General features: G+C 73.2%; 50 protein-coding genes and 1 pseudogene (1 of these 51 only partly in view). 31 read left to right on the top strand and 20 right to left on the bottom strand.

Annotated elements, in window-relative coordinates; all coding sequences use genetic code 11:
* Both ABZ370_RS13985 and ABZ370_RS13980 read left to right on the top strand, forming a co-directional pair.
* A protein-coding gene (locus ABZ370_RS13985) for a DUF3516 domain-containing protein (protein ID WP_358619966.1) crosses the window boundary here: on the top strand, nt 1–1482 show its 3' portion. The gene continues 1032 nt to the left of window position 1, outside the view; only the last 1482 of its 2514 coding nucleotides appear in the window; its start codon lies beyond the left edge, outside the window; it ends in the stop codon at nt 1480–1482.
* A gap of 52 nt (nt 1483–1534) precedes the next feature.
* Nucleotides 1535–2425 carry an acyl-CoA thioesterase II gene (locus tag ABZ370_RS13980; RefSeq protein ID WP_358619964.1) on the top strand — a complete coding sequence of 297 codons (891 nt, stop codon included), beginning with the start codon at nt 1535–1537 and terminating at the stop codon, nt 2423–2425.
* Nucleotides 2426–2464: 39 nt separating this feature from the next.
* Here ABZ370_RS13980 and ABZ370_RS13975 read toward each other — a convergent pair whose 3' ends face one another.
* Both ABZ370_RS13975 and ABZ370_RS13970 read right to left on the bottom strand, forming a co-directional pair.
* A complete protein-coding gene (locus tag ABZ370_RS13975) occupies nt 2465–3394 on the bottom strand; it encodes a DUF6397 family protein (RefSeq protein ID WP_358619963.1) in 930 nt (309 codons plus the stop codon).
* A gap of 160 nt (nt 3395–3554) precedes the next feature.
* Nucleotides 3555–3959, bottom strand: a complete 405-nt coding sequence (locus ABZ370_RS13970) for a roadblock/LC7 domain-containing protein (RefSeq protein ID WP_358619961.1) — start codon at nt 3957–3959, stop codon at nt 3555–3557.
* A gap of 119 nt (nt 3960–4078) precedes the next feature.
* On the opposite strand from ABZ370_RS13970, the gene ABZ370_RS13965 reads away from it, so the two are divergent.
* Nucleotides 4079–4507, top strand: a complete 429-nt coding sequence (locus ABZ370_RS13965) for a PPOX class F420-dependent oxidoreductase (RefSeq protein ID WP_358619959.1) — start codon at nt 4079–4081, stop codon at nt 4505–4507.
* A gap of 106 nt (nt 4508–4613) precedes the next feature.
* Here the strand turns inward: ABZ370_RS13965 and ABZ370_RS13960 are convergent, their stop codons facing one another.
* Complete coding sequence (locus tag ABZ370_RS13960; RefSeq protein ID WP_358619958.1) at nt 4614–5060, bottom strand: roadblock/LC7 domain-containing protein; 447 nt, start codon at nt 5058–5060, stop codon at nt 4614–4616.
* Nucleotides 5061–5278: 218 nt separating this feature from the next.
* Between ABZ370_RS13960 and ABZ370_RS13955 the strand changes: the two genes are divergently transcribed.
* Complete coding sequence (locus ABZ370_RS13955) at nt 5279–5896, top strand: class I SAM-dependent methyltransferase (protein ID WP_358619957.1); 618 nt, start codon at nt 5279–5281, stop codon at nt 5894–5896.
* 7 nt (nt 5897–5903) lie between these two features.
* Here the strand turns inward: ABZ370_RS13955 and ABZ370_RS13950 are convergent.
* A pseudogene (locus ABZ370_RS13950) lies at nt 5904–6289 on the bottom strand (alpha/beta hydrolase); the annotation flags it as partial.
* Between the two features lie 81 nt (nt 6290–6370).
* Here ABZ370_RS13950 and ABZ370_RS13945 point away from each other — a divergent pair.
* Together ABZ370_RS13945 and ABZ370_RS13940 are read left to right on the top strand one after the other, a co-directional pair.
* The gene (locus ABZ370_RS13945) at nt 6371–6907 is read left to right on the top strand and encodes a PadR family transcriptional regulator (RefSeq protein ID WP_358619955.1); all 537 of its coding nucleotides are present in this window, start codon (nt 6371–6373) and stop codon (nt 6905–6907) included.
* Between the two features lie 83 nt (nt 6908–6990).
* Nucleotides 6991–7785 carry a hypothetical protein gene (locus ABZ370_RS13940; protein ID WP_358619953.1) on the top strand — a complete coding sequence of 265 codons (795 nt, stop codon included), beginning with the start codon at nt 6991–6993 and terminating at the stop codon, nt 7783–7785.
* 245 nt (nt 7786–8030) lie between these two features.
* Here the strand turns inward: ABZ370_RS13940 and ABZ370_RS13935 are convergent, their stop codons facing one another.
* Complete coding sequence (locus ABZ370_RS13935) at nt 8031–8213, bottom strand: hypothetical protein (protein WP_358619952.1); 183 nt, start codon at nt 8211–8213, stop codon at nt 8031–8033.
* Nucleotides 8214–8356: 143 nt separating this feature from the next.
* On the opposite strand from ABZ370_RS13935, the gene ABZ370_RS13930 reads away from it, so the two are divergent.
* From ABZ370_RS13930 to ABZ370_RS13920, 3 genes are all read left to right on the top strand, one after another.
* Nucleotides 8357–11308, top strand: a complete 2952-nt coding sequence (locus ABZ370_RS13930) for a DEAD/DEAH box helicase (protein ID WP_358619950.1) — start codon at nt 8357–8359, stop codon at nt 11306–11308.
* The gene (locus ABZ370_RS13925) at nt 11305–12639 is read left to right on the top strand and encodes an SWF or SNF family helicase (protein ID WP_358619949.1); all 1335 of its coding nucleotides are present in this window, start codon (nt 11305–11307) and stop codon (nt 12637–12639) included. Before ABZ370_RS13930 ends, ABZ370_RS13925 begins: the two co-directional genes overlap by 4 nt.
* A gap of 177 nt (nt 12640–12816) precedes the next feature.
* Nucleotides 12817–13914 carry a pectinesterase family protein gene (locus tag ABZ370_RS13920; RefSeq protein ID WP_358619947.1) on the top strand — a complete coding sequence of 366 codons (1098 nt, stop codon included), beginning with the start codon at nt 12817–12819 and terminating at the stop codon, nt 13912–13914.
* A gap of 80 nt (nt 13915–13994) precedes the next feature.
* On the opposite strand, the gene xylA is transcribed toward ABZ370_RS13920, so the two are convergent.
* Entirely contained in the window at nt 13995–15167 is a 1173-nt protein-coding gene (xylA, locus tag ABZ370_RS13915; RefSeq protein WP_358619945.1) for a xylose isomerase, read from the bottom strand.
* A gap of 162 nt (nt 15168–15329) precedes the next feature.
* Here xylA and xylB point away from each other — a divergent pair, with 162 nt between their 5' ends.
* Both xylB and ABZ370_RS13905 read left to right on the top strand, forming a co-directional pair.
* The gene (gene xylB, locus ABZ370_RS13910) at nt 15330–16772 is read left to right on the top strand and encodes a xylulokinase (RefSeq protein ID WP_358620387.1); all 1443 of its coding nucleotides are present in this window, start codon (nt 15330–15332) and stop codon (nt 16770–16772) included.
* Between the two features lie 61 nt (nt 16773–16833).
* Complete coding sequence (locus ABZ370_RS13905) at nt 16834–18081, top strand: ROK family transcriptional regulator (protein ID WP_358619943.1); 1248 nt, start codon at nt 16834–16836, stop codon at nt 18079–18081.
* Here ABZ370_RS13905 and ABZ370_RS13900 read toward each other — a convergent pair.
* Both ABZ370_RS13900 and ABZ370_RS13895 read right to left on the bottom strand, forming a co-directional pair.
* Nucleotides 18062–18550, bottom strand: coding sequence for a GNAT family N-acetyltransferase (locus ABZ370_RS13900; RefSeq protein ID WP_358619942.1), 489 nt, complete (start codon nt 18548–18550; stop codon nt 18062–18064). The genes ABZ370_RS13905 and ABZ370_RS13900 overlap by 20 nt on opposite strands.
* A gap of 88 nt (nt 18551–18638) precedes the next feature.
* Complete coding sequence (locus ABZ370_RS13895; protein WP_358619940.1) at nt 18639–19499, bottom strand: phosphatidylinositol-specific phospholipase C/glycerophosphodiester phosphodiesterase family protein; 861 nt, start codon at nt 19497–19499, stop codon at nt 18639–18641.
* Nucleotides 19500–20006: 507 nt separating this feature from the next.
* Here ABZ370_RS13895 and ABZ370_RS13890 point away from each other — a divergent pair.
* Nucleotides 20007–21419 (top strand): family 2B encapsulin nanocompartment shell protein, encoded by a 1413-nt coding sequence (locus ABZ370_RS13890; protein ID WP_358619938.1) that lies wholly within the window; start codon nt 20007–20009, stop codon nt 21417–21419.
* A gap of 79 nt (nt 21420–21498) precedes the next feature.
* Nucleotides 21499–22887, top strand: a complete 1389-nt coding sequence (locus ABZ370_RS13885; RefSeq protein ID WP_358619937.1) for a family 2B encapsulin nanocompartment shell protein — start codon at nt 21499–21501, stop codon at nt 22885–22887.
* A gap of 68 nt (nt 22888–22955) precedes the next feature.
* Here ABZ370_RS13885 and ABZ370_RS13880 read toward each other — a convergent pair whose 3' ends face one another.
* From ABZ370_RS13880 to ABZ370_RS13865, 4 genes are all read right to left on the bottom strand, one after another.
* Entirely contained in the window at nt 22956–23150 is a 195-nt protein-coding gene (locus ABZ370_RS13880) for a hypothetical protein (RefSeq protein WP_009720740.1), read from the bottom strand.
* Nucleotides 23151–23351: 201 nt separating this feature from the next.
* A complete protein-coding gene (locus tag ABZ370_RS13875; protein ID WP_358619936.1) occupies nt 23352–24488 on the bottom strand; it encodes an acyl-CoA dehydrogenase family protein in 1137 nt (378 codons plus the stop codon).
* Complete coding sequence (locus ABZ370_RS13870; RefSeq protein WP_358619935.1) at nt 24485–25699, bottom strand: acyl-CoA dehydrogenase family protein; 1215 nt, start codon at nt 25697–25699, stop codon at nt 24485–24487. Before ABZ370_RS13870 ends, ABZ370_RS13875 begins: the two co-directional genes overlap by 4 nt.
* Nucleotides 25696–26700 carry an NADPH:quinone oxidoreductase family protein gene (locus tag ABZ370_RS13865; RefSeq protein ID WP_358619934.1) on the bottom strand — a complete coding sequence of 335 codons (1005 nt, stop codon included), beginning with the start codon at nt 26698–26700 and terminating at the stop codon, nt 25696–25698. The genes ABZ370_RS13870 and ABZ370_RS13865 overlap by 4 nt, the downstream gene beginning before the upstream one ends.
* 226 nt (nt 26701–26926) lie before the next feature.
* Here ABZ370_RS13865 and egtA point away from each other — a divergent pair, with 226 nt between their 5' ends.
* The 7 genes from egtA to ABZ370_RS13830 all read left to right on the top strand — a co-directional run bounded on the left by egtA (nt 26927) and on the right by ABZ370_RS13830 (nt 33531).
* Nucleotides 26927–28213 (top strand): ergothioneine biosynthesis glutamate--cysteine ligase EgtA, encoded by a 1287-nt coding sequence (gene egtA / locus ABZ370_RS13860; RefSeq protein WP_358619932.1) that lies wholly within the window; start codon nt 26927–26929, stop codon nt 28211–28213.
* Nucleotides 28210–29544, top strand: a complete 1335-nt coding sequence (gene egtB / locus ABZ370_RS13855) for an ergothioneine biosynthesis protein EgtB (RefSeq protein WP_358619931.1) — start codon at nt 28210–28212, stop codon at nt 29542–29544. Before egtA ends, egtB begins: the two co-directional genes overlap by 4 nt.
* A gap of 54 nt (nt 29545–29598) precedes the next feature.
* Nucleotides 29599–30354: an ergothioneine biosynthesis protein EgtC gene (gene egtC, locus ABZ370_RS13850; protein WP_358619929.1), complete on the top strand. Its 756-nt coding sequence runs from the start codon at nt 29599–29601 to the stop codon at nt 30352–30354.
* Nucleotides 30351–31316, top strand: coding sequence for an L-histidine N(alpha)-methyltransferase (gene egtD, locus ABZ370_RS13845; RefSeq protein WP_358619928.1), 966 nt, complete (start codon nt 30351–30353; stop codon nt 31314–31316). The genes egtC and egtD overlap by 4 nt, the downstream gene beginning before the upstream one ends.
* Nucleotides 31317–31558: 242 nt before the next feature.
* Complete coding sequence (locus ABZ370_RS13840) at nt 31559–32815, top strand: transglycosylase family protein (RefSeq protein ID WP_358619927.1); 1257 nt, start codon at nt 31559–31561, stop codon at nt 32813–32815.
* Between the two features lie 111 nt (nt 32816–32926).
* Complete coding sequence (locus tag ABZ370_RS13835) at nt 32927–33214, top strand: hypothetical protein (RefSeq protein ID WP_358619926.1); 288 nt, start codon at nt 32927–32929, stop codon at nt 33212–33214.
* Entirely contained in the window at nt 33157–33531 is a 375-nt protein-coding gene (locus ABZ370_RS13830) for a hypothetical protein (protein WP_358619924.1), read from the top strand. The genes ABZ370_RS13835 and ABZ370_RS13830 overlap by 58 nt, the downstream gene beginning before the upstream one ends.
* Nucleotides 33532–33563: 32 nt before the next feature.
* Here the strand turns inward: ABZ370_RS13830 and ABZ370_RS13825 are convergent, their stop codons facing one another.
* Together ABZ370_RS13825 and ABZ370_RS13820 are read right to left on the bottom strand one after the other, a co-directional pair.
* Nucleotides 33564–34478 carry an SDR family oxidoreductase gene (locus ABZ370_RS13825; RefSeq protein ID WP_358619922.1) on the bottom strand — a complete coding sequence of 305 codons (915 nt, stop codon included), beginning with the start codon at nt 34476–34478 and terminating at the stop codon, nt 33564–33566.
* On the bottom strand, nt 34475–35281 hold the full coding sequence (locus ABZ370_RS13820; protein WP_358619921.1) for an SDR family oxidoreductase: 807 nt from the start codon (nt 35279–35281) through the stop codon (nt 34475–34477). The genes ABZ370_RS13825 and ABZ370_RS13820 overlap by 4 nt, the downstream gene beginning before the upstream one ends.
* Nucleotides 35282–35366: 85 nt before the next feature.
* Here ABZ370_RS13820 and ABZ370_RS13815 point away from each other — a divergent pair, with 85 nt between their 5' ends.
* Genes ABZ370_RS13815 through ABZ370_RS13790 form a run of 6 tightly spaced genes read left to right on the top strand, consistent with a single transcriptional unit; the run spans nt 35367 to nt 41492 of the window.
* Nucleotides 35367–36182, top strand: a complete 816-nt coding sequence (locus tag ABZ370_RS13815; protein ID WP_358619920.1) for an enoyl-CoA hydratase family protein — start codon at nt 35367–35369, stop codon at nt 36180–36182.
* Nucleotides 36179–37048 carry a CoA-transferase gene (locus tag ABZ370_RS13810; protein ID WP_358619918.1) on the top strand — a complete coding sequence of 290 codons (870 nt, stop codon included), beginning with the start codon at nt 36179–36181 and terminating at the stop codon, nt 37046–37048. The genes ABZ370_RS13815 and ABZ370_RS13810 overlap by 4 nt, the downstream gene beginning before the upstream one ends.
* A gap of 16 nt (nt 37049–37064) precedes the next feature.
* A complete protein-coding gene (locus ABZ370_RS13805; RefSeq protein WP_358619916.1) occupies nt 37065–37799 on the top strand; it encodes a CoA-transferase in 735 nt (244 codons plus the stop codon).
* Nucleotides 37800–37828: 29 nt separating this feature from the next.
* Nucleotides 37829–38887, top strand: a complete 1059-nt coding sequence (locus tag ABZ370_RS13800; protein ID WP_358620386.1) for a nitronate monooxygenase — start codon at nt 37829–37831, stop codon at nt 38885–38887.
* 37 nt (nt 38888–38924) lie between these two features.
* Entirely contained in the window at nt 38925–40451 is a 1527-nt protein-coding gene (locus ABZ370_RS13795; protein ID WP_358619915.1) for a glutamate synthase subunit beta, read from the top strand.
* Nucleotides 40452–40511: 60 nt separating this feature from the next.
* Complete coding sequence (locus ABZ370_RS13790) at nt 40512–41492, top strand: MBL fold metallo-hydrolase (RefSeq protein ID WP_358619914.1); 981 nt, start codon at nt 40512–40514, stop codon at nt 41490–41492.
* A 59-nt stretch (nt 41493–41551) separates the two neighbouring features.
* On the opposite strand, the gene ABZ370_RS13785 is transcribed toward ABZ370_RS13790, so the two are convergent.
* The gene (locus ABZ370_RS13785) at nt 41552–44050 is read right to left on the bottom strand and encodes a SpoIIE family protein phosphatase (RefSeq protein ID WP_358619912.1); all 2499 of its coding nucleotides are present in this window, start codon (nt 44048–44050) and stop codon (nt 41552–41554) included.
* A gap of 194 nt (nt 44051–44244) precedes the next feature.
* Between ABZ370_RS13785 and ABZ370_RS13780 the strand changes: the two genes are divergently transcribed.
* Nucleotides 44245–44460, top strand: a complete 216-nt coding sequence (locus tag ABZ370_RS13780; protein WP_358619911.1) for a hypothetical protein — start codon at nt 44245–44247, stop codon at nt 44458–44460.
* A 12-nt stretch (nt 44461–44472) separates the two neighbouring features.
* On the opposite strand, the gene lpdA is transcribed toward ABZ370_RS13780, so the two are convergent.
* A complete protein-coding gene (gene lpdA, locus ABZ370_RS13775; RefSeq protein ID WP_358619909.1) occupies nt 44473–45873 on the bottom strand; it encodes a dihydrolipoyl dehydrogenase in 1401 nt (466 codons plus the stop codon).
* Between the two features lie 30 nt (nt 45874–45903).
* Between lpdA and ABZ370_RS13770 the strand changes: the two genes are divergently transcribed.
* Nucleotides 45904–46278: a S4 domain-containing protein gene (locus ABZ370_RS13770; RefSeq protein ID WP_358619907.1), complete on the top strand. Its 375-nt coding sequence runs from the start codon at nt 45904–45906 to the stop codon at nt 46276–46278.
* Nucleotides 46279–46325: 47 nt separating this feature from the next.
* On the opposite strand, the gene ABZ370_RS13765 is transcribed toward ABZ370_RS13770, so the two are convergent.
* The 3 genes from ABZ370_RS13765 to ABZ370_RS13755 all read right to left on the bottom strand — a co-directional run bounded on the left by ABZ370_RS13765 (nt 46326) and on the right by ABZ370_RS13755 (nt 50612).
* Nucleotides 46326–47606, bottom strand: a complete 1281-nt coding sequence (locus tag ABZ370_RS13765) for an FAD-dependent oxidoreductase (RefSeq protein WP_358619905.1) — start codon at nt 47604–47606, stop codon at nt 46326–46328.
* Nucleotides 47603–49051 (bottom strand): NAD(P)/FAD-dependent oxidoreductase, encoded by a 1449-nt coding sequence (locus ABZ370_RS13760; protein ID WP_358619903.1) that lies wholly within the window; start codon nt 49049–49051, stop codon nt 47603–47605. The genes ABZ370_RS13765 and ABZ370_RS13760 overlap by 4 nt, the downstream gene beginning before the upstream one ends.
* Before the next feature lie 88 nt (nt 49052–49139).
* Nucleotides 49140–50612: an FGGY family carbohydrate kinase gene (locus ABZ370_RS13755; protein ID WP_358619901.1), complete on the bottom strand. Its 1473-nt coding sequence runs from the start codon at nt 50610–50612 to the stop codon at nt 49140–49142.
* A 305-nt stretch (nt 50613–50917) separates the two neighbouring features.
* Here ABZ370_RS13755 and ABZ370_RS13750 point away from each other — a divergent pair, with 305 nt between their 5' ends.
* Nucleotides 50918–51925, top strand: coding sequence for a hypothetical protein (locus ABZ370_RS13750; RefSeq protein ID WP_358619899.1), 1008 nt, complete (start codon nt 50918–50920; stop codon nt 51923–51925).
* Nucleotides 51926–52019: 94 nt separating this feature from the next.
* Nucleotides 52020–53540, top strand: coding sequence for an amino acid permease (locus tag ABZ370_RS13745; RefSeq protein ID WP_358619897.1), 1521 nt, complete (start codon nt 52020–52022; stop codon nt 53538–53540).
* 95 nt (nt 53541–53635) lie between these two features.
* Here the strand turns inward: ABZ370_RS13745 and ABZ370_RS13740 are convergent, their stop codons facing one another.
* Entirely contained in the window at nt 53636–54877 is a 1242-nt protein-coding gene (locus ABZ370_RS13740; RefSeq protein ID WP_358619895.1) for an FAD-dependent oxidoreductase, read from the bottom strand.
* A gap of 184 nt (nt 54878–55061) precedes the next feature.
* Between ABZ370_RS13740 and ABZ370_RS13735 the strand changes: the two genes are divergently transcribed.
* Nucleotides 55062–55832 (top strand): peptidoglycan-binding domain-containing protein, encoded by a 771-nt coding sequence (locus tag ABZ370_RS13735; protein WP_358619893.1) that lies wholly within the window; start codon nt 55062–55064, stop codon nt 55830–55832.
* Nucleotides 55833–55941: the final 109 nt, after the last annotated feature.

Raw genomic sequence — 55941 nt, 5'->3', positions numbered from 1 at the left:
CGGACGCTGCGGGCGCGCGAGTTCCACCAGATCGCGGGCCGGGCCGGGCGGGCCGGGTTCGACACCGCCGGGTTCGTGGTGGCGCAGGCACCCGAGCATGTCGTCGAGAACGAGAAGGCGCTCGCGAAGGCGGGGGACGATCCCAAGAAGCGCCGCAAGGTGGTCCGCAAGAAGGCCCCGGAGGGCTTCGTCAACTGGGGCCAGAACACCTTCGAGAAGCTGATCGCGTCCGACCCCGAGCCGCTGACCTCCCGGTTCCGGGTCACCCACACGATGCTGCTGTCGGTCATCGCGCGGCCCGGCAACGCGTTCCGCGCGATGCGCCTCCTCCTCGAGGACAACCACGAACCGCGCAAGAACCAGCTGCGGCACATCCGCCGGACGATCGCGATCTACCGCTCGCTGCTGGACGGCGGGATCGTCGAGCAGCTGGAGACTCCCGACGCGGAGGGGCGGCACATCCGGCTGACGGTGGACCTGCAGCAGGACTTCGCGCTCAACCAGCCGCTGTCCACGTTCGCGCTCGCCGCGTTCGAACTGCTGGACCCCGAATCCCCCTCCTACGCCCTGGACATGGTCTCGGTGGTGGAATCGACGCTCGACGATCCGCGGCAGATCCTGGCGGCCCAGCAGAACAAGGCGCGGGGCGAGGCGGTCGCCGCGATGAAGGCGGACGGGGTCGAGTACGAGGACCGCATGGAGCGGCTCCAGGACATCACCTACCCCAAGCCGCTGGAAGAGCTGCTCTTCCACGCCTACGGGCTGTACCGCAAGAGCCACCCGTGGGTCGGCGACCACCCGCTGTCGCCCAAGTCGGTGATCCGCGACATGTACGAGCGGGCGATGACCTTCACCGAGTTCACGTCGCTCTACGACCTGGCACGGACCGAGGGCATCGTGCTGCGCTACCTGGCCAGTGCCTACAAGGCGCTGGACCACACCGTGCCGGACGACCTGAAGTCGGACGACTTCGAGGACATCATCGCCTGGCTCGGCGAGATGGTGCGGCAGGTCGACTCCAGCCTCCTGGACGAGTGGGAACAGCTCGCCAATCCGGAGGTGGAGTCCGCGGAGCAGGCGCAGGAGCGTGCCGACCAGGTCCGGCCGGTCACCGCGAACGCCCGCGCCTTCCGCGTGCTGGTGCGCAACGCGATGTTCCGCCGGGTCGAGCTGGCCGCGCTCGACAAGGTGGCGGAGCTGGGCGAGATGGACGCCGAGTCCGGCTGGAACGAGGACGCCTGGGCGGACGCGCTGGACGCGTACTTCGAGGAGTACGACGAGCTGGGCACCGGTCCGCAGGCCCGCGGCCCGAAGCTGCTGCGGATCGAGGAGCAGCCCGAGCACGGGCTGTGGCGGGTGCGGCAGACCTTCGACGATCCGAACGGCGACCACGACTGGGGCATTTCGGCCGAGGTCGACCTGGCCGCCTCCGACGAGGAGGGCCGGGCCGTGGTCCGGGTCACCGACGTGGGCCAGCTGTAGCGTCCAGGCCGCCGTCAGGTTCCCGAACCACCGCAGCGAAGGAGCACCCCCGATGACCAACCCCGCCGAACGCCTGGTCGATCTGCTCGACCTGGAGCGGATCGAGGTGGACATCTTCCGTGGGCTGAGCCCCGACGAATCGCTGCAGAGGGTGTTCGGCGGGCAGGTGGCGGGGCAGGCGCTGGTGGCCGCCGGGCGCACCACCGACGGGGACCGCCCGGTGCACTCGCTGCACGCGTACTTCCTGCGCCCGGGCCGCCCGGGTGTGCCCATCGTGTACCAGGTGGAGCGCATCCGGGACGGACGCTCCTTCACCACCCGCCGGGTCGTCGCCGTCCAGCAGGGTCGGACGATCTTCAATCTGACAGCCTCCTTCCACCGTCCGGAGCCGGGCATCGAACAGCAGCTGCCGATGCCCGAGGTACCTGAGCCGGAGAGCCTGCCGAAGCTCTCCGATGAGATCCGCGAGCACTTGGGGGCCCTGCCCGAGTCGCTCGCGCGGATGGAGCGCCGCCAGCCCTTCGATATCCGGTACGTCGAGCGGCTGCGGTGGACCGATAAGGAACTGAGGGAAGCGGAACCGCGCAGCGCGGTGTGGATGCGCGCGGTCGGACCGCTCGGGGACGACCCGCTCGTGCACACCTGCGCGCTCACCTACGCGAGCGACATGATGCTGCTGGACGCGGTGCGGGTACCCGTCGAACCGCTGTGGGGTCCGCGGGGCTTCGACATGGCCTCGCTGGACCACGCCATGTGGTTCCACCGGCCCTTCCGTACCGATGAGTGGTTCCTCTACGACCAGGAGTCGCCCGTGGCGACCGGCGGCCGCGGCCTGGCACGCGGCCGGATCTACGACCGCGCGGGCCGCCTGCTGGTGTCCGTCGTCCAGGAAGGGCTCTTCCGCCCGCTGACTCCGGCGCCGGAAGCCGCTGAGGGCCACTGACCCACGGCCGAGCCTCCGGGCGGCGCACCAGCCGTGGGGTCAGCGCTTGCCGACCAGCCTGCGCCACAGGCCGCGCGGCCGCCCCGCGGACCGGCCCGGGGGCCGGGTGCGGCAGGCGGGGAGCGGTGCCACCGCGGCGTCCGGCCGCGGTGCGGGGCGGACCCGGCGCGCCGCCCGCACGGCGTCGGCGAGCGCCACGCGATACCGCAGGATCTCCTGGGAACCCCTCGCCGTCTGCACCCTGTCGATCACCTTGCGCGCCGATGCCGCGGCGGGGCGCACCGGGACGAGCGCGGGGCGAAGCTCCCGCACGTGATCCCGGTCGTGCGGATCGCCGACGGCCACCGCCAGTTCGTCGGGGCCCAGCACCGCGGCCAGCACCCCGGCGCGCTTCCAGGGGTCCCGGGTCCGGGAGAGCAGCTGTTCGACCCGCCGGGTCCGCCACCTCTCGGCCCTCGCGTCTTCTCCGGCGGCCAGCGACGCGCTCAGCCCCGGTGGGGTGCGGCCGGTCAGCAGGCCTGGCTCACGGACGGCGAACTCCTCCAGATCGGTGGCCAGATAGAGCCACACCACGAGCCGATACCGGTTGACATAGAACCGGGCCGGGGCGAAGAAGCCACCGCGCGCCAGGCGGGTGAACCGCCCCGGGCTGATGCCCAGCAGCTCGGCCCCCTCCGCCGTGCCGACCACCCGCAGCCGGGCGCGCAGCACCTCCGGGAATCCCTCGGCGCCCGTCAGCCGCGCCAGCTCCTCCCGCGCCACCCGCCGCCCGGTGGGGGTGGCGATGGTATGCACCTCCCCCAGCTGCTCGGCCAGCTCGAACTCGCGCGGCATGAGACCCAGCATCCGGGCCGCGGTGCGGAACGCGACGCCCGTCGGCTGCCCGGGTCCCGCCGGGCCCGACGGCTTCCGGCGCTCCCGCGCGTCCTGCGTCGGCCGCGCCTCCTGCTCCACATGTACCACTGCCATGACGAGTCCTCCCCCGCGATCCATCAATCACTGACAGTGACGACGATAGCGGTGTGGCACGACGCTCCGTCAGGCCTGTGGAAAACCTCCTGTGGATAACTTCTCGGTCCTCCGACACCCGGTCCCCCGTCCCGGTCCCGACGTCCCGGTCTCCCCGCCGTCAGCTCGGGGCGCCGCTCTCCTGCCTGGCCTCGACTCCCAGGTGCTCCCCCACCCGGTTCACCAGCAGCGTCATCTCGTAGGCGACCTGCCCGACATCGGCGTCCGGGCCGCTGAGGACGCAGAGACAGCTGCCGTCACCCGCGGCCGTCACGAAGAGGACCCCCTCCTCGAACTCGACCATGGTCTGCCGCACCCGGCCCGTCCTGAAGTGGTTGCCGGACCCCTTGGCGAGGCTGTGCAGCCCGGAGGCGACCGCCGCCAGGTGCTCGGCGTCCTGACGTTCGAGCGTCGCGCTCGCCCCCGTCACCAGCCCGTCGTTCGACAGCACCAGCACATGTCGCACCTGCGCGATCCGCTGGGTCAGGTCGTCCAGTAACCAGTCGAGCCCCTTGCTGAGTGCCATTGGCGTTCCTCCCCGATTCCCCTTCAGCTGCGTGCCAGCCTTTCTCACTGCCGCCGTCTGGGCAACCCGCCCTACCCGTCTCTCCGGCCGTTCTGCGCTGCTTGACGCAAGATGGGGACATGGCACAGAACATGTCGAGGGATCAGTGGCAGAAGTTCCTCTCCGAGGGCACCCGCACCGGCAAACTGGCGACCGTACGAGCTGATGGAAGCCCGCATCTCGCGCCCATCTGGTTCCTGCTCGACGGGGACGACCTGGTCCTCAACACCGGGCAGGACACGGTCAAGGGACGCAACCTGGCCCGGGACCCCCGGGTCAGCCTCTGCGTGGACGACGACCGGCCCCCGTTCTCCTTCGTCACGGTGCGGGGCCGGGCCGAACTCAGCGATGACCTGGGGGAGGTACGTGAGTGGGCCACCCGGATCGCCGCCCGCTACGTGGGCGATGACCTCGCCGAACAATTCGGGGCACGCAACGGCGTCCCCGGCGAGCTGCTGGTACGGGTCCATATCGAAAAGGTCATCGCCCTGGCCGGTATCGCCGACTAGCCGAAGAGTTACCCGAGTGGACCGCGTGAGCCGATTCGGCCGAAATCGATCGCTCACGGTCGCATCACGGCCTTTACCAAGTCTGCCTCTCCGACGTCCCGCTCGATCACCCGCGTGGTCGGCCGAGGGCGCGCAGATGCTCGCCGACCCGCTCCACGAGCCGGGTCGTCTCGGCGGCGGCCATGGCCGGGTCGGCGCCCACGGCGCTCAGTACGGCCAGGCAGGCACCGGCTCCCGCCGCCGCGACGAAGAGGGTGCCGCTCTCGGTCTCGACCATCGTCCGGCGCACCGGGGCGGGCCGCCCACGGCGCACCGCGCTTCTGGCCAGGCCGTGGAAGCCGGAGGCGACCTCGGCCAGGTGTCTGGCGTCCCGGCGGGAGAGTCCACGGGACGCGCTCAGGGTGGTGCCGTCCTGCGAGAGCAGCACGGCATGGCGGACACCGGCGGCGCGGGCCGGTCCATCGTCCAGCATCCGGTCGAGGAGGCCCGGATCGATCAGACTCCGGTCGAGACCGATCGCAGAGCGGACGGCGGCTGCGCGACGCTTGATCATGACGGTCTCCCTCGGTCGGCACGCGCCGCGAGCGGGCGGCGCGCTCGGGGTCCCTCGTGGGCCAGGGACGCTAGACCGCAAGGGGGCGCATTGGGGGGCGCATTACGAACCTGCTGGAATTTGACAGAGACAGATTCCCGAACGACCGATCGATGCCCGAATCTGTTCTTAAGACTGCGAACTATGTGCTCTTGAGACTGCGAACCGAGGAGCCCGTCATGCGCCATCAGCGCGCCCACGGAGACAGCGCGGCCGACGTGAGGGACTTCTTCACTCCCCGGGCGGCCGACTGGGACAGCCGCTTCCCCGACGACGGCCCGGCCTATGCCGCAGCCGTCGCCGAGCTGGGCCCGCGCACCGGCGACGCGGTGCTCGACGCGGGCTGCGGCACGGGCCGCGCCCTGCCCGCGCTGCGTGCCGCGGTCGGCCCCGGAGGTACCGTCCTGGGCTTCGACCTCACGCCCGCGATGCTGGAGGCGGCCGTACGCGCCGGTCGGGACCGGGACGGGGCACTCGCCCTCGCGGACGTCGCCCGGCTGCCGCTGCGCGACGGCTGTCTCGACGCGGTCTTCGCCGCCGGGCTGATCTCGCACCTCACCGACCCCGCGGACGCCTTGCGCGAGCTGGCCCGGGTGGTGCGCCCCGGCGGGTCGTTCGCGCTGTTCCACCCGGTGGGCCGCGCCGCGCTCGCCGCCCGCCACGGCCGGGAGCTCACCCCCGAGGACCTGCGGGCCGAGCCCAACCTGCGTCCGCTGCTGGCCCGTTGTGGCTGGCGGCTGGACGCGTACACGGACGAGGACACCCGCTTCCTGGCCCTCGCGGTCCGTCGGGACTGAGCGGTCCTCAGGACTGGGCCGCCCGGTCCTGCCCATGGCCCGGAGCCGCTATCGCCGCCGCGAACGCCGACGGATCGTCGAACATCAAGTTGTGCCCCGCGCCGGGAACCGCCGTCACCGCCACTCCGGCGGCCACCAGCTCATCGCGGCCGGTGAGGCCGCGCCCTGCCCGCCGACGAGGTAGGTGCGCGGGATGTCCAGGCCGAGCACCATCCGGCGCATGGTCGGCTCCGTACCGCGCACCAGCCCGCGCACGAACGCGTCCTCCGTGTACGCGCTGATCGCGCTGCTGCCCGCAGTGCACGGCGGCGCCGGATCGAGGTTCGCCTCGGTGAGCACCAGACGGGAGACCAGGTCGGGACGGCGTACCGACAGCACGATGGCGACCGCCCCGGGGGCGCTCTTCGCGCACAATGCATCGCCACCGATGTATTACGTACCCGAGGTACCACGGAGTGCGCCACAATGCGGGGCATGCTCGAACTCGCCATCCTCGGTTTTCTCCATGACGCGCCGCTGCACGGATACGAGCTGCGCAAGCGCATCACCGCGCTGACCGGGCACGTCAAACCGGTGGCCGAGAGCACGCTCTACCCGGCGATCAAGCGCCTGGAGAAGGCGGGGCTGCTGGCCCGCGAGACCCGGCCGGGCGCGGGGGCCGCGCCCCGGCACGTCCTGACCCTGACGGCCGAGGGGCACGCCGAGCTGCGCCGCCGTCTCGCGAATCCGGCCGAGGGCGAGATCACTGACGAGAACCGGTGGTTCACCCTGCTGTCGTTTCTGCGGCATCTGGACGACCCGTCGGGGCAGGCGGCCGTCCTCGAACGCCGCCTGGCCTTTCTGCGCCGCCCCTCCAGCTTCTTCTACGAGGGCGACCGGCCGCTGCGCGCCGAAGAGGTGGAAGACCCGTTCCGGCGGGGCGTCCTCACCATCGCGCGCGCCACCAGTCAGGCCGAACTGTCCTGGCTGCGGCGCACCCTGGACTCGCTGCGAGACGCGGGCGAGGGCTGACGCGCGACCACGGCAGGACTCTCGACGCCATGACCACCGGCTGGTTAGGGTGCGCCGGACGAGAACCGCAAGAGGAGGCTGCCGTGTCCGCCACGGAGGAGTCGGGCGAGGACGCGCTGTATGTGCTGACCGCCGTGCTGTTGACGCCCGCACAGTTCCCGAGCGTGCTCGGCGACGACTACCCCGAGGTGTGCGCCGCGCTCGGGCTGGAGCCGTACGAGCCGGGCTACGGCCTGGTGCTGGGGCAGGACGGCAAGGGCGCCCGCTGGACGGTGGTCACCGACGATGTGTCGCTCGTCGCGATCGCCATCGCGACCTGGGACTGCGGCATGGAGTACGAGCTGTCGCTCGACGACCGGACCGTGCTCGCCTCCCTGCCCGGCTGGCCGCTCGCGGTCGCGGTGGCCGCTCCCGGCGTACCGGCACCACACGACCCCGCGCCCGACGCCCAGCCCGAGGGCACGGCCCGGCCGCCGCTCGCACCCCCGGACTCCGGGCAGTGGGGCCCGCCGCAGCGGCGGCTGGGCGCGGACGAGATCGCGCTGCAGTGGGCGGTCTGGCGCGAACAGGTGGACAGCGACGTGACGTTCGTAGCCGCGGGCGAGAAGCCGCACGGGGGCGTGCGGCGCGTTCTGGAGGAGGCGCGCGGCTACCTGGACACGCCCCCGCCGCTGGGCCGAATCCGCTCCGCGTTCGCCGCGGGTGACGCGCGGACGCTGCGGGCGGACGGACCGGGCTGGAGCATGGTGGCGCGGACCGATGACATCGCGTTCGTGCTACTGGACGACGCACCCGGCGAGGTGCTTCCGGTCGGCCGCGGCCCGGAACTGCCGGGGCTGCTGACGGCGCTGGACGAGCTGGCCGTACGACCGCACTGAGCGCGGGGGCAATCCGTGGGCCGGGCCGTCTGCGGACAGCCTCCCGGGCGACCTGACGGCCCGGAGACCGGCCGGGGTGGGGGTGCCGGGACGATCCGCGATCGGTATCGCGCGGTCACTCCCAGGCGCGTGTCGCCCCCGCTCCCCAACCCGGCCGGAGCCCACTCCCGAACCCGACCCCAGGCGCCAGTCCCGCACCCGGCCCCGGACGCCGGGCCGGACCGCCGGGGCCCGGACCGCCGGGGTCAGCGCCGCAGCTGCTTGCGGGAGGCCCCGCGCAGCCTGCGCCGCTGCGACGGGTCCAGCAGCAGATAGGCGGCGACCGGCACGCCGGCCATCACCAGCAGCGCGGCCCAGAAGGGCAGCAGCCACAGCAGGATCACACCGGCCGCCACCCCTCCGGCGGCGACCTTCGCGCGCGTGGACATCGCACCAGCCTCCTTAACCCGGCCCATAGCCGTATTCACTCCTCACAACGGACACCGGCGGCCGCCGGTTCCACATCCGCCCCGCCGTGTTGTACCCTCGGCCGCCCACTCCGGTAGTCAAATTTGAGGAATGCGTCAGCGCTGTGATCCGACCCTCCGCGACCAGCCCCTCCGAGATCGCCGAACTCTGCCGCTCCACCGCCGTCTTCCTGCCGGGCGACCCCTCGCGCGCCGGGCGCGTCGCCTTCTGGCGGCCGGACGGCCCGCCGCCCGCCGGGCCGTCCGGCTCCACCGAGGAACTGACGGTCGTCGTCCCCGACGGCACCGATGTCCGCACCCGCACCGTACGCGCGCGGGTGCTGCCCCTGTCCGAGGCGCTGCCCGTGCTCACCCGGGCCCGGGCACGGGCCGCCGCACAGCCGGCCGCCGCACACCCGGGCGGAGAGCAACCGGGCGGAGAGCGGCCGAACGGAGAGCGCACCGACCCCGCGACGGCCTTCTGGGGCGCCGCCGCCGTCCTCGCCCTGCAACTCGCCGCCCGCGGCCGACTGCTGCCCGGGCTCACCGCCACCGACCACGACGCCTGGCGGGTCGGCCCGCTCGACGCCGACGACCTGGAGAGGGTGCGTGAGCTGGCCGCCGCCATGCCGCCCGCCGCCCACGCCGTGGCACTGCCCGGCACCGACCCCCTGCTGCTGCCCGACCCCGAGCGGCGGATGCGCGCCTTCCTCGACGCGGTCGCGGACGGGCTGCCGCGCTCGCCCGCCGCGTCCATGGCCGCGGGCGGCCCTGCCTTCGCCGCTGCCGCCCCGCGGCGGCTGCCCGAACAGCGCGCCTGGGCGGCCGACGTCGCCGCCGGGCACGACGCGGGCGTACGGCTGTCGCTCCGTATCGAACTGCTCCACGGCAGCGCCGCAGGTCCCCGCTTCCGGGCCGTCCTCCAACTGCACAGCCTCACCGACCCGTCCCTGGTCGCGGACGCCGCCGAGGTGTGGGCGGGCAGCGCGCCCGCCGGTGCGGCGCTCGGCCCCCGGGCCCGGATGGACGCCCTGCTCACCCTGCGGCGCGCGGCCCGCGCCTGGGCGCCGCTCACCCCGCTGCTGTCCGCCGCCGTGCCCGAGGCCGTCGATCTCGCCGACGAGGAGGTCACCGAGCTGCTGGGCCCGGCGACCGGGGCGCTGGACGCCGCCGGGGTGAAGGTGCACTGGCCCAAGGAGCTGGTGCGCGGGCTCACCGCCCGCGCCGTCGTCGGCCCGGACGACCCGGACGGCCCCGACGCCCATGACGCGGCGGACGGTGCAGAACAGAGCCAGGGGCCCCGGATGCCCTCCTTCCTCTCCGCCGACGCGCTGCTCCGCTTCAGCTGGCGGTTCGCCGTCGGCGACCAGGAGCTGACCCGGGAGGAGCTGGACCGGCTCGCCGAGGCGGGCCGCCCGGTGGTGCGGCTGCGCGACCAGTGGGTGGTCCTGGACCCCGAGTCGGTGCGGCGCGCCCGCGAACGTCAGGACCGTAAGCTCGCCCCCGTCGACGCGCTCAGCGCCGTCCTCACCGGCCGTACGGAGGCCGACGGCACCGATGTCGAGGTGCGGGCCACCGGCTGGCTGGCCGCGCTGCGCGACCGTCTCGCGCGGCCCGGGGAGGACGACGGCGGGCCGCCGGTCGCCCAGCCCCCGGCCCTCGACGCCACCCTGCGCGACTACCAGCTGCGCGGTCTGGACTGGCTGGTCCGGATGACCTCGCTCGGCCTCGGCGGCTGTCTCGCCGACGACATGGGGCTCGGCAAGACCATCACCCTGATCGCGCTGCATCTGCACCGGCAGGACGTCCCCGGGGCCGCCGGGCCGACCCTGGTGGTCTGCCCCACGTCGCTGATGGGCAACTGGCGGCGCGAGATCGAACGGTTCGCGCCGGGCACGCCGGTGCGCCGCTACCACGGCACGTCGCGCAGCCTGGACGGCCTCGCGGACGGGGAGTTCGTCCTGACCACGTACGGCACGATGCGGCTCGACGCGGACCGGCTGGCCGAGGCGGGCTCCTGGGGCATGGTGGTCGCCGACGAGGCGCAGCACGTCAAGAACCCGTTCTCGGCGACCGCCAAGCGCTTGCGCACCATCGGGGGCAAGACCCGCGTCGCACTCTCCGGCACCCCCATCGAGAACAACCTCTCCGAGCTGTGGGCGATCCTTGACTGGACCACGCCCGGTGTGCTGGGCACCCATGACGCGTTCCGCAGGCGCTACGCCCAGGCGGTGGAGAGCGGAAGCGACCCGGACGCCGCGGCGCGGCTGGCGAAGCTGGTCCGCCCCTTCCTGTTGCGGCGCCGCAAGTCCGACCCGGGTATCGCGCCCGAACTTCCCCCCAAGACCGAGACGGACCGGGCCGTCACGCTCACCAAGGAGCAGGCCGGGCTGTACGAGGCGGTGGTGCGGGAGATCCTCGCGGAGATCTCGGTCACCGGCGGGCTCGAACGGCGTGGGCTCATCGTCAAGCTGCTGACCGGGCTGAAGCAGATCTGCAACCATCCGGCGCAGTACCTGAAGGAGGACCGGCCCACCATCGTCGGGCGGTCCGGGAAGCTGGAGCTGCTCGACGAGCTGCTCGACACCATCCTCGCCGAGGACGCGAGCGTCCTCGTCTTCACCCAGTACGTACAGATGGCCCGCATCCTGGAGGGCCACTTGACCGCGCGTGGAGTACCGGTCCAGCTGCTCCACGGCGGTACGCCGGTGGCGCGCCGCGAGGAGATGGTGCGGCGCTTCCAGGACGGCGAGGCGCCGGTGTTCCTGCTGTCGCTGAAGGCGGCGGGCACCGGGCTGAACCTCACCCGGGCCGGTCATGTCGTGCATTACGACCGCTGGTGGAACCCGGCCGTCGAGGCCCAGGCGACCGACCGCGCGTACCGCATCGGCCAGACCCAGCCGGTGCAGGTCCACCGCCTCGTCGCAGAGGGCACCGTGGAGGACCGGATCGCCGCGATGCTGGAACGCAAACGGGAGCTGGCCGACGCGGTGCTGGGCTCCGGCGAGGGCGCGCTGACCGAACTGTCCGACGCCCAGCTCGCGGAGCTGGTGGAGCTGAGGGGGACCGAGCGATGAGCCGTACCGGAAACGCCGAGGAGGCCGGTGAGAGCGGGTACGCCGAGGACGCGCCCTCCGCGCGGCCCGAGCGCACCCTCGCCGCCCTGCCGCCCGCCCAGGGCCGCGGCTTCGCCCGCACCTGGTGGGGCCGGGCCTGGCTGAAGGCGCTGGAGGACACCGCGCTGGACAACGGGCAGCTCAAGCGCGGCCGCAAGCACGCACGCGAGGGCGCGGTCGGCGCGGTGTGCGTACGGCCGGGGCGGATCACCGCGGTGGTACGGGACCAGGACCGCACCCCGTACCGCTCCGACGTGCTGCTGCGGGAGCTGGACGAGGGCGAGTGGGACCGGCTGCTGGGGGTGGTCGCGGAGCGCTCGGGGCATATCGCCGCGCTGCTCGACCGCGACATGCCGCCGCAGCTCGTCGAGGACGCGGCCGCCGTGGGCGTCGATCTGCTGCCGGGGATAGGCGATCTGGAGCCGGAGTGCGCGTGCGAGGCGTGGGACCACTGCCCGCACACCGCCGCGCTCTGCTACCAGGTCGCCCGGCTGCTGGACGAGGACCCGTATCTGCTGCTGCTGATGCGCGGACGCGGGGAGCGGGAGCTGCTGGACGAACTCCAGGTGCGCAGCGTGGCGCACGCCGCCCGGCACGGCACAGCGGTGGGGGAAACGGCCGCGGAGGGCGCACCGGTCGCGGAGGGCGTACCGGCCCGGGCGGTGTTCGCCGCGCCGGGTCCGGCCGCGCTGCCCGCGCCCCCTCCTGCCGTCGCCGCGCCCGGTCGGCCCCCGGCGCTCGCCGGTGGTACGGACCCGGCGCCCGGGCTGGAGGTGGCGGCGCTGGAGTTCCTGGCGGCGGACGCCGCCGTACGCGCCCAGCGGCTGCTGGCCGAGGCGCTGGCTCCGGGCCATGCCGCGTCCCCGGTTCCGGCCGCGCTGACGGAGTGGCAGGACACGGTGCGGCTGACCGCCGCCGGTCCCCCGGCCGGGGTCGCCGCCCGGCTCGCGGCGGGCTGCGGGCACGACCGGGTGGATCTGGCCCGCGCCGTACGGGCCTGGGAGCACGGCGGGGCCGCCGCGCTCGCCGTGCTGGAGGAGGAGTGGACGCCGGACGCCGGGGCCCTGGCGCGCGCCCGCGCCCAGCTCACCGCCGCCTGGGAGGTAGGCGAGCGGGCGCCCCGGCTGCGCGCGACGGGCAACCGCTGGACGGCGGTGGGCGCCGACACCCAGGTGCGCTACGGGCGCGACGGCCGCTGGTGGCCGTACCGCAAGGACCGGGGCCGTTGGTGGCCCGCCGGGCCATCGGCCCAGGACCCGGAGGCCGCCCTGGCGATGCTCGCCGCGGACTGACGCGGCACCAGGCGGACGCGGCACCGGGCGCGGCATGAGGCGTCCGGTACCACGCGCCAGGTGCCGGACGCCCAGTGCCCGGTGGCACCGGCGGCGGGGCGGCAACCTTTCGCGGGGGCGTGGCAACCGTAGGACGTCAGAACACCCCCCACGCCTCCATGAGACGGAGACCTCCCCATGCCCCCAACGCGTCCGCGCTCCCGGCGCCGCCGCACCGGTCCGCTCCTCGGCCCCCTGGCCCTCGCCACCGGCGCCGCGCTGATCGCCGCTCCGGCCACCGGATGGCTCGGCGACAGCGGCCGGGCCCACGCGGCCGGTTCCGCCGCGGCGGCGAACCTCGTCGTCGCCAAGGACGGCAGCGGTCAGTACACGACCGTCCAGGCGGCCGTCAACGCGGTCCCGGCGAACAACGCCTCCGCGGTCACCATCTCCGTCAAGCCCGGTACGTACCGGGAGACCGTGAAGATCCCCTCCAACAAGCCGCACATCCGGCTGGTGGGCAGCACCGGCAACAAGAATGACGTGACCATCGTCTACAACAACGCCTCCGGCACCCCCAAGCCCGGCGGCGGGACCTACGGCACCGGCGGCAGCGCGACCGTCGCCGTCGAGGCGGACGACTTCCAGGCGCGCCACGTGCAGTTCGTGAACGACTTCAACGAGGCGAACACGAGCATCACCGACAAGCAGGCGGTCGCGCTGCGCACCGCGGGTGATCAGATCGTGCTGGACGACATCGGCGCGGTCGGCGACCAGGACACCCTGCTGCTCGACTCCGCGAGCAAGGACAAGACCGGCCGGGTGTACGTCAACAACTCGGTGATCCAGGGCAATGTCGACTTCGTCTTCGGCCGCGCCTCGGCCGTCATCAACAAGTCGACGATAAAGCTCGTCAAGCGCTACGACGGCAGCTCCGCTGGCTATGTCGCGGCGCCCTCGACCGCGGCGGGCAAGAAGGGCTTCCTGTTCATCAACAGCACCGTCAGCGGGGACGTCACCAGCCGGTCCTTCTACCTCGGCCGCCCCTGGCACGCGGGCGGGGACGCGAGCCTCGATCCGCAGACGGTCGTCCGCAACACAAACCTGTCGGTAGCGGTCAAAACTACGCCGTGGACCGACATGAGCGGCTTCTCCTGGAAGGACGACCGCTTCGCGGAGTACAAGAACACGGGCTCCGGTTCGGGGGCGGCGAGCGGCGACCGCCCGCAGCTGACCGACGCGCAGGCCGCCGACTACGAGATCGCGGACTGGCTCGCGGGCTGGCAGCCGTCCTGATCCGGCGGGTCCGGTGAGCGACCGGCCGCCGGTCCCGTCGGGGGGCGGGACCGGCGGCCGGTCGCTGTCGCGGCCAGCGGTCAGCCGCGTGCGGCCAGCAGATGGTCCATGGCGAGCTGGTCCAAGCGCTCGAAGGCCATACCGCGCCCGGCGGCGGCCTCGGCGTCGAACTCCTCGAAGGCGGTGCGGTCGGCGAGCAGCGCGGCCGGGGTCTCGCCCTCGTCCAGAGTGGGCCGGGCCAGCTCGTCCAGGCGCGAGACGCGCAGCGCCTCCTGGACCTCCGGGTCGGCGCGGAAGGCCGCCGCCCGCTCCTTGAGGATGAGGTAGTTGCGCATGCAGCCCGCGGCCGACGCCCAGACGCCCGCCATGTCCTCGGTGCGCGGCGGCTTGAAGTCGAAGTGGCGCGGGCCCTCGTAGCCGCCCGTCTCCAGCAGGTCGACGAGCCAGAACGCGGCCCGCAGATCGCCCGCCCCGAACCGCAGGTCCTGGTCGTACTTGATGCCCGACTGGCCGTTGAGGTCGATGTGGAAGAGCTTGCCCGCCCACAGCGCCTGCGCGATGCCGTGCGGGAAGTTCAGCCCGGCCATCTGCTCGTGGCCGACCTCGGGGTTCACCCCGTACAGCTCCGGCCGCTCCAGCCGCTCGATGAAGGCGAGGGCGTGGCCGACGGTGGGCAGCAGGATGTCGCCGCGCGGCTCGTTGGGCTTGGGCTCGATGGCGAAGCGCAGATCGTAGCCCTGCTCGGTGACGTACACGCCGAGCAGGTCGAACGCCTCCTTCATCCGGTCGAGCGCGGCGCGCACGTCCTTGGCGCCGCCGGACTCGGCGCCCTCGCGGCCGCCCCAGGCCACATAGGTCTTCGCGCCCAGCTCGGCCGCGAGGTCGATGTTGCGCATGGTCTTGCGGAGGGCGTAGCGGCGCACATCCCGGTCGTTGGCGGTAAAGGCGCCGTCCTTGAAGACCGGATGGGTGAAGAGATTGGTGGTGGCCATCGGCACGGTCATGCCGGTGGCGTCCAGGGCCTGCCGGAAGCGCTTGATGTGCGACTCGCGCTCGGTCTCCGACGCGCCGAAGGGGATGAGGTCGTCGTCGTGGAAGGTCACGCCGTACGCGCCGAGTTCGGCGAGCCGGGTGACGGACTCGACGGGGTCGAGCGCCGGGCGGGTGGCGTCCCCGAACGGGTCCCGGCCCTGCCAGCCGACCGTCCACAGGCCGAAGGTGAACCTGTCCTCGGGGGTGGGGTTGTAGCTCATCGCAGCTCCCTCGCCTATTTCGTCAGGGCGCTTTACAAATTAGTATGCGCGAGCATTCCGGGGAAGCCCCGCTCAGGCCGGATAAGACTCGTCGCAGTACACAGGGACGCAGTCGCAAGCACACAGGGACGCAAGGGAGAGCGCGAGATGGCAGCAGCAGCCGTGCCCGTGCCGGAAGGACCGCTGGTCGTGGGCGTGGACAGCTCCACGCAGTCGACCAAGGCACTGGTCGTCGACGCCGCGACCGGCCGGGTCGTCGCACGCGGCCAGGGTCCGCACACCGTCGGCGGCGGCGCCGACGGGGAGGGCAAGGAGAGCGATCCCGAGCAGTGGTGGGAGGCGCTGGCGGAGGCGCTGCACCAGTGCGGCCCGTACGCCCGGCAGGCGGCCGCGGTGTCCATCGGGGGCCAGCAGCACGGGCTGGTGACGCTGGACGCCTCGGGCCGTCCGGTACGCCCCGCGCTGCTGTGGAACGACGTGCGCTCGGCGCCGCAGCGTGACCGGCTGGTCGAGGAACTGGGCGGCCCCAAGGCGTGGGCGGAGCGGATCGGCAGCGTGCCCGCGACGTCGTTCACCGTCACCAAATGGGCCTGGCTCATGGAGAACGAGCCGGAGGCGGCCCGCGCCACCGCGGCCGTCCGGCTCCCCCATGACTACCTCACCGAACGGCTCACCGGATACGGCACCACCGACCGCGGCGACGCGTCGGGCACCGGCTGGTGGGCGTCCGGCACCGAGGCGTACGACGAGGAGATCCTCGGCCGGGTCGGGCTCTCCCCCGCCCTGCTGCCGCGCGTCCTGCGGCACGGCGAGGCGGCCGGGACGGTACGGGACCTGCCGGGGCTGCCGCTGCCCAGCGGCGCCCTGGTCGCCACCGGAACCGGCGACAACATGGCTGCGGCGCTCGGGCTGGGGCTGCGCCCGGGACAGCCGGTGCTCAGCCTCGGCACCTCCGGCACCGTGTACGCCGTCTCGGAACACCGGCCCGCCGACCCGACCGGGACGGTCGCCGGGTTCGCCGACACCCGTGAAGCCTGGCTGCCGCTGGCCTGCACCCTCAACTGCACGCTCGCCGTCGACAAGGTCGCCGCGCTGCTGGGCCGGGACCGGGAGGCGGTGGAGCCGGGCGGCCAGGCCGTACTGCTCCCGTTCCTGGACGGTGAGCGCACCCCGAACCTGCCCCACGCCTCCGGGCTGCTGCACGGGCTGCGCCACGACACGACGCCGGGGCAGCTCCTCCAGGCCGCGTACGACGGCGCCGTCTTCACCCTGCTGACCGCGCTCGACCAGGTGCTGGACGCGGATGCGGCCCCCGACACGCCGCTGCTGCTCATCGGCGGCGGCGCCAAGGGCACGGCCTGGCGCGAGACGGTCCGGCGGCTGAGCGGCCGCCCCGTCCAGGTGCCGCGGGCGCAGGAACTGGTCGCCCTCGGCGCCGCCGCCCAGGCCGCGGGGCTGGCGCTGGGCGAGGACCCGGCGGCGGTGGCGCGCCGCTGGGCGACCGCGGAGGGGCCGTCGTACGAGGCGGTGGAGCGCGACGAGGAGACGCGGGAGCGCATCGCACGGGTGCTGTCCGACGCGGACGGGCTGCTGCGCCGGGCCTGACCCGCCAGAACCGTACGAAACGGACCGCACGAGACGGACCGCACGAAAGGAGACGACGACGGTGGCAGCGCCACTGCCCAATACCCAGCAGGCGATGCGCCGCCGCAATCTCTCCCTCGTACTGCACGCCGTGGCCGCGCACGGACCGCTCTCCCGCGCGTCCGTCGCGACCCGGGTGGGACTGACCCGGGCCGCCGTCTCGACGCTGGTGGACGAGCTGATCCGGGACGGGCTGCTGGTCGAGCTGGGCCCGTCCCGGCCCGGCACGGTCGGCCGCCCCGGCAGCGCGCTGCAGCTCAACGAGCGCGGTCCGGCCGGGATCGGCGCGGAGATCGGCGTGGACCATCTGGCCGTCTGCGCGGTGGACCTGGGCGGCCGGATACGGGCGCGTACGGAGGTGGCGTCGGCGAACCGGGACCGCGCCGTCGGCCCAGCGCTCGCCCGGCTCGCCGAGCTGGTCCGGCAGGTGGCGGCGGAGGCGGTACGCGAGGGGCTGCGGCCCGCCGGGCTCGCGGTGGCGGTGCCGGGCCTGGTGGCGCGCGAGTCGTCGCTGGTGGTGCGCGCCCCCAACCTCGGCTGGGAGGGGGTGGACATCGGCCCCGCGTTGCGCGCCGCGCTGCCCGGGCTGCCGCTGACCGTCGACAACGAGGCCAATCTCGGGGCGCTCGCCGAGCTGTGGCGGGGCGGCCATGACCCGGCGCCGCGCGACTTCGTCCATGTCTCGGTCGAAATCGGCATCGGCGCCGCGGTCGTGCTGGACGGGCGGCTACTGCGCGGCACCCACGGCTTCGCGGGTGAGCTGGGCCATGTGCCGGTGTGGCCCGAGGGGCCCGCGTGCGCATGCGGCGGGCGCGGCTGTCTGGAGCAGTACGCGGGCGAGGAGGCGGTACTGCGGGCGAGCGGTCTGTCCCCCGGACAGGCCGCAGCCCAGCACCCCGGGCCCGGCGGCCGGATCGCGCTGCTGGCCGAGCGGGCGGCGGACGGCGACCGCCGGGTGCGGGGCGCGCTGCGCGGGGCGGGCGCGGCGCTCGGCATCGCGCTGGCCGGTGCCGTGAACCTGCTCGACCCGCGCACGGTGGTGCTCGGGGGCGCGCTCACCTCGCTGGCGCCCTGGCTGCTGCCCGCCCTGGAGCGGGAGTTGGCGCTGCGGGTCGCGGACCCGGCGCGCTCCGGTCAGGGCGTGGTGACGGTCTCGCGGCTGGGCTCCGACGGTCCGCTGCTCGGGGCGGCGCACTCCGTGGTGCAGGCCGTCCTCGACGATCCGGCGGGGATCAGGGAAGCGGCCGCGGTCACAGGAAGCGGTGCATGATGTGCAGCCCGACGTAGCCCTCCACCGGATGGTGGAACGCCTTGGGGACGGTGCCCACCACCTCGAATCCGAGTGAGCGCCACAGCGCGACCGCCCGGGTGTTGGTCTCCACCACGGCGTTGAACTGCATTGCCTGGTAGCCCTCGGCGCGCGCCCACTCCAGGACGTGTTCGCCGAGCGCGCGGCCGACGCCTCGCCCGCCGCTGCCGGGCGCCACCATGAAGCTGGCGCCCGCCACGTGCGCGCCGGGCCCCATCTGGTTGGGGTTCATCTTGGCCGAGCCGAGGACCGTGCCGTCGGCGTCGGTGGCGACGACGGTCCGGCCCGGGGGCTTCAGCATCCAGATGTCGCGGGCGCCTGCTTCGTCCAGGTCGCGCGGATAGGTGTAGGTCTCGCCCGCGGCGACGATGCGGTGCAGGAAGGGCCAGATCGCGGGCCAGTCCTCGGGGGTGGCGGTCCTGATGGGCATGACGGCCAGCATGGCGGAACGGACCGGCCTCCCGCGAATCGATTTCCGCGAGTCCGCCGGGCGGGCCCGGCGGACTCGCCGTGCCGTGTCAGTGGGCGCCGCGCAGGAAGTCCTCCAGGCCCGCCAGGTCGTCGGTGTTGAGGTAGTCGACGTGCGCGGCCAGCAGCTCGCGCCAGATGGCGTCGCGCGCCGGGCCCGCCAGGTCGGGCGTGGCCCAGAAGCGCACCTTCTGCCGGGCGGCACGGGCGGCGACGGTGATCTGGTACAGCTTCTCCCGCTCCTCCGGCGGCATCTCGCCGACGCCCTGCCAGGTGAAGGTCTTCGTCCAGTCGGCGCTGATGAGCGGGATGAAGGAGGCGGGCACGCCGGTGCCCATGTCCTCCAGCCGTCCGTCGTAGAAGGCGTGGCGCACCTTCTCGGCCTCCATGGGGGCGCGTGCTCCGCGGTCGCCCGATATGACGGCGGTCACCGCACCGCGCCGCACCCCGCCGCCGACCCCGCCGTAGGCGGTGCTGAACATCCGGCTGTAGCGGCGCAGCCGCTTGGCGAGTTCGAGGTAGGTGGCCTCGCCGGGGGTCTTGATGTCGATCAGCAGTTGCAGCGACAGGTCGTAGCCGCGGTAGACCCGGCCGCGGTTCGCGGTGACGCGCTGGAACAGCGGGTCGAGGTAGAGGGATTCCAGGGTGCGGGTGGGGTCGAGGTCGGTCGCGTCGTGGGCGATCAGCAACTGGCCGTCGACCAGCCAGATGTCGGCCTCGACGCTGCCGAAGCCGTGGGACAGGGCGTCGGTGAGCGGGTGCGGGTGCTCGTAGTCGTTGTGCGCGTGGGCTCTGGCCAGCGGCGGCTTGGGCCTGGGGCCGGTCGAGTCGGCGAACGCCGGGGCGGCGGTGCCGCCCGCGAGTGCGGCTCCGAGGGTGACGACAAAGGCGCGGCGTGTACGGCGGACCATGGGGGCCTCCCGGCTCTCGTCCCGGCGTGGTGCCGGATGTACGCGTCGGACGCCAGTGAGTATCGGGGGCCGCGGTCGCCATGGGCAGGGGCGTGCGAAGAGTTCCGCGGGTGGTCCCCGGCCATTTCCACGCCGTTCCCGCGGCACCGGCGGCGGGTGGCGAAGTCCGGTGACGACGGGATCGGCTGACGGTGGCCCTGGTGTGAGCCGGGGTGGCCGGCAGGGACGCGGTCGTCCTGGTGGGGCGCGAGGCGGGCGCGCGGGCGCCCCGCGCGCGCTGCGGGTCGGCGACCGGGCGCGCGTCGAGCCGGACACGAACCGTCCCTCGGGCGACGCCGAACGGCCGGTCCCGAATGGGGTCGGAGTATTCACCCGGCACTAATTCCGCAAACCCTTGACGGCACACTCTTTTGAGTGAATGCACTGCCCAAAGTCCGCTGCTAGCTTGGCACTTGCTTCGAGCTGAATATCTCTTCAAGTCCGTACAGGGATGGGTGAGCATTCACGATGACGACGTCCGTTGAATCAGGTTCCGGTATCGGCAATCCGCAGCCGCCCACGAGTCTGGGCACGGAGGCGGCACGGAATCTGGCGACGACGACAAAGTCCGTTCCCCAGATGCAGGGCATCACCTCGCGGTGGCTGCTGCGCATGCTGCCGTGGGTGCAGGTTCCGGGTGGTTCGTACCGGGTGAACCGCCGGGCGTCGCACACGCTAGGCGACGGGCGGGTGGAGTTCACCACCACCGGCTCCTCGGTGCGGGTCATCCCCGTCGAACTGCGCGAGCTGCCGCTGCTGCGCGCCTTCGAGGACCCCGGGGTGCTGGAGGCACTGGCGGACCGCTTCACCCAGCGCGAGTTCGCCCCCGGAGAGCTGCTGGTGGAGGCCGGGCGCCCGGCCGACGAGCTGGTCCTGCTGGCCCACGGGAAGGTCGACAAGCTGGCCGAGGGGGCGTTCGACGAGCCCTCGGTGGTCGGCTCGGCCGCCGGCGGTGACCACTTCGGCGAGCGGGAACTGGCCACCGACGAGCCCGGCACCTGGGGCGTCACGGTCAAGGCGGTCACCTCCTGCACGGTGCTGACCCTGTCCCGGCAGGAGTTCGAGGAGCAGCTCGACCGGTCTCGGGAGCTGCGGGCGCATGTGGAGGCGGTGCGCTCGGCGCCGGTGGCCGCGCAGAACGAGCACGGTGAGGCGTCCATCGAGCTGTCCTCGGGGCACTCGGGGGAGCCGACGCTGGCGGGCACGTTCGCGGAGTACGAGCTCAAGCCCCGTGAGTACGAGCTGAGCGTCGCCCAGACGGTCCTGCGCGTCCACACCCGCGTCGCCGACCTCTACAACGAACCGATGAACCAGGTCGAGCAGCAGCTCCGGCTGACCATCGAGGCACTGCGCGAGCGCCAGGAGCACGAGCTCGTCAACAACCCCGACATCGGCCTGCTGCACAACGCCGACCTCTCGCAGCGCATCCACACCCGCGGCGGTCCGCCCACCCCCGACGACCTCGACGCGCTGCTGGCCACCGTCTGGAAGGACCCGGGGCTGATCCTGGCCCATCCGCGGGCCATCGCGGCCATCGGCCGGGAGCTGAACAGCCGGGGCATCGTGCCGCAGCACGCGGAGGTGAACGGGCACGCGGTACCGGCCTGGCGCGGGGTGCCCATCTTCCCGTGCAACAAGATTCCGGTGAGCCGCAGCGGGGTCAGCTCGATCCTGGCACTGCGCACCGGCGAGGAGAACCAGGGCGTGGTCGGCCTCCACCGGACCGGAATTCCGGACGAATACCAACCGAGCCTTTCCGTCCGCTTCATGGGAATCAACGACCAGGCCATCATCTCGTACCTCGTCAGCGCCTACTATTCCGCGGCCGTCCTCGTCCCGGACGCGCTCGGAATCCTGGAGAACGTGGAAATCGGACTCTGACGGCGCGGCGGCCGCGCCGCCGCCCGCCCGTATCCCTTCCCGTAACGCCCCCCACTACAGAAATGGGTGATGAACACAGATGACCACCTCCGTGGAATCCGGCGAGCAGCCGCTGAGCCTGGGAACGGCCGCCGCCCGGAATCTGGCGACCACGACCAAGTCCGTGCCGCAGATGCAGGCCGTCTCCTCCCGCTGGCTGCTGCGCGTGCTGCCCTGGGTCCAGGTGTCGGCCGGTACGTACCGGGTGAACCGGCGGCTCAGCTACACGGTCGGGGACGGACGGATCGAGTTCATCAGCACCGGCTCCGAGGTGCGGGTGATTCCGCCGGAGCTGGGTGAGCTGCCGACGCTGCGCGGCTTCGGCGACTCCGCGGTGCTGGAGGCGCTGGCGGACGGCTGTGTGCAGCGGGAGTACGCGCCCGGCGATGTGCTGGCCGAGGCGGGGCGCCCGGCCGATCAGGTGTTCCTCATCGCCCACGGCAAGGTCCGGCAGATCGCGCCCGGGGCGTACGACGAGGGCACGGCGCTGGGGCTGCTGGCCGACGGGGAGTTCTTCGGCGACTCGGTGCTGACCGGGCCGGAGGGCACCTGGGAGTTCACCGCGCGGGCCGTCACCCGGACCACGGTGCTCACCCTGCCCCGCCGGGTCTTCCAGGAGACCGCCGACCGGTCCGAGGCGCTGCGCGGCCATCTCCAGGAGGCGTCCGGGCGGACCGCGCCCGCGCAGAACCGGCGGGGTGAGGCCGATATCGCGGTGGCCTCCGGCCATTCGGGGGAGCCGACCCTGGCGGGGACGTTCGCGGAGTACGAGCTGAAGCCGCGTGAGTACGAGCTGAGCGTGGCCCAGACGATCCTGCGCGTCCACACCCGCGTCGCCGACCTCTACAACGAACCGATGAACCAGGTCGAGGAACAGCTCAAGCTGACCATCCAGGCGCTGCGCGAGCGCCAGGAGCACGAACTCGTCAACAACCGGGAGTTCGGTCTGCTGCACAACGCCGCGCTCTCCCAGCGCATCCACACCCGCAGCGGCCCGCCCACCCCGGACGATCTGGACGAGCTGCTGGCCCGGCGCCGCAAGACGCAGTATCTGCTGGCACATCCGCGCACCATCGCCGCCTTCGGCCGTGAGTGCAGCAGCCGGGGGCTGTATCCGCAGGGCGCCGAGGTGGCAGGGGTCGCGGTGCGCGCCTGGCGCGGGGTGCCGCTGCTGCCGTGCAACAAGATCCCGGTGAGTGAGTCCGGCACCAGCTCGATCCTCGCGATGCGCACCGGGGAGGAGAGCCAGGGCGTCATCGGTCTGCACCAGACGGGCATCCCCGACGAGTACGAGCCCAGCCTCAACGTGCGGTTCATGGGCATCAACGAGCAGGCCGTGACGTCGTATCTGGTGAGCGCCTACTACTCGGCGGCGATTCTGGTGCCCGACGCCCTGGGCGTGCTGGAGGACGTCGAGATCGGCCGCTGAGCGGTCGCCGGGACGTAAAAACCCTTAAAGGCGAAAGCTTAAAGACGAACCGCGGCCGCGGGCGCCGGTCAGGGGCGGACGCTGCTGACCACGTCCGCGGTCGCGGACAGGCCCTCGGAGATGGTCGGCGCGATGCTGCTGCTCGCCAGGTAGAAGCCCAGCGTGACGCAGACCAGGGCATGCGAGACGCGCAGCCCGCCGCTGCGCAGGAAGACCACCGCAAGGATCAGCAGGAGCAGGACCACGGAGATCGAAATGGCCATGGGGAGCCTCCTGGGCCGCTTCAGGGGATCGGAATCCGGCCGTCAGTGTGGCCCAGAACCGCCCCGAATCCACGCGAAGCGGGTGCTCCACACGAGTGCCGATCTCCCGTTCGACCTCCGGATGGCCACGGCGCCCGGTGAACACGGCCCGTTGCGGGGCGGATTCACCGGGCGCCGATAGGCCGGGCAAGCGGAATCCGGTCAGCCGGTGGGGGCCGGGAGGTCCACCAGGGCGGCGAGCGCCTCGCGGTGGCGGCCCGGGGTGCCGAGCAGGATCTCGGCGCTCTTGGCCCGCTTGAGGTACAGATGCGCCGGGTGCTCCCAGGTCATGCCGATGCCGCCGTGCAGCTGCACGCACTCCTCGGCCGCGTGCACCGCCACCTGCCCGCAGTACGCCTGCGCCACGGCCACCGCGACCGGGATGTCCGGGCTGTCGGCGGCCAGCGCGTCGGCGGCGTGCCGGGCGGTGGCGCGGGCCGAGACCAGCTCCAGGTACAGCGCCGCCATCCGGTGCTTGAGGGCCTGGAACGACCCGACGGGGCGGCCGAACTGATGGCGCTCCTTGGTGTGGCGGACGGTCTCGGTCAGACACCACTCGGCCACGCCCAGCTGCTCGGAGGCGAGCAGTCCGGCGCCGGTCAGCAGCGCCCGTACGACGGCGGCCGCCGCGCGGTCGGACCCGGCCAGCCGCCGCGCGGGGGCGCCGGTGAGGGTCACCGCGGCGCCGGGCCGGGTGAGGTCGAGCGAGGTCAGGGGCTCCACGGAGACGCTGGCCTCCGTGGTCTCCACGGCGTAAAGGCCGTATCCGTCCGGCCCGTCGGCGGGGACGAGCAGCACATCGGCGCCCGCCGCGCCCGCGACGTGGGTGATCCGGCCGCTGAGCGTGCCGTCGCCGTCCACCCGTACGGTCGCGGCCGGGGCGGCGGCGCCGGCCGTGGTGGCCGCGGGCACCGCCAGCGCGCCGACCGTACGGCCTTCGGCGAGGGCGCCGAGCAGCCGCGCCACGGCGGCCTCGCCGGTGTCGCAGCCCAGCACGGCGCTGACCGCGACGACGGCGCTGGTGAGGTACGGCACGGGCGCGACGGACCGGCCCAGCTCCTCCAGCACGACCGCCGCCTCGCGCGCGGTGGCGCCCTGGCCGCCGAGCTTGTCGGGCACGAGCAGCCCCGCCGTGCCCATCCCGGTGCCCAGCGAGCGCCACAGCCCGGGGTCGTACGCCCGGCCGCTCTCGGCCTCGGAGAGCACGGTGCCGGGCGGGCAGCGGTCGGTGAGCAGCGACCGCACGGCCGCGCGCAGATCGTCCTCGGCCTCGGTGTAGAGCAGGTCCGGGGTGCTCATCGGGGCAGATCCTTCCACGGGACGTCCTTGTCGGTCCGCGGCTCGGGCGGCAGGCCCAGGACGCGTTCGGCGATGATGTTGAGCAGGACCTCGGAGGTGCCGCCCTCGATGGAGTTGCCCTTGGCGCGCAGATAGCGGTAGCCGGCCTCGCGTCCGGTGAAGTCGACGAGTTCGGGTCGGCGCAGCGTCCAGTCGTCGTAGAGCAGGCCCTCCTCCCCCAGTAGTTCGACCTCCAGCGCGCTGATCTCCTGGTTGAGCCGGGCGAAGGCGAGCTTCATGGCCGAGCCCTCGGGGCCGGGCTGGCCGACGGCGAGCTGCTGGCCCAGCCGCTCGCCCGCGAGCCGGGCGGCCTCGGCGTCCACCCACAGCCGCAGCAGCCGCTGGTGCAGATCGTGGGTGCGCAGCTCGGGGCGGTCGCGCCAGGTCCCGGAGACCAGGCCGATCATGCCGCCCTCGCGGGGGACGCGGCCGCCGCCGATCGCGACGCGCTCGTTCATCAGGGTGGTCTGGGCGACCCGCCAGCCCTCGCCGATCTCGCCGAGGCGGCGGCTGTCGGGGATGCGGACGCCGGTCAGGAAGACCTCGTTGAACTCGGCCTCGCCGGTGATCTGGCGCAGTGGCCTGACCTCGACCCCGGGGTCGGTCATGTCGCAGACGAAGTAGCTGATGCCGCGGTGTTTGGGCAGGTCGGGGTCGGTGCGGGCGATGAGGATGGCCCAGCGGGCGAGATGGGCGCTGGACGTCCAGACCTTCTGGCCGTCGACCACCCAGTCGTCGCCGTCGCGCACCGCCCGGGTGGCGAGTGCGGCGAGGTCGGAGCCTGCGCCGGGCTCGCTGAACAGCTGGCACCACACCTCCTCGCCGGTCCACAGCGGGCGCAGCAGCCGCTGCCGCTGCTCGTCGGTGCCGAAGCCCAGGATGGTGGGCGCGGCCATGCCGAGGCCGATGCCGATGCGGCGGGGGTCGTTGTCGGGTGCTCCGGCGGCCCCGAGCTCGGCGTCCACGACGGCCTGGAGCGAACGGGGGGCGTCGAGGCCGCCCAGCCCTACCGGGTAGTGCACCCAGGCGAGCCCGGCGTCGAAGCGGGCGCGCAGGAAGTCCAGGCGGTCGGTGGTGGCCGGTGGGTGGGCGTCGAGGAGCGCGCGGGTGCGGCTGCGCAGTCCGTCGGCGTCCACAGCGGTGGTGTCCTGGGCGTTCTCGGGGGCGCTCATCGGGCGCCTCCCGCGGGCTGCCCGGGGACGACCACGACGCGGCCGGTGGTCACACCGTCGGCGACGCGCTGGACGGCGTCCGCGGCCCCGTCCATCGGCACCCGCTCGCTGACCAGCGGTTTGACGATGCCCTGGGCGGCGAGCTTGGTCAGCTCGTCGTGGCAGGCGCGGATCGCGGCGGGGTCGTAGGTGTTGTAGAGGCCCCAGTGGAGGCCGAGGATGGCGTAGTTCTTGACCAGGGCGTGGTTGAGGGCGGCCTGCGGGACGACGCCGCTGGCGAAGCCGACCACCACGATCCGGCCCTCGAACGCGATGCACTTGACGGACTGGGCGAACGCGTCGCCGCCGACCGGGTCGTAGACGACGTCGGCGCCGCGTCCGCCGGTGGTCTCCTTGACCGCGGCCACGATGTCGTCGGCACGCCGGTCGAGCACCACATCACAGCCCAGTTCGCGGGCGACCCGGACCTTGTCCTCGCCGCCGACGACACCGATCACCCGTGCCCCGGCGGCCTTGCCGAGCTGGACGGCGGCGCTGCCGACGCCGCCCGCGGCAGCGTGCACCAGCAGCGTGTCCCCGGCCCGCAGCCCGGCCCGACGGTGCAGGCCGAACCAGCCCGTCTGGTAGCCGATGTGCAGGGCGGCGGCCTGGGCGTCGTCCAGCGCGTCGGGCGCCGGGAGGACGGTGTCCGCGCCGACGGTCACGTACTCGGCGAAGCCGCCCGCGGGGAGTGTGGGAGTGGCCAGGACGCGCGCGCCGACCTCGCCCTCCGCGCCCTCGCCGACGGCGGCGATCTCGCCGCACAGCTCGACGCCCGGGGTGAACGGCAGCGGTGGCCGCACCTGGTAGTGGCCGCGGCACAGCAGGGCGTCCGGGAAGTTGACGTTGACGGCCCGGACCCGCAGGAGCAGCTCCCCGGGCCCGGCCACCGGATCGGGCACGTCGTCGAGGCGCAGCACCTCACGCGGCTCGCCATTGTCGTGCACTCGCCATGCCTGCATCCGGTGGCCTCCAGAAGCTTTCGGTAGGGGCGCGCTAACGCGTCGGGGCGCACATACTAACCAGTCGGTACGAGTAGGGGAACCGGCCCGCACGGAGGCTTCAGCCATCCTGCCTTCCCGCCCGGCGCGCGGTGAACTCTTATGCAACTCTGGAGGCACCCTTGAGCCCGGGACCTCGACGGACAAGAGTGGGTGCCGACATATCGGTTCGTATCGCAGCGATCCGATGGCCGGAACGGGACGGGAGATGACGGCTGTGCCCGACAGCAACGCGATCGACGAGGCCGAGATGGAGGCCAGACTCCACGGCATCTGTTTCAAGACCGGTCCCCCACGACGCATCGGCGTCGAGCTCGAATGGCTCATGTACGACCCGCACGACCCCGCACGACCGATCGAGGCGACCCGGCTGGAAGCCGCGGTCACCGCCTTGCGCGGACTGCCCCTCGCCTCCGCGCTCACCTTCGAACCCGGCGGCCAGCTGGAGCTCAGCTCCCTCCCGGCCGACTCCCTCACCGCGTGCGTGGAGTCCGCCGCCGCCGATCTGGTCCTCGTCCGCGCGCTCCTCGCCGAGCTGGGCCTCGGCATCGCAGGCCATGGACACGACCCGTGGCGCCCGCCGCGCAGGATTCTCACCACACCCCGCTACGACTCCATGGAGACCTATTTCAACCGCCGGGGACCGGCGGGGCGCTCCATGATGTGCAACACCGCCTCCGTGCAGGTCTGTGTGGACGCCGGGCACGAGGAGCCCGGTCCGCTGGGCCTCGGGCGGCGCTGGCGGCTGGCCCATCTGCTGGGCGCCGTGCTGACCGCCGCGTTCGCCAACTCTCCGCTGCGCGAGGGCCGCCCGACCGGCTTCCGCTCCACCCGGCAGGCGCTGTGGGCGGCGATGGACCCCGGGCGCACGCTGGCCCCGCCCGAGGGCAGGGACCCCCGCTCCGCCTGGACCGGATACGTGCTGGACGCTCCCGTGATGGCCATCCGGGACGACGGCGCGCGCTGGGCGGTGCCGGACGGCCTCACCTTCCGCCAGTGGGCCCGTACCGGTCTGCCACGGCCGCCCGGCCAGGACGATCTCGACTTCCATGTCTCGACCCTCTTTCCGCCCGTCCGCCCGCGCGGCCACCTCGAACTGCGCATGATCGACGCCCAGAGCGGCGACGACGGGTGGATCGTGCCCCTCGCCGTGACCGTGGCGCTCTTCGACGACCCGCAGGCCGCGGAGACCGTGTACCGCGTGGTGAAACCGCTCGCCGAGACGGCCGGCGCCCGGCCCGCGCCCTGCAATCCGCTGTGGATGACGGCGACCCGTGACGCCCTGACCGACCCCGAGCTGCGCGCCGCCGCCGTGGCCTGCTTCGCCACGGCACTGGAGGCGCTGCCCCGGATCGGGGCCTCCCCCGCCGTCGTATCCGCCGTCGCCGGATTCGCCGACCGGTATGTCGCCCGCGGCCGATGTCCGGCCGACGATTTGCTCGCCCCCCTTCCCGGGAAGGAGGAACGGTCATGACCGCTTCCGGCCCCGCACTCGACCCCGAGGCGCTGCGCCAGCGCGCCGAATCGGTTCTGCGCACCGCGCGCGACCGTACCCACACCCTCACCACCTGCGTGGACGAGAACGACCTCACCGCCCAGCACTCCCCCCTGATGTCGCCGCTGGTCTGGGACCTGGCGCATATCGGCAACCAGGAGGAGCAGTGGCTGCTGCGCACCGTCGGCGGACAGGACGCCCTGCGCCCCGAGATCGACTCGGTGTACGACGCGTTCGAGCATCCGCGCGCGAAGCGCCCCACGCTGCCGCTGCTGGCGCCCGCCGAGGCCCGCGGCTACGTCACGGACGTACGTAACCGGGTGCTCGACGTCCTGGAGCGGACCGAACTGCGTGGCGCGCCGCTGGTCGACGCGGCCTTCGCTTTCGGCATGATCGCGCAGCATGAGCAGCAGCACGACGAGACGATGCTCATCACCCATCAGCTGCGCCGCGGTCCGGCCGCCCTCACCGCGCCGCCACCGCCCGACACCTCCGACGCCGCCCTGCCGGACGAGGTGCTGGTCCCTGGCGGCCCGTTCACCATGGGCACCTCGGCGGAGCCCTGGGCGCTGGACAACGAGCGCCCCGCCCACCACCGGCTGGTGCCGCCCTTCTTCATCGACACCGCCCCGGTGACCAACGGCGCGTACGCGCACTTCATCGCCGACGGCGGCTACACCGAGCGGCGCTGGTGGTCCGCCGAGGGCTGGGCCCATATCCAGGAGCACGGCCTGGGCGCGCCGCTGTTCTGGCGGCGCGAGGGCGGTCAGTGGCTGCGCCGGAGCTTCGGGGTGACCGAGCCGGTGCCGCCCAATGAGCCGGTGCTCCATGTGAGCTGGTACGAGGCGGACGCCTACGCCCGCTGGGCCGGGCGACGGCTGCCCACCGAGGAGGAGTGGGAGAAGGCCGCCCGCCACGACCCGGAGAGCGGACGGTCCCGGCGCTACCCGTGGGGCGACGCGGACCCCACCCCCGACCACGCCAACCTCGGCCAGCGCCATCTGCGGCCCGCGCCGGCCGGAAGCTATCCGCGGGGGGCCTCCGCGCTGGGCGTACGGCAGCTGATCGGGGACGTGTGGGAGTGGACGTCGAGCGATTTCCTGCCCTACCCGGGGTTCACCGTCTTCCCGTACCCCGAGTACTCACAGGTCTTCTTCGGGCCCGCGCACAAGGTGCTGCGCGGCGGCTCGTTCGCCGTGGACGCGGTCGCCTGCCGCGGCACGTTCCGCAACTGGGACCTGCCGGTCCGCCGCCAAATCTTCTCGGGCTTCCGCACCGCCCGCGACGCGTCCCCGGCGGAGGCCGCATGAGCGCGCGACGACGCGCCGTGACGGGACGGACGACGGGCTTCTCCGGGGGCGCCGGTGTGTAGGCATCTGGCGTACCTGGGGCCCGAGAGGCCCATCGGCGAGGTCGTCATCGCGCCGGAGCACGGCTTGTTCAAGCAGTCGTGGGCGCCGCGTCGGCAGGCCCACGGCACCGTCAACGCCGACGGGTTCGGCGTCGGCTGGTACGCCCCGGGCGACCCGGTGCCCGCGCGCTACCGGCGCGCCGGGCCCATCTGGGGCGACCTGTCGTTCGCCGATCTCGCCCGGGTGGTACGGGCCGGGGCGCTGATGGGCGCGGTACGGGACGCCACCGAGGCGAGCGCCGACGGCGAGGCGGGCGCCTCGCCCTTCGCCTCCGGCGCCTGGCTGTTCAGCCACAACGGGGCGATCCGGGGCTGGCCGCACACGCTCGCGGGGCTCGCCACGTCCCTGCCGCCCGCCGATCTGCTCGGTCTCGAGGCGCGCTGCGACTCGGCGCTCGTGTGGGCACTCACGCTGCACGCGCTGCGGCTGGGCCACGAGCCGTCCGAGGCGCTGGCCCGGACCACCGAGGCGGTGGCCGCCGCCGCACCCGGTTCGCGGCTCAACCTGCTGCTGATGGACGGGGAGACGATCGCCGCCACCTCCTGGGGCGACACGCTCTGGTACCTGACCGGCCCGGACCGCGATGTCGTGGTCGCCTCCGAGCCGTACGACGACGATCCGCGCTGGACCGAGGTCCCCGACCGCACGCTGCTCACCGCCACCCGCACCGATGTACTTCTCACCGCACTCAAGGAGGGTTCCGCGTGAGCCCCTTCACCGTCACCCGCACCCTGCCCGCCGACGCCACGGCCGCGGCCCTGCGCGCCGATGTCGCCGAGGGGCTGACCCGCACCCCCAAACACCTGCCGCCGAAGTGGTTCTACGACGCCCGCGGCAGCGAACTCTTCGAGGAGATCACCCGGCTGCCCGAGTACTACCCGACGCGCGCGGAGCGGGAGATCCTGATCGCGCGCGCGGCGGAGATCGCGGACGCCACCGGCGCCCGCACCCTGATCGAGCTGGGCTCCGGCTCGTCCGAGAAGACCCGCCATCTGATCGAGGCGTTGCCGGATCTGCACGCCTACGTTCCGGTGGACGTCAGCGAGAGCGCCCTGGAGCTGGCCGGGCACGCCCTGCTCGCCGACCATCCGGAGCTGACGGTGCACGCGCTGGTCGCCGACTTCCTCGGCGGGCTCTCGCTGCCCGACGACGTTCCGGGGCCGCGCCTGGTGGCGTTCCTCGGCGGCACGATCGGCAATCTGCTGCCGCCCGAACGTGCGGAGTTCCTGGCCTCGGTGAGCGCCATGCTGTCGCCGGGTGACGCGCTGCTGCTCGGGACCGACCTGGTCAAGGACGAGGCCACGCTCGTCGCCGCGTACGACGACGCGCAGGGCGTCACCGCGGAGTTCAACAAGAACGTGCTCAGGGTCCTCGACCGCGAACTGGGCGCGGAACTCGACCCCGCGGACTTCGACCATGTGGCGGTGTGGGACGCCGAGCGCGAATGGATCGAGATGCGGCTGCGGGCGCGCAAGGACCTCACCGTGAAGATCCCCGCGCTGGATCTCGCGGTGTCCTTCGCGGCCGGGGAGGAGATCCGTACCGAGGTGTCGGCGAAGTTCCGGGAGGAGAAGGTGCGGACCGAACTGGCCGCCGCGGGGCTGGAGTCGCGGCGCTGGTGGACCGACACCGCGGACCGCTTCGCACTGTCCCTGGCGGTACGGATGTGACGTATGGGGAGGGTGGGACGAGGGAACGGAGGCCGGTCACCCTGCGTCCCGCTTGAACCACCGACCGAATTTATGTGATGCACGTCACATCGCCGGAAGAGGGCCGCAGCACAGCGCGCTGTGGCCCTTTTTCGGTGTGAACTCCCTCTTGTTGTGGCCAAATCGGGCCCCTTATGTTTGGCCCGCTTTGGTAGCCCGCCTCACGGGCAGCACCTCACAGGCAGCAGGAGAAGGAGCCGTCCATGCCCTTACGGGGACGCCACCGCCGTTATAAGCCCAACCGCATCTCCCGTGCCTCGCTGAGCGTCACGGCGGGCGGCGCCGGCATCGCACTCCCCCTGGTCGCCGCCGCGGGCGCGAACGCCGCCTCCAGCGAGACCTGGGACAAGGTCGCCCAGTGCGAGTCGACCAGCAACTGGGACATCAACAGCGGGAACGGCTTCTACGGCGGACTGCAGTTCACCCAGAGCACCTGGGAGGCGTACGGCGGCACCGCCTACGCGGCGCGGGCCGACCTGGCCACCCAGGCCCAGCAGATCGCCGTCGCCGAGAAGGTGCTCGACGGCCAGGGCCCGGGGGCATGGCCGGTGTGCTCGGGGAAGGCCGGTCTGGGGCAGGACACCGCCGCGCCGCAGAGCGCCCCGAAGGTCGTCACGGCGGCGGCCAAGGAGCGCGCGCACACCGCCGAGCAGGTCCGGCAGAGCAAGCCGACGCCCACCAGCCTGCCGGGCAACGCGACCACGAAATCCGGCCCCTATGTGGTCGTGGGCGGCGACACCCTGTCCCGGATCGCCGACTCGCAGGAGGTGCGCGGCGGCTGGCACGCGCTCTACGAGAGCAACCGCGCGACGGTCGGCTCCGACCCCGATCTGATCTACCCCGGCCAGAAGCTCTCCCTGAGCGGGACCAAGGCCGCGGCGGACGCCAAGGCCACGCCCGAGGCGAAGACCAGGACCGAGGCCAGGCCCGAGGCGAAGCCCCAGGCCAAGCACAGAGCCCAGCCCAAGGCGAAGGCCAAGGCGGAGCCGAAGGCCGCACCGCGCCACACCGAGCGGCGCGCGAGCAAGCCCGCCGCGAAGCCCGCGGCCACCACCGGCTTCACCGCTCCGGTGAGCGGCGTCAGCCCGACCACCGAATACCGCGCGTCCGGGTCGAGCTGGTCCAGCGGCCATCACACCGGCGTCGACTTCCCGGTGGGGGTCGGCACGTCGGTGAAGGCCGTCGCCACGGGCCAGGTGGTCTCGGCGGGCTGGGCGGACGCGTACGGCTACGAGGTCGTCATCCGGCACCCGGACGGCAAGTACAGCCAGTACGCGCATCTGTCGCAGCTGTCGGTGCGGGCCGGGCAGGGCGTCAGCGTCGGCCAGCAGATCGGCCGTTCGGGCAACACCGGGAACACCACCGGTCCGCATCTGCACTTCGAGGTGCGCACCGGGCCCGCCTATGGCACGGACATCAACCCGCTGAGCTATCTGCGCGCCCGCGGCATCAGCATCTGAGGCGGCTTTCGAGGCGGCTCGGAAACGCTCGCTGTCGGTGGGGCGTGCCAGACTCCCGGTCCATGGCCCTGTCCCTGCCCGTGCACGATCGGCCCGCCCCGCCCGGCATCGGTGACGACGATCCGCGCCTGCGCTACCGCGGCGCGGTCTCCCTTCAGCGCGGCTCCGGCTGGACCGCGCCCTGGCGGCTGCCGCTACCATGCCGATCCCGCGCCGGAGCTGAACGGCCCCGGGGAGCGGGTCCGGCTCGACGTGGTGTGCGACGGGCGGCGGACGGCCACCGTCGGCCTGGAGACGCACGGCGGGACGCGGAGGTCCGGATCGACGGGCTGCCGGGGCACATGGCGACGGTCGAGCTGTGGCCGCCGTACTACCACCGGTTCCGGCTGCGCGGGCTGACCCTGGACGCGGGCGCCGCCGCCGAGCGCGACAGCGCGGAACAGCGGCCGCGCTGGGTCCACTTCGGCAGCTCCATCTCGCAGGGGGCGCGGGGCCGCGTCGCCGAGCCGGACCTGCGGCGGGCCGTCGCGCTGCTGCACGACCACGGCGATGCGCACCTGACTTACGTCCACGGTCCGGAGGTGTTCGGGCTCCGCTGTACCCGCCTGCTGCTGGAGCCGGAGGGTCTGGACCGGCTGCACCCCTCGGCCGAGGGCCACCCGGTCTTCGCCTCCCGGTTTCTGACGGTGCTGCGGCGCGCCCGATGCGTGCCCTGAGGGGGGCCGTGCCCGGGCGCGCCCCGGGAGCGTCAGGACGCCCCGTACACCGGCCCCGGCGGCTCGGCGTCGGCGAGCAGCTTCGCCGCGGCCTCACCGGCCTCGGCCGGGGTCCAGCGGGCGCCCTTGTCGGCGGTGGGCCCGGGCCGCCAGCCCTCCATGACGGTGATGCGCCCGGCCTCGGCCTCGAAGACCCGTCCGGTGACCCCGGCGCAGGCGGCGGAGCCGAGCCAGACGACGAGCGGCGAGACATTGCCGGGCGCCATCGCGTCGAACGCGCCGGGCTCGTCGGGGGCCGCCATGGTGTCGGCGAACGTCGCTTCCGTCATGCGGGTGCGGGCCGCCGGGGCGACGGCGTTGACCTGGATTCCGTAGCGGCCCATCTCGGCCGCGGCCACGAGGGTGAGGCCGACGATCCCGGCCTTGGCGGCCGCGTAGTTGCCCTGTCCGACGCTGCCGAGCAGTCCGGCCCCGGAGCTGGTGTTGACCACCCGCGCGGTGGGCGTCCGGCCCGCTTTCGCCTCGGCGCGCCAGTGTGCGGCGGCGTACCGGAGGGGCAGGAAATGCCCCTTGAGATGGACGCGGATCACCGCGTCCCAGTCGTCCTCGCCGAGGTTGACGAGCATGCGGTCGCGCAGGAATCCGGCGTTGTTGACGAGGGTGTCGAGCCGGCCGTAGGCGTCGAGGGCGGCGGCGACCAGGGAGGCCGCGCCGTCGGCGGTGGCGATGTCGCCGCCGTGGGCGACGGCCCGGCCGCCACGGGCGCGTATCTCCTCGACCACCTCCTGGGCGGGCCCGGAGGACTCCCCCGCGCCGTCCGGACCCACGCCGAGGTCGTTGACGACGACGCGCGCGCCCTCGGCGGCGAAGGCGAGCGCGTGCGCCCGGCCGAGACCGCGCCCGGCGCCGGTGACGACGGCGACGCGTCCGGTGCAGATGCCTGTCATCCTGCTTCTCCTCCTGAGGGGGGTACGTCCGCCCGCGGCCGCGCCGCCGCCAGGAACGCGGGGCGCTCTCCGCCGCCGTGGACGGCCAGGCTCGCGCCGGTGATGTACGCGGCCAGGCCCGAGGCGAGGAAGACGCACGCGTCGCCCGCCTCCGCCGGGGTGGCGAGGCGGCCCAGCGGCACCGTGCGGGACACGGCGGCCACGCCCGGCGCGTCGCCGTAGTGCAGATGCGCGAGTTCGGTGTGGACCATGCCGAGGACCAGGGTGTTGACCCGGATCGCGGGGGCCCATTCGACGGCGAGGGTGCGGGCGAGGCTGTCCAGGCCCGCCTTGGCGGCTCCGTAGGCGGCCGTACCCGGCGAGGGGCGGGTACCGCTGACGCTGCCGATCATCACCATCGATCCCCCGCCCTCCTGATCGCGCATCACCTCGTAGGCACCGAGGGCGACCGTCATCGGCGCGATCAGGTTCAGTTCGACGACCCGCGCGGCGCGGCGCGGGCCGGACTCGGCGAGCAGCCCGTACGGACTGCCCCCGGCGTTGTTGACCAGGAGGTCCAGGCGGCCGTGGGCGTCGCGCACCCGGGCGAAGAAGTCCGCGACGGCGGCCGCGTCCCGTACGTCCAGCGGCCGGAAGCGGGCCGTGCGCCCGGCGGCCGCGACCGGGTGGTCCGGTGGGCGCCGGGCGCAGACCACGACCTCGGCACCGGCCGCGAGCAGGGCCCGGGCGATGCCCGCGCCGACACCGCGGGTGCCGCCGGTGACGACGGCGACGCGTCCGGACAGGTCGATGGAGACGGCCATTGCCCCTTTCACCCTCCCGCTGTGCGCCGGGCGCTGCTACCTTCACGCCTAACAAACGTTTGGTGGAAAGGTAGCGGATCTGCTCATGGGTGTCTCCACCTCCGCCCCCGAAGCGGGCGTCGCCGTCGTCACCGTGGACTTCCCACCGGTCAACGCCCTTCCCGTGCACGGCTGGTACGAACTGGCCGACGCGCTGCGCACCGCGGGCGCCGACCCTGGGGTGCGCTGTGTGGTCCTGGCCGCCGAGGGCCGGGGGTTCAACGCGGGGGTGGACATCAAGGAGATGCAGCGCGCCGAGGGGCATCAGGCGCTCATCGGCGCCAACCACGGCTGCCACGCGGCGTTCGCGGCCGTCTACGACTGCCCGGTCCCGGTCGTCGCCGCCGTGCACGGCTTCTGCCTGGGCGGCGGGATCGGCCTGGCGGGCAACGCGGACGCGATCGTGGCGGCCGAGGACGCGACGTTCGGACTGCCCGAGCTGGACCGGGGAGCGCTGGGCGCGGCTACCCATCTGGCCCGGCTCGTCCCCCAGCATCTGATGCGCGCGCTGTACTTCACCTCGCGTACCGCGACCGCCGCGGAGCTGCACCGGCACGGCTCGGTGTGGCGGGTGGTGCCGCGCGCCGCGCTGCGGGACGCCGCCCTGGAGCTGGCCCGGGAAATCGCCGCCAAGGACGGTGCGCTGCTGCGCCTCGCCAAGGCGGCCATCAACGGCATCGACCCGGTCGACGTCCACCGCAGCTACCGCTTCGAGCAGGGCTTCACCTTCGAGGCGAATCTCGCGGGGCTCTCCGACAAGCACCGGGACGCGTTCGTCTCGGGCGGGTCCGCGGTCCCGGGCGCGTCCGTGGTCCCGGGCACGTCCGGAGCCGGGGTTCCCGGAGGGGGTGAGCGGCGATGAGCGACAAACGGATGAGCGCGGAGGAGGCCGTCGGCCGGATCGAGAGCGGCATGACAGTCGGCATCGGCGGCTGGGGCTCCCGGCGCAAGCCGATGGCACTGGTGCGCGCGCTGCTGCGTTCGGACGTCCGCGATCTGACCGTGGTCGCGTACGGCGGGCCGGATGTCGGGCTGCTGGCCGCCGCCGGGAAGGTCCGCAAGCTGGTCACGGCCTTCGCCACGCTCGACTCGATCCCGCTGGAGCCGCACTTCCGGGCGGCCCGGGAGCGCGCGGACTTCGAGCTGGTGGAGCTGGACGAGGCGATGTTCCTGTGGGGGCTGACCGCGGCCGTGCACCGGCTTCCCTTCCTGCCGATACGGGCGGGGCTCGGGTCGGACGTGATGACGGTCAATCCGGATCTGCGGACGGTGGTCTCGCCCTACGAGGACGGCGAGGAGCTGGTGGCGGTGCCCGCCCTGCGGCTGGACGTCGCGCTCGTCCACCTCAACCGGGCGGACGCGCAGGGCAACGGCCAGTACCTGGGCCCCGATCCGTACTTCGACGACCTGTTCTGCGAGGCGGCGGAGCAGGCGTATCTCTCCTGCGAACGCGTCGTCGCCGCTCCGGAGTTCCTGGAAGCGGCCGGTCCGCAGTCGCTGCTGGTGGGGCGTCATGCGGTGACCGGCGTGATCGAGACCCCGCACGGCGCGCACTTCACCTCCTGCGCCCCCGACTACGGACGGGACGAGGCGTTCCAGAGGGCGTACGCGCGGGCCGCCGCCGACCCGGCGGACTGGCGGGAGTTCACCCGGCGGTTCCTGGCGGGGGACGAGGACACGTACCAGGCCGCGGTCGCGGCGTACGCGAAGGAGGGCATGGAGCGATGAAGGAGGGCATGGAGCGATGACCGTCACCCGGGCCGAGTACTGCGTGCTGGCCTGTGCCGAGGCCTGGCGGGGCGACGGGGAGGTGCTGGCCGCCCCGATGGGCGTCATACCGCGGATCGGCGCCCGGCTGGCGAGGCTCACCTTCGCGCCCGATCTGCTGCTCACCGACGGCGAGGCGCTGCTCGTCGGCGCCGATGACGAGACCGTGGAGGGCTGGCTGCCGTACCGCCGCCACCTCGGGCTGGTCATGGGCGGCAAACGCCATGTGATGATGGGCGCGAGCCAGCTCGACGCCCACGGCAACCAGAACATCTCCTGCGTAGGCGACTGGAAGCGGCCCCGGCGGCAGCTGCTGGGAGTGCGCGGAGCGCCCGTCAACACCGTCAACAACCCGACGAGTTACTGGGTGCCCCGGCACTCCCCGCGGGTCTTCGTCGAGCGCGTCGACATGGTGTGCGGCGTCGGCTACGACCGGGCCTTAGCCGCCGGTCCCTCCGCGGCCCGCTTCCACCGCATCCCCCGCGTGGTGACCGACCTCGCGGTGCTCGACTTCGAGACGCCCGGCCGCACCATGCGGGTGCGCTCCCTGCACCCGGGCGTGTCCGCCGAGCGGGTCCGGGAGGCGACCGGCTTCCCGCTCGCCGTCCCCGACGGCACTCCCGCCACCCGGGAGCCGACCGCCGAGGAGCTGCGGCTGATCCGGGAGGTCGTCGATCCGGCGGGACTGCGCGAGCGCGAGGTACGGCCCTGATGGCCACAGGGCCGATGGATGACGCGCCGATGGACACCGCGCTGACCCGGCTCGTCGGCGTCCGGCATCCGATCGTCCAGACGGGCATGGGCTGGGTGGCGGGCCCCCGGCTGGTCTCGGCGGCCGCCGACGCCGGGGCGCTGGGCATCCTCGCCTCCGCGACCATGTCCCCGGAGCGGCTGCGGTCGGCGGTGCGGGAGGTCGCGTCCCGTACCGGGGCACCCTTCGGCGTCAATCTGCGGGCCGACGCCGGGGACGCCGGGGAGCGGGTGCGGATCATCATCGAGGAGGGCGTACGGGTGGCGTCCTTCGCGCTGGCGCCGAAGCGTGAGCTGATCTCCCGGCTGAAGGACGCGGGCGTGGTGGTCATCCCGTCCGTGGGCGCCCGGCGGCACGCCGAGAAGGTGGCGGGCTGGGGCGCGGACGCGGTGGTGGTGCAGGGCGGCGAGGGCGGCGGCCACACCGGCGGCGTGGCGACCACCGTGCTGCTTCCCCAGGTCGTGGACGCGGTGGACATCCCGGTGGTGGCCGCGGGCGGCTTCCACGACGGGCGCGGCCTGGTGGCGGCGCTCGCGTACGGGGCGGCCGGGATCGCCATGGGCACCCGCTTCCTGCTGACCTCCGACAGCACCGTCCCGGCCGCGGTGAAGGCCCGCTATCTGGCGGCGGCGGCCCCGGACATCACGGTCACCACCGCGGTGGACGGGCTCCCCCACCGGATGCTCCGCAGCGACCTGGTAGCCGCCCTCGAACGCTCCGGGCGCGCCGCCGCCCTCGTACGCGCCGTGCGCCACGCCGCGGCCTTCCGGCGGCTGTCCGGGCTGAGCTGGGCCCGCATGGTGCGCGACGGCCGGGCGATGCGGCGCGGCACGGGGCTGTCCTGGAGCCAGGTGCTGCTGGCCGCCAACACTCCGATGCTGCTGAAGGCGGCGATGGTGGACGGCCGCACCGACACCGGCGTGATGGCCTCCGGGCAGGTGGCGGGGGTGATCGACGATCTGCCGTCGTGCGCGGAGCTGGTGGAGCGGATCATGACCGAGGCCGCCGCGGCCCTGGACCGGATGCCGGGCGGCCGTACAGTGGGGTGAAAGCGGCCAGACCAGGACATGGGTACTGGAGGAGGTCATGGCCGACCCGAAGGGCTTTCTCACCACACCACGCCGCCTTCCGCCGCGCCGCCCGGTGGACGAGCGGGTGCGCGACTGGGACGAGGTGTACGTTCCCGGCGGACTGCTGCCGATCGTCAGCGCGCAGGCGGACCGCTGCATGGACTGCGGAGTCCCGTTCTGCCATGACGGCTGCCCGCTGGGGAACCTCATCCCGGACTGGAACGATCTGGTCTCCCGGGACGACTGGCGGCGGGCGAGCGAGCGGCTGCACGCGACGAACAACTTTCCGGAGTTCACCGGACGGCTGTGCCCCGCGCCCTGCGAGGCCGCGTGTGTGCTGGCGATCAACCAGCCCGCGGTGACCATCAAGAACGTCGAGGTCGCCATCGCCGACCGGGCGTGGGAGAGCGGCTACGCGGTCCCGAAGCCGCCGGAGCGGCTGTCGGGCCGGACGGTGGCCGTGATCGGCTCGGGCCCCGCCGGGCTGGCCGCCGCCCAGCAGCTCACCCGCGCCGGGCACACGGTGGCGGTGTACGAACGGGACGACCGGGTGGGCGGGCTGCTGCGGTACGGCATCCCCTCGTTCAAGATGGAGAAGCACCATCTGGACCGGCGGCTGCGGCAGATGCGCGCGGAGGGCACCAAGTTCCGTACCGGCGTGGGCGTGGGCACCGATGTGGACGCCGCCGAGCTGAGGGCGCGCTATGACGCGCTGGTGATAGCGGTGGGCGCGCGGGCCTGGCGCGAACTGCCGGTGCCGGGCCGGGAGCTGGCCGGAATCCACCAGGCGATGGAGTACCTGCCGCTGGCCAACCGGGTCCAGGAGGGCGACTACGACCGGCCGCCGATCACCGCCGAGGGCAAGCACGTGGTCATCGTCGGCGGCGGGGACACCGGCGCGGACTGCCTGGGCACGGTGCTGCGGCAGGGCGCCGCCTCCGTGACCCAGCTGGACATCCACCCCCGGCCCGGCGACGAGCGGACGGAGGGCGAGCCCTGGCCCATCTACCCCAAGGTCTACCGGATGTCCGCGGCGCACGAGGAGGCGCGGGAGCTGGCGGCCTCCCCGGAGGCGGACGTGGACGCCCGGGTGTTCTCGGCCACGACCGTCCGCTTCGAGGGCGACACGCCGGGCCCGGGGCGGCCGCAGGGCAGGGTCCGTGCGCTCCACCTCGTCGGCGCCGTTCCGGAAGTGCCGCCGGGACGGGCGGAGGCGCCCGGGGACGAACGGCGCGGCGAGCGGGTGCTGCGGGCCGATCTGGTGCTGCTCGCGCTCGGCTTCAGCGGTCCGGAGCGGGACGGCGGACTCTTCGCACAGCTCGGTCTGGAGCTGGACGCACGCGGCAATCTCGCCCGCGACGCCGGTTTCGGAACCGGCCGGGAGGGGGTCTTCGTGGCGGGTGACGCGGGCCGCGGGCAGTCGCTGATCGTATGGGCGATCGCCGAGGGCCGCTCGGCGGCGGCCGCGGTGGACCGCTATCTGACCGGCGGCACCGCCCTCCCCGACCCGGTCGGACCGGCGGACCGGCCCATGACGGCGTGAGCCCGGGCGCGGGCGGGGGGTTGAGTGATCGTCCGGGCCCCGGTGAGTACTGTGCCGTGCATGAACTCCCCTTCACCGCTCCTCCCCCTCGCCGACGGTGTGCACCTGTGGACCCCCACGCCCAGCGCCGGTTGGGGCCTCGCCAACTGTGGGCTGATCGTGTCCCCCGATGGCGCCGCCGCCTGGATCGACTCCCCCTACGACCGGCACATGGCCCAGGACTTCCTGGACCGCAGCCGGACGCTGCTGCCCGAGGGCGGACGGATCGGGCGAGTGATCGTCACCCATGCGAACGGTGACCATCTGTGGGGCGCGGAGGTCGTGCGCGGCGCCGACATCGTGGCCACCCGTGAGGCGCTCGGCCACATCGAGTACGAACCGGACCCGCAGGAACTGCACGCCATGGTGCGCGGCAGCGACCCGGCGACGCCGCTCGGCTGGTATCTCCAGAGCCACTTCGGACGGTTCGACTGGGACGGCACGGAGGTCGTCGAGCCCACGACGACCTTCACCGGCGAGCTGGACCTGCGGATCGGGCAGGTGCCGGTGCAGCTGACCGCGCTGCCCGCCGCGCACACCACCGGCGACCTCATCGCGTATCTGCCGCGGCAGAAGGTGGCGTTCACCGGCGATGTCATCTTCGCCTCCAGCCCCAAGGACCCCGGCGACCACGCGGTGCACTGGGCGGGCCCGCTGGACAGTGTGATCGCCGCGTGCGAGCGGGTGCTGGACACCGGGGCGCAGACCATCGTCCCCGGCCACGGCCCGGTGCTGGACCGGGACGGCGTCCGCGGCCACATCGGCTATCTGGAGCACATCCGGGACCGGGCACAGCAGTTGCACACGGCCGGGGTCCCCGCCCTGGAGGCGGCCCGCAAGATCATCGCCGAGAACGCCTTCCCGCGGCCGGGGCTGCCCGAGCGCATGGTGATCACGGTGGGCACCGAGTACCGCCACCTGAACGGCGGGGAGGACCGGCCGGAGATCGCCGCCATGATCGCCGATGTCGCCCAGGTGGCCTGGGACCTGCGACAGGGCTGACCGGGCGGGCGGTCACCGCGCCACGCTCCCCGAGCTGCTGACCACGGCGGCCGCCATCGTCAGCTGAGCCCCGGCGGCAGATCCTGCTCCGCCCAGATGATCTTTCCTTCGCTGGTGTAGCGGGTGCCCCAGCGCTGGACCATCTGGGCGACCAGGAACAGGCCCCGGCCGCCCTCGTCGGTGATGGCGGCGCGGCGCAGATGCGGGGAGGTGCTGCTGCCGTCGGCGACCTCGCAGATCAGCGTGCGGTTGCGCAGCAGCCGCAGCCGGATCGGACCGTCGGCGTGCCGGATGGCATTGCCGAGAAGTTCGCTGACGACCAGTTCGGTGGTGAAGACCGCCTCGTCCATGTTCCAGTCGGCCAGTGTGCGGGCGACGGCGGCCCGCATCCCGGCGACCACGGCGGGGTCCGAGGGCAGGTCCCAGGTGGCGACGTGCCGCTCGTCCAGGGCGCTGGTGCGGGCGACGAGCAGGACCACGTCGTCGGTGGGGTGCGGCGGCAGCAGGGCACGCATCACGGCATCGCAGGTGCGCCCCGGGTCGGGGTCGGCGGGGGCGAGGGACTGGCGCAGCAGGTCGAGTCCGGTGTCGATGTCCCGTTCGCGGTCCTGGACGAGTCCGTTGGTGTAGAGGACCAGTCGGCTGCCCGCGGGCAGCGGGATTCCGGACGCCTCGAAGAGCCGTCCGCCGAGGCCCAGCGGCGGCCCGGCGGGCAGGTCCGGGATGGTCACGGCGCCGCCCGGGTCGACGACGGCGGGCGGCGGATGACCGGCCCGCGCCAGGGTGCAGTGCTGTGCGACGGGGTCGTAGACGGCGTACAGACAGCTGGCCCCGACCGCGCCGATGCCGCCGTTCCTGGCGGCCTCCTCCTGGTCGAGCTGGGCCACCACGTCGTCGAGCCGGGCGAGCAGTTCATCGGGCGGCAGGTCGACGACGGAGAAGTTGTGGACCGCGGTGCGCAGGCGTCCCATGGTGGCGGCGGCGTGCAGTCCGTGGCCGACGACGTCGCCGACGACGAGGGCGACCCGGGCGCCGGACAGCGGGATGATGTCGAACCAGTCGCCGCCCACTCCGGCGGTGGCGGGCAGATAGCGGTAGGCGGCTTCGACGGCCTGCTGTTCGGGGCGGCCGCGGGGCAGCAGGCTCTGCTGCAGGGCCAGCGCGGTGGCGTGTTCGCGTGCGTACCGCCGGGCGTTGTCGATGGCGACGGCCGCCTGGCCGACGAGTTCTTCGGCCAGGGACTGGTCCTCGTCCTCGAAGGGGGCGGCGCCCTCCAGGCGCCGGAACTCGACCTGTCCCAGCAGCACCCCGCGGGCGCTGAGCGGGACGGCCAGCAGGGTGTGCCCGGAGGGCGGGCGGGGCCGCTCCTCCCGTACGGCGCTGACCGCGACGCGGCGCATACGGGACCGCGCGTCGACCGGCTCCTCACCGCGCAGCACGGACTCCAGCAGGTCGACGGTGGCGAAGTCGGCGAAGCGCGGGACCGCGGCGTCGGCCAGTTCCTCGGCGGTGCGCGTCATGTCGAGGGTGGTGCCCACGCCGACGCTCGCGTCGTAGAGGAGTTCCAGGCGGGCCCAGGCCGCGTCGGCCTTGTCGGTCAGCGCCTGGAGTTCGGTGGTGTCACGCAGGGTGGCGACGCTGCCCCACAGCTGTCCCCGGCCCGAGGTGGGGCGCTGGTTGACGACCAGCAGCCGGTCCCCGACCTGGATGACCTCGTCGGTGACGGTCCGGCCGGAGGCGAGCAGTCCGGCGGTCTCCGGTGCGAGACCGGCCTCGGTGATCCGCCCGCCGCGCATCTCGGGCTCCAGTCCGAGCAGCCGCCGGGCCTCGTCGTTGGCGAGCACCATCCGGCCCTCGCCGTCGAGCATGAGCACGCCTTCCCGGACGGCGCGCAGCACGGCGTCGTGGTGTTCGTACATTCTGGTGATCTCGGCGGGGTCCAGCCGGTGGGTCTGGCGCCGCAGCCGTCTGCCGACAAGCGCCGCGCCGCCGGCGCCGAGGACGAGGGCGAGCACCGTGGAGCCGAAGAGCACCGGCAGTTGACGGCCTACCGAGGAGGCGACGCTGGGAAGGGTGACGCCGACGTTGACGATGCCGATGATCTTGCCCCCGGCACCGGTGACGGGGACCGCCGCGCGGATCGAGGGGGCGGAGAGCGCGACGGCGGGGGTCGTGTCGGTGAAGGGCCGGCCGGCCGTGGCCGGAGAGAGGGGGATGGCGGCGCGGGTGCCGATGAGCTTCGGGTCGGGGTCGGCGTAGCGGATGCCCCGGGGGCTGGTCACCACGATGTAGGCGACCCCGGAATCGCGCCGGAGTCTCGTCGCGTAGGGCTGGAGGACCGTGGAGGGATCGCGGGACTCCAGCGCCTGCCGGACGCCGGGGGCGGACGCGAAGGTCTGCGCGAGGCTGAGGGCGCGCCCCCGGGCCTGGCTCTCGTGGCCGCTGCGGGCCTGAAGGACCAGGGTGGCTCCTGTGGCGAGCACCAGCAGCGTCACGATCATCAGCATCAGGGCGCACACCTGCCCGGCGACGCTGCGCAAGCCCAGGGCAGAACGCACCTTCACAGGGTTTTTATCTCACATATGGGCATCCGTCACATCTGGTGGTGGCGGCTCGGAGTGACCGGGCGACCTGCGCCGACCGGCCCGCCTTCCGCCATTGGAGGGATGCTGGCCGACGATCCCTCACCAAAGGGGCACTATAGGCCTGAAGCCGGTCATATCCGGCTGTTCACCCTCAGCAAGGAGCCCTCATGCGCATCCGGACGGCCCTGTCCACGCTCGCCCTCACCGCCGCGTCCCTCGCCGTCGGCACCGTCGGCGCCGCCGCGGCCGACGGTCCCGATCTCACCGTCAACAACACCAGCAACATGGCCTTCCCCGGCGTATGCGCGAGCAACCAGTTCTCCTTCGTCACCGTCCCGGTCAATCTCCTGGGAGCGTCGGACTCCAGCTCGTGCCAGACCTGATGACGGCCGCCGCTACAGGTTGACCATGTGTCCCGCGAGGCCGTGCACGGCCTCCTTCACCGCCTCGCCGAGGGTGGGGTGGGCGTGGATGTTGCGGGCCACCTCGTGCACGGTCAGGTCCCACGCTTGCGCGAGGGTGAGTTCCGGCAGCAGTTCGGTGACTTCGGGGCCGATGAGGTGGCCGCCGAGCAGCTCGCCGTGGCGGCCGTCGCTGATGAGCTTCACGAAGCCGCCGGGGTCGCCCAGCCCGTGGGCCTTGCCGTTGGCGGTGAACGGGAAGGTGGCCACCTTGACGTCGAAGCCGCGTTCGCGCGCCTGGGCCTCGGTCCAGCCGAAGCTGGCGATCTGCGGCTGACAGAACGTCGCCCGCGGGATCATCACGTAGTCGAGTTCCATGGTCTCCGCGCCGCCGATGGTCTCCGCAGCGACGATGCCCATCGCCTCGGCGGCGTGGGCGAGCATCAGCTTGGCGGTCACGTCGCCGACCGCGAAGATGTGCGGCACGCTGGTGCGGCACCGGCCGTCGACATCGATGGCGCCCCGGTCGGTCAGCCCGACCCCGGCGCGCTCCAGCCCGTACCCCCGCACCCGCGGCCGGAACCCGGTCGCCTGGAGCACCCGCCCGGCCCGCAGGGTCTGGCGCTGGCCGCCCGTAGTGACCATGACCTTGACGGCGGGGCCCGTGTCGTTGATCGCCTCGACCCGGGTGGAGGTGAGGATGTTGATGCCGAGCTTGCGGTAGCGGCGGGCCAGCTCGGCGGAGACGTCCTCGTCCTCGAGGGGGACGATCCGGTCCAGGAACTCCACGAGCGTCACCTGCACCCCGTAGCTGTGCAGGATGTACGCGAACTCGACGCCGATGGCGCCCGCGCCCGCGATCAGGACGCTGCCCGGCAGGTCCGGCGCGAGGATCTGCTCCTCGTAGGTGCCCACCCGCTCGCTGAGCGAGGTGCCGGGCAGCAGATTGGCGGTGGCCCCGGTCGCGATGACGCAGTGGTCGAACGAGACGGCCTCCACCCGGCCGTCGGTGAGCGCGATCCGCAGCGTGTGGGGGTCGGTGAAGGTGCCCCGGCCGTCGTACTGCGTGATCTTGTTCTTCTTCATCAGGTAGTGGATGCCTTTGACCCGGCCGTCCGCCACCTTCCGGCTGCGTTCGTACGCCACCCGGTAGTCGAGGCTCAGCTCGCCGTTCACCCGGATGCCGAAGGTCTGCGCCTCGTGGGTGAGCAGATGGGCCAGCTCGGCGTTGCGCAGCAGGGCCTTGGACGGGATGCATCCGACGTTCAGGCAGACGCCGCCCCAGAACCGCTCCTCGACGACGGCCGTGCGCAGGCCCAGCTGCGCGGCGCGGATCGCCGCCACATAGCCGCCCGACCCCGCCCCCAGGACCACGACGTCAAAATGTGCGCTCATGCGTCGCACCTTAGACATTAGAGTCGGGGTATGGCTTCAGACGAGGGGTCCGTTCGGGTCGACAGCTGGATCTGGTCCGTGCGGCTGACCAAGACACGTTCGCTCGCCGCCTCGGCCTGCCGGGCCGGGCACGTCCGCGTCAACGGGGACCGGGTCAAGCCCGCCCAGGCGGTGCGGGCGGGTGACGAGGTGCGGCTGCGCCACGCGGGCCGGGACCGGGTCGTGGTGGTGTCGCGGATCGTGCGCAAGCGGGTCGGGGCGGCCGTGGCGGTCGAGTGCTACGTGGACAACAGCCCGCCCCCGCCGACGAAAGAGCAGGCCGTGGCCATCGGGCTGCGCGACCGTGGCACGGGCCGCCCGACCAAGCGCGACCGGCGCGACATGGAGCGGCTGCGCGGGCTGTGACACCGGGGGCGCGGGCCTGGCCCACCCCGGTGTGCCGGTCACGCTGATCACTCGACGCCGATCCGTACCGGGCCGCCGTGGGCGTCGGCCCGGGCGATCCAGTCGGCGGACAGATGGAGCGGGCGGCCCGGGGCCACGGTGCGTGGGACGCGCTGCCGGTGCAGGGTGCGGCCGTCCTGGCGGACCGTGAGCACCGGCCGGATAAGAAACGCGGCGGTGCGCAGGGTGAAGCGGCGATGCGGCGGGGGCGGGCCGTCCGGGGCGATCCGGCCCGGCGCCACCCAGCGCAGGGGTGCGTCGGTCCGGACCGGGAGCGGGGCCGTCGGCCATGGCTCACCGGCCAGATGGCGCAGCACCGGACCGGTGGCGAACCGGCCGTCCAGCGCGGCGGTGGCGGCCGTCTCGACGGGGTGCAGCAGATTGCCCACCGCGAAGACCCCGGGCTCGCGGGTACGGAATCCGGCGTCGGTCTCCGGCCCCCGGGTGCCGGGGTCGAGGGGGATTCCGGCGCTGCGGGCCAGTTCGTGGTCGGGAATCCAGTCGCCGGTGAACACCACGGTGTCACAGCCGATGGTCGCCGTCCGGCCGTCCCGGTGCCCCACGCTGACGCCCGTCAGCCGGTCCCGGCCGGTCAGCCCGGTCACAGTGGTGTCGGTGAGCAGAGGCACGCCGTGGCGCAGCCGGGCGCCGAGGTGGCGCACCGGGTGGGTCTGGTGGCGCGGCAGGCCGGTGACCATGGCGGCGACCTCGACCCCGGCGGCGTGGAGGGTGTCCACCGCGGAGTAGCCGACGCGTTCGGCGCCTACGACGACCGCACGGCGGCCGATGCTCTGGTGGTGCACATGGACGGCTTGCTGGAGCTGCCCGGTGGTGTAGACGCCCGCGGGCCGGGTGCCGGGCACCAGCCGTGCGCTGCGCGGGCGTTCGCGGGCGCCGGTGGCGAGGACCACGGCCCTGGCGGTGACGCGCTCCAGCCCGGTCGGCGCGGTGAGGTCCACGGTGCGCGGCCCGGCCCATCCGGTGGCGGTGACGCCGGTGCGCAGGCTGACCCCGGCGCGCAGCGCGGCGGCGATGTGGCGGCGGGCGTACTCCGGGCCGCTGAGCATCCGGCGCAGATCGCGCACTCCGAATCCGGTGTGGTGGCAGTGGCGGGGGATGCCGCCCGCGTGCTGCTCACGGTCGATGACCTGCACGGTGTCCACTCCGGCCTCGGCCAGCCGGGTGGCGGCGGCGAGTCCGGCGGGTCCGGCGCCGATGACCAGGACGTCCACGGTCCGATGAGTGCGATGAGTACGGTCGATGGGGCCGGTGGGGCCGGTGGTGGTCATCGGCGGGCCTCGGTCGGTGCGGCGGCGGGGTGGGCGCGGGCCTCGTCGAACTGGGCGCGTACGGCGGCGCCGCAGTAGAAGCCCTGGCAGCGGCCGCCCAGCGCACGGGTGCGGCGCCGCAGTCCGTCGAGCGACCCCGGGGGCACGGTGGCCCGCAGCGCGTCGCGGATCTCGCCGCGGGTGACGCGCTCGCAGTGGCAGACGACGGTGCCGTAGGCGGGGTCGGCGGCGATGAGGTCGGCGCGCTGGTAGGGGCGCGGAAACGCCTCGCCGATGTTCGGCATCCGGGGCGCTTCGAGTTGCCGGGCGGGGCCCGGGTCGAGTCCGCAGTCGGTGAGCAGGTCCCGGACGTGTGCGGCGATGGCCATGGAGGCGGTCAGCCCGGTGGAGCGGATGCCGCCCACGGCCACGTAGGCCTGTTCGGGGTGGGCACGGATCTGGAAGTCGGCGTGTTCGGTGGCGGCGCGCAGCCCCGCGTAGACCGCGGTGACCTCCTCGTCCAGCAGCTCCGGCATGATGCGGCCGCCCTTGTCGCGGAGCAGGGACAGCCCGGCGGCCGAGGAGCCGGTGGCGTGCTTGTCGTCGAGGTCCTCGGCGGTGGGGCCGAGCATGACGTTGCCGTAGACGGTGGGCGCGACCAGCACGCCCTTGCCGAGTGCCGTGGGCACCGGCAGCAGGATGCTGCCGACCAGGCCGCGGGCGAACTTGTCGAAGACGATGAGCTGGCCGCGCCGCGGGGTGACGCTGAACTCGGTGTGGCCGAGCCGCCGGTCGATCTCGTCCGAGTGCAGTCCGGCGGCGTTGACCAGGTAGCGGGCGCGCAACGGGCCGCGGCTGGTGGCGATTTCGTGGTGGTCGTATTCCGTGGTGGCTCCGGCGGCGGTAATGGCTCCTGCGGTGCAGTTGAGGTGCAGGTCGACGCCACCGCGCACCGCCTGGGTGGCGTAGGCGAGGGTGGTCGTCCAGGGGCAGATGATGCTCTCGCCGGGGACTTCGAGGGCGCCGAGGGCGCCGGGTCCCAGATGTGGTTCGCGCGCGTACACCTCGTCCGCGCCCAGGATTCGGGTGTCGTGGCAGTCGTTGCGTGCAGCCTTCTCGGCGAGGGCGGGCAGCGCGGCGAGCTGTTCGGAGTCCCAGGCGACGAGCAGGGCACCGAGCGGTTCCACCGGGATGCCCGCCTCGGCGGCGAAGGTGTTCAGCCGCCGGTAGCCCTCGCGGACGAGCCGGGCCTCCAGGGTGCCGGGCGTGGCGTCGAAACCGGTGTGCAGGATCGCGGTGTTGGCCTTGGAGGTGCCGTCGCCGACGTCGTCGGAGGCCTCCACAAGGGCGATGCGCGGCCGGTGGGCGGCGAGTTCGCGGGCGATGGCGGTGCCGACCACCCCGGCGCCGATGATGGCCACGTCGTAGACCTCGCCGGGAAGGTCACCCGTGGTCGTTACGGTCATGCTGGGTTCCTTGGCTCCTGGTGCGGTTGCTCGGTGGCGGTTGCTCAGTGGCGGGTCGGCGGCGGTTGCTCGGTGGCGGATCAGCTGCTCAGTGGCGGATCAGCGTGGCCACGGCCGACCGGAAACCGGCCCGGCGCTCGGCGGCCTCGTCCGCGCTGATCCGCGGTGTGTAGACGGCGGCCGGTTTCCACTCCGGGACGGCCTGTGCGACCGGCAGGCCGGGGTCGATTCCCAGCCGGGCGACGGCGCCCACGCCGAGGGCGGTGACATCGGGCAGGGCGGACACCTCGACGGGCAGTTGCAGCAGGTCGGCCTGGGTCTGCAGGAGCAGCGCGGAGCGGGTGAGGCCCCCGTCGGCCCGGAGGGTGGTGAGCGGTCCGCCCAGGTCGGCGGCGGCCGCGTCGGCTATCTCGGCCACCTGCGCGGCGATGCCCTCGCACAGGGCGCGCACCAAGTGGCCGGGGGTGGTGTCGAGGCCGAGGCCGGTCACCGAGCCCCGGAGGTCGCCGCGCCACCAAGGGGCGGCGAGTCCGGCGAGCGCCGGTACGAACGTCACTCCCCCGCTGTCCGGCACGGAGCCGCCCACCGGGTCGAGGTCCTGGGCCCCGCCGATCACACCCAGGCCGGTGAGCCAGCGCACGGCAGAGGCGGCGGTGTACACCTGCCCGTCGAGGCAGTAGCTGGTGTTCCCGCCGAGCCGCCAGGCCACGCAGCTCACCAGGCCGCTGGTGGAGCGGCGGGGCCGGGGTCCGGTCTGGGCGAGCAGGAACGCGCCGGTGCCGTAGGTGCATTTGGCGGTGCCGGGCTCGGTGACGCTCTGGGCCAGCAGGGCGGCCTGCTGGTCGACGAGGAGTCCGGTGAGCGGGATCTCGCCGCCGAAGGCGGTGGTGGTTCCGGCCATGGTGTCCGCGTCGACGACCCTGGGCAGCTGCTCGGCCGTCAGACCGTAGAGGTCCAGCGCCTCCGGGGACCATACGACGCGGTCGAGGTCGAGCAGCCCGGTGCGCCCGGCGGTGGCCGCGTCGGTGACGAACGCGCCCGTGAGCTGGTGGATCAGCCAGACGTCGCTGGTGGTGACGACGCCCTCGCGGGTCCGGTGGCGGCGCAGCCAGGCCATCTTGGGCGCGGCGAAGTACGGGTCGAGGGGCAGCCCGGTGAGATGGCGCAGGGTGTCCGCGTGTTCCGCGAGGTCCGCGCACACCGTCTCCGCGCGCCGGTCCTGCCACACCAGGGCGTCGGTCAGCGGGGCGCCGGTCGCGGGGTCCCACACGAGCACCGTCTCGCCCTGGTTGGCGAGTCCGACCGCCACGACCGGCTCACCGGCCCGCGCGAGGGCCTGGCGTCCGGCGTCGACGACCGATTCGAGCAGGGCGGCGGGGTCGACCTCGACCAGCCCGCCGGGGAGGTGGCGCGGGTGTACGGCCACCTCGGCGGAGCCGAGCACACCGCGCTCCGGACAGAGGACCAGCGCCTTGGTGCCCGAGGTGCCTTGGTCGACGGCGAGCACAGCTCCGGTCGCGGGGCCGGGCGATGTGCGGTGGGGACGCTCTGCAGGCGGCATGTCCGGTTCTTCGGTGGGGGGTCGTTCTTCGGTGGGGGGTCGTTCTTCGGCGGGGTTGTCCGGTGAGGTTGTCTGGTGGCGAGCGGCAAGATAGATCTTGGCTGAAAGCGTGGTGCAGCGACGAGGCCGCGTCAAGACCGCATACCCGGGGCCCGCTTACCGGACACGGCCTGCGGTCATGGGCCGGATGCGGACCCTGGCCCACTTGAGTCATGACGGTATGGCTATAAGATCCCGGACATCCACTCGTCAGGCCCTGGACTCCGTCGCGCCCGGTCCACCACGCTCCGTCCGAAAGTCATCCGATGCCCGAGGAAGTGTTCCGCCCCGTCTACCATCCGGCGGGCTACGACAGCGGACTGCGCGTCGCGCTGCAGGGTGTGCGCACGGGCCGTTGGATATCCATGCGCGACCTGCTGGCCGAGACACCGACCTGGGCCCAGTGGACCCAGCGCACCCAGGTACTGGCCGCGGTGGCGGCCGGGTCCAATGTGGTGGAGGCGTGGCGGGCCGAGGAACCCCGGTGTGCCGCCGCGCTGGTGATGCACACCCGGGTGGTGGTGGAGCGGGCCGTGCGCGCCCACCGTGAGGGGCACCAGCGCACCCGCGAGCTGTGGCGGGAGGCGTGGGAGTCCTGCCAGCTGGCCGCGCACAACTCCCCCGCGGACCCGGTCCCCTGGGTGTGTCTGCTGGCGCTCGCCCAGCTCGACAAGGAGCAGCGGCTGCCGGAACACCGGGCGGACCCGCCGGGGCCGCTGCTGTTCCCCGGCCCGTGGGAGCTGCTGGCGGAGGCCGACCGGCGCGATCCGTACAACCGCGAGACGTACCACCGGATGCTGCAGTTCGTGTACGCGCGGCGGGCGGGCGGTTCGCTGGCCGAGGCGGTCAACTTCGTGCAGTGGGTGGTCTCGGGGGCGCCCGAGGGCTCCCCGCTGCATGTGCTGCCGCTGTACGTCCATGTCGAGCGGTACCGCGAGGAACGGGGCTACGAGAAGGCCTTGGACCTGCACTGGGCCACCGAGGACGCGGCGCGGGACGCCGACAGGGCGCTGCGCCTCTGGTTCGACCACGCGGACCGGGAAACCAGCTCGCTGCTGGACCTCAACCATCTGGCGCACGCCCTGTGGGGTGCGCTGCAATTCCCCGAAGCGGCCCGGGTCTTCGAGGCGCTGGGACCGTATTTCACCCCGCTCCCCTGGGCTTATCGCACGTCCGACGCGAATGACCGCGCACGGGCCGAGGACATGTTCCTGCGCGCCCGGGTCCGCTGTATCGCGGGCGCCCGCGGAAACAGACCCGGCTCCAACAGCTGAACCGTTCCTTCATCCCCGTTTCCTCCCTATCTCTTTCCCGTCTCTTTGCCCACCTCTGCTGACCGTCCCCGAATTCCCTTCCGGAGGTACGTTCATGTCCACACCCTGGTCGCGTTCCGTTTCCACACCACCACAGGACGAAGAACAGAGACTGCGCGAGCTGGGATACCAACCGGTGCTGGCCCGCCGCATGGGAAGCTTCGGAAATTTCGCCATCAGCTTCTCGGTCATCTCCATTCTGTCCGGCTGCATGACCCTGTACGGGTTCGGACTGGACACCGGCGGCCCCGCGGTCATGATGTGGGGCTGGGCCGGTGTGGGTGTGTTCGTGCTGTGCGTGGGTCTGGCGCTGGCGGAGGTCACCAGCGCGTATCCGACCTCCGGCGCCCTCTACTACATGGCCGACCGGCTCGGGGGCCGCGCCTGGGGCTGGTACACCGGCTGGCTCAATCTGCTGGGGCTGCTGGGCGCGATCGCCGGTATCGACTACGGCGCGGCCCAGTTCACCGGGGCGCTGCTCAATTTGCAGTGGGGGTTCGATCCCACTCCGCAATCGACCATGATTGTTTTCGTCTGCATCCTGTTGCTGCACGCCACCCTGAACCTGTTCGGAGTGCGTCTGGTCAGCGTGCTGAACTCGGTCAGTGTGTGGTGGCACTTGGGGGGTGTCGCGATCATCGTCGGGGCGCTGGCGATTATTCCGTCCCACCATCAGTCGCCGGAATTCGTGTTCACCGAATTCGTCAACAACACCGGCTGGTCGAATCCCCTCTATGTGACCGCCATCGGCCTGCTGCTCGCCCAGTACACGTTTTCCGGGTATGACGCCTCGGCGCATCTGTCCGAGGAGACGTCCAACGCCTCCGTATCCGCCGCCCGTGGCATCGTGCGCGCCATCTGGGTGTCCTGGGTTGCCGGGTTCGTGCTGCTGGCGGGGCTGACGTTCGCCATTCAGGACTACGCGGGCACGCAAGCGAGCGCCACCGGGGTGCCGCCCGCGCAGATCCTCATCGACGCGCTCGGCACCGGCGGCGCCACGGCCATGCTGCTCATCGTCATCGCCGCGCAGCTGTTCTGCGGGAACGCCGAGGTGGCGGCTGCCAGCCGGATGGTGTTCGCGTTCAGCCGGGACGGCGCGCTGCCGGGCTCTCGGCTGTGGCAGCGGGTCAGCCCCCGCACCCAGACCCCGGTGCTCGCGGTGTGGCTGTCGGTCGCGGTGGCGGGCCTGCTGGCGCTGCCGTCCCTGTACTCGGAGACCGCGTACGGCGCGGTGACGGCCATCAACGTCATCGGCATCACCCCCGCCTACGCGATCCCGGTCTACCTGCGGCTGCGGGCCGGGGACCGGTTCGAGAAGGGGCCATGGCATCTGGGCCGCTGGAGCAAGCCGATCGGCTGGGTGGCGGTGGTGTGGGTGGCGCTGGTGACGGTGCTGTTCTGCCTGCCGCAGTCCAGCCCGGTGACGGTCGACTCGATGAACTACGCGTCGATCGCGCTGGCCGCGGTGCTGATCCTGGCCACCGTCTGGTGGTTCGTCGCCCGCCGTTCGTACAACACTCCCTCCGCCTATGGCTCCGCCCGTGAGGAGGCCGAGATCGCCGAGGGCATCGTCTGAGCCGGGTCCGATCCGGGGGCTGGTCGAGACGGCGGGGCCGGGGTGCGCAGATACGTTTCTGCGCACCCCGGCCCCGCCGCCGTCGTACGCGGTCACTAATCCCCGCGCAGCAGCGACGCGACCGGGGGCCGCTCACGCTTCGCGCCGTACGCGAGGAAGTACGCCGGGGCCCGCTTGAGCCAGGGTGCCCGGGTCAGCACCTCCGCCAGCCGCAGCGGCTTCTTGCCGTCGCCGAACGGTGACCGCCCCGCGAGCAGCGGCGCGATGACCCGGGCGTGGGCGATCCGCTGGAGGCCCTGGGTGCCCGCGGCGGTGGGCCAGCGGCGGCGCTGGACGGCACGGACGTCGTGCAGGCCCACCGTGCCGTCGCGCAGCGGCCCGGCCAGATGCCGGGCGGCGGCGACGGCGTCCTCGACGGCGAGGTTGATGCCGATGCCGAAGACGGGCGACATGGCGTGCGCCGCGTCGCCGATGCACAGCAGTCCGGGCCGGTGCCAGCGGCGCAGCCGGTCCAGCCGTACGTCCAGCAGCTTCACCTCGTCCCAGGAGCGCAGCTCCGGCTCGCGGTCGCCCATCCACGGGGTGGCGTCCGCGAACGCGGCCAGAAAACGGTCCAGACCGGCGGCGCGGCGGGCGGCATCGGCGCCCTTGGGGATCAGCGCGGCGCACTGCCAGTAGTCGCCGCGGTCGATCATGGCGGTCAGGAAGCGGTCGCCGACGTTGCCCACCAGCCCCCTCGGATCGCCCTCGTGCCGCGGCAGCCGGAACCACCAGGCGTCCATCGGACAGGCGAATTCCCGCAGCCCCAGCTCCGGCAGCTGGCGGGCCAGCGAGCCGCGGCCGTCGCAGGCGACCGTGAGGGTGGCCCGCAGCTCACCGCTGTCGCCGTCGGCGGTGCGGTAGCGCACCCCGGTGATCCGGCCGCGCTCCTGGACGAAGGAGGTGACCTCGGTGTTCATCCGCAACCGGAACGACGGCTCCTTCCCGGCCTCGTCCGCCAGCAGGTTCAGCAGATCCCACTGCGGCACCATCGCCACGTAGTTGTACGGGCCCGGCAGCGCGCTCAGATCGCCGACGGTGAACAGCTCGCCGTCCGCGCCGATCGGCAGCTGGACGGAGTGGACATGACGCTGCGGCAGCGCGGCGAACCGCTCGGCCAGGCCCAGGTCCTCCAGCAGTGCCAGGGTGCTGGGATGCACGGTGTCGCCGCGGAAGTCGCGCAGGAAGTCCCCGTGTTTCTCCAGCACGGTGACGTCCACGCCCGCCCGGGACAGCAGCAGCCCGAGGACCATCCCGGCGGGACCGCCGCCCACCACGCAACATGTGGTCCGCTCCATCGATGTGCTCCCTTCGGGGTGCTTTGCGGGGCCGTTCCGTATCGATTCCCTTCCCGTGCCCGGTGCGGGGCGCGGCAGTCGGGTGATTGTCACGGCTCCGATCGCCGGATGGCGATCGGCTTGAGTCTTCCCGGACTTCCGTCCGTATCCCCCGCTGAATGGCGTGGGGCACAAGGAGGTCTGTATGACAGCCGAAACCGATCCCGACCGGGCGGGCGGGCGTCACGTGATCGAGCCGACCGCGATCTTCCGTCCGGGACCGGAGTCCGGCGAGGACGCGGACGAGCCGGTGGAGGAATGGATGGAGGACCTGGATCTGTTCCGGCCGCCGGGCGAAAGGGGGGAAACGCTCCCCCCGGAGGCGCTCCGGTTCGCCGAAGACGAGACCCAGGAGATCAATGGCCGGATCTCGGCGTCCGACTCCTGGGCCTCGGTGGACCCGCCGCCCGAGCCCGCTGCCGCGTCTGCCGCGTCTGCCGCGTCTGCCGCGCCGGCGGATGGCGCGCCGTCCGCGACGGTACGGCGCCATCCCCGGACCGCCGTGCTGATCGTCGCGGGGGTCGGGCTGGGCATCGCCCTCACGCTCGTCCTGCTCCTCCCCGGCGGCGCGGCCATCAGCATCGCCTCACCGGGCGGCGGCCCCACGGCGTCGGACGCCGGGCGGGCGCCGACCGCGTCCGCCGCCCCCACCACGGCGGTCCCGGCGCCGCCGGGGAACCAGGCCGGTGTGCTGAGCCAGGGGGACAGCGGTCCGCAGGTCTCCGAGCTCCAGACGCGGCTGCTGAAGATCCCCGACGTCTATCGGGACGGACGGGTCAACGGCCAGTACGACCAGACCCTCACCGAGGCCGTGGCCCGCTTCCAGCTGTGGTACGGGATTCGCGGCGACGAGGACGGGGTGTACGGCGACGACACGCGGCGCGACCTGGAGTCCCGCACCGGCACGGTCACCTGACGGGCGCTTCGGCGGGCTAGGGTCTGTCGTTTGGATCAGGCCGGATCAGGGAGCGGGGTCAGGGGGCACCTCCCAGCGGTAGCTGGGGGAGCGTGTAGCTGCAAGGCGG

It is taken from the genome of Streptomyces sp. NPDC005962, assembly GCF_040629205.1.
Lineage (GTDB): Bacteria > Actinomycetota > Actinomycetes > Streptomycetales > Streptomycetaceae > Streptomyces.
The sequence above is the reverse complement of the archived record's forward strand: the minus strand, read 5'-3'. Positions and strand labels throughout refer to the sequence as shown.

Excerpts from the sequence above, each read along its gene's own strand:
- lpdA (WP_358619909.1), bottom strand. The coding sequence starts at position 45,873 with ATGAGCGCACATTTTGACGTCGTGGTCCTGGGGGCGGGGTCGGGCGGC.
- xylA (WP_358619945.1), bottom strand. The coding sequence starts at position 15,167 with ATGAGCTACAACCCCACCCCCGAGGACAGGTTCACCTTCGGCCTGTGG.
- ABZ370_RS13880 (WP_009720740.1), bottom strand. The coding sequence starts at position 23,150 with ATGGCCATTTCGATCTCCGTGGTCCTGCTCCTGCTGATCCTTGCGGTG.
- ABZ370_RS13935 (WP_358619952.1), bottom strand. The coding sequence starts at position 8,213 with ATGTCCACGCGCGCGAAGGTCGCCGCCGGAGGGGTGGCGGCCGGTGTG.
- ABZ370_RS13895 (WP_358619940.1), bottom strand. The coding sequence starts at position 19,499 with ATGGTCCGCCGTACACGCCGCGCCTTTGTCGTCACCCTCGGAGCCGCA.
- egtA (WP_358619932.1), top strand. The coding sequence starts at position 26,927 with ATGGCCGGAACGGGACGGGAGATGACGGCTGTGCCCGACAGCAACGCG.
- ABZ370_RS13825 (WP_358619922.1), bottom strand. The coding sequence starts at position 34,478 with ATGACAGGCATCTGCACCGGACGCGTCGCCGTCGTCACCGGCGCCGGG.
- ABZ370_RS13780 (WP_358619911.1), top strand. The coding sequence starts at position 44,245 with ATGCGCATCCGGACGGCCCTGTCCACGCTCGCCCTCACCGCCGCGTCC.
- ABZ370_RS13790 (WP_358619914.1), top strand. The coding sequence starts at position 40,512 with ATGAACTCCCCTTCACCGCTCCTCCCCCTCGCCGACGGTGTGCACCTG.
- ABZ370_RS13805 (WP_358619916.1), top strand. The coding sequence starts at position 37,065 with ATGACCGTCACCCGGGCCGAGTACTGCGTGCTGGCCTGTGCCGAGGCC.
- egtB (WP_358619931.1), top strand. The coding sequence starts at position 28,210 with ATGACCGCTTCCGGCCCCGCACTCGACCCCGAGGCGCTGCGCCAGCGC.
- ABZ370_RS13885 (WP_358619937.1), top strand. The coding sequence starts at position 21,499 with ATGACCACCTCCGTGGAATCCGGCGAGCAGCCGCTGAGCCTGGGAACG.
- ABZ370_RS13970 (WP_358619961.1), bottom strand. The coding sequence starts at position 3,959 with ATGGCACTCAGCAAGGGGCTCGACTGGTTACTGGACGACCTGACCCAG.
- ABZ370_RS13975 (WP_358619963.1), bottom strand. The coding sequence starts at position 3,394 with ATGGCAGTGGTACATGTGGAGCAGGAGGCGCGGCCGACGCAGGACGCG.
- ABZ370_RS13870 (WP_358619935.1), bottom strand. The coding sequence starts at position 25,699 with ATGAGCGCCCCCGAGAACGCCCAGGACACCACCGCTGTGGACGCCGAC.
- ABZ370_RS13920 (WP_358619947.1), top strand. The coding sequence starts at position 12,817 with ATGCCCCCAACGCGTCCGCGCTCCCGGCGCCGCCGCACCGGTCCGCTC.
- ABZ370_RS13875 (WP_358619936.1), bottom strand. The coding sequence starts at position 24,488 with ATGAGCACCCCGGACCTGCTCTACACCGAGGCCGAGGACGATCTGCGC.
- ABZ370_RS13755 (WP_358619901.1), bottom strand. The coding sequence starts at position 50,612 with ATGCCGCCTGCAGAGCGTCCCCACCGCACATCGCCCGGCCCCGCGACC.
- ABZ370_RS13965 (WP_358619959.1), top strand. The coding sequence starts at position 4,079 with ATGGCACAGAACATGTCGAGGGATCAGTGGCAGAAGTTCCTCTCCGAG.
- ABZ370_RS13830 (WP_358619924.1), top strand. The coding sequence starts at position 33,157 with ATGGCGACGGTCGAGCTGTGGCCGCCGTACTACCACCGGTTCCGGCTG.
- ABZ370_RS13770 (WP_358619907.1), top strand. The coding sequence starts at position 45,904 with ATGGCTTCAGACGAGGGGTCCGTTCGGGTCGACAGCTGGATCTGGTCC.
- ABZ370_RS13745 (WP_358619897.1), top strand. The coding sequence starts at position 52,020 with ATGTCCACACCCTGGTCGCGTTCCGTTTCCACACCACCACAGGACGAA.
- ABZ370_RS13865 (WP_358619934.1), bottom strand. The coding sequence starts at position 26,700 with ATGCAGGCATGGCGAGTGCACGACAATGGCGAGCCGCGTGAGGTGCTG.
- ABZ370_RS13800 (WP_358620386.1), top strand. The coding sequence starts at position 37,829 with ATGGACACCGCGCTGACCCGGCTCGTCGGCGTCCGGCATCCGATCGTC.
- ABZ370_RS13900 (WP_358619942.1), bottom strand. The coding sequence starts at position 18,550 with ATGCCCATCAGGACCGCCACCCCCGAGGACTGGCCCGCGATCTGGCCC.
- ABZ370_RS13735 (WP_358619893.1), top strand. The coding sequence starts at position 55,062 with ATGACAGCCGAAACCGATCCCGACCGGGCGGGCGGGCGTCACGTGATC.
- ABZ370_RS13760 (WP_358619903.1), bottom strand. The coding sequence starts at position 49,051 with ATGACCGTAACGACCACGGGTGACCTTCCCGGCGAGGTCTACGACGTG.
- ABZ370_RS13815 (WP_358619920.1), top strand. The coding sequence starts at position 35,367 with ATGGGTGTCTCCACCTCCGCCCCCGAAGCGGGCGTCGCCGTCGTCACC.
- ABZ370_RS13820 (WP_358619921.1), bottom strand. The coding sequence starts at position 35,281 with ATGGCCGTCTCCATCGACCTGTCCGGACGCGTCGCCGTCGTCACCGGC.
- ABZ370_RS13750 (WP_358619899.1), top strand. The coding sequence starts at position 50,918 with ATGCCCGAGGAAGTGTTCCGCCCCGTCTACCATCCGGCGGGCTACGAC.
- ABZ370_RS13955 (WP_358619957.1), top strand. The coding sequence starts at position 5,279 with ATGCGCCATCAGCGCGCCCACGGAGACAGCGCGGCCGACGTGAGGGAC.
- ABZ370_RS13980 (WP_358619964.1), top strand. The coding sequence starts at position 1,535 with ATGACCAACCCCGCCGAACGCCTGGTCGATCTGCTCGACCTGGAGCGG.
- ABZ370_RS13840 (WP_358619927.1), top strand. The coding sequence starts at position 31,559 with ATGCCCTTACGGGGACGCCACCGCCGTTATAAGCCCAACCGCATCTCC.
- ABZ370_RS13810 (WP_358619918.1), top strand. The coding sequence starts at position 36,179 with ATGAGCGACAAACGGATGAGCGCGGAGGAGGCCGTCGGCCGGATCGAG.
- ABZ370_RS13925 (WP_358619949.1), top strand. The coding sequence starts at position 11,305 with ATGAGCCGTACCGGAAACGCCGAGGAGGCCGGTGAGAGCGGGTACGCC.
- ABZ370_RS13765 (WP_358619905.1), bottom strand. The coding sequence starts at position 47,606 with ATGACCACCACCGGCCCCACCGGCCCCATCGACCGTACTCATCGCACT.
- ABZ370_RS13890 (WP_358619938.1), top strand. The coding sequence starts at position 20,007 with ATGACGACGTCCGTTGAATCAGGTTCCGGTATCGGCAATCCGCAGCCG.
- ABZ370_RS13740 (WP_358619895.1), bottom strand. The coding sequence starts at position 54,877 with ATGGAGCGGACCACATGTTGCGTGGTGGGCGGCGGTCCCGCCGGGATG.
- ABZ370_RS13795 (WP_358619915.1), top strand. The coding sequence starts at position 38,925 with ATGGCCGACCCGAAGGGCTTTCTCACCACACCACGCCGCCTTCCGCCG.
- ABZ370_RS13945 (WP_358619955.1), top strand. The coding sequence starts at position 6,371 with ATGCTCGAACTCGCCATCCTCGGTTTTCTCCATGACGCGCCGCTGCAC.
- ABZ370_RS13960 (WP_358619958.1), bottom strand. The coding sequence starts at position 5,060 with ATGATCAAGCGTCGCGCAGCCGCCGTCCGCTCTGCGATCGGTCTCGAC.